Origin of the sequence: Mesorhizobium sp. M0244 (genome assembly GCF_040321795.1) — a bacterium.
Classification (GTDB): domain Bacteria; phylum Pseudomonadota; class Alphaproteobacteria; order Rhizobiales; family Rhizobiaceae; genus Mesorhizobium.
The window spans coordinates 1-57,671 of sequence record NZ_JAMYSE010000031.1 but is presented as its reverse complement, the minus strand read 5'-3'; the positions used below and the strand labels follow the sequence as shown (position 1 = coordinate 57,671).

Genomic DNA, 57,671 nt, shown 5'->3' with positions numbered 1-57,671 from the left:
ATCGTTCATTATCAACCGACATCGGAGGCCACCCAATGAATGACTTCAGCGGCAGCGCTCAAGTATATTTCGAGAAGCTCGAGACCGTTCTGGCTTCATTAGATCACCAAAGCTTTGATAACGCAGTAGCCTTGGTCGCGCAGGCACAGGAAGACGGCAAGCAAATAATCACTCTTGGAAATGGTGGCAGCTCACTTACGGCGCTACACTTTATCACGGACTGGAACAAGAGCATCTATCTCTCTACGAAGCGCCCGTTTCGTGGTCGGACTCTGATCGACAATGTGGGCCTTACATTTGCGTACGCGAACGATGTTTCTTTCGAGGATGTATTCGTCGAGCAGCTGAAGAACATCCTGAACGACGGCGACTTGGTCATTGCCATTTCGGGCAGCGGGAACTCGGAAAACGTTTTGCGCGCTGTTCGATACGCTAATGATCATGGCGCAGTCACGTTGGGTCTTTGTGGATATAGTGGAGGAGCGCTCAAGCAGATCGTTCAACACGTGGTTTGGGCGAATGTGAATGACATGCAACTAGCGGAAGATATACATTCTATGTTCGGGCATGTCGTTATGCAGCGCCTTTGTTTTGGAAGTACACAAAAGTGGAGCGATTGGCGACAACGGCTCAGCGCTGCTGGAGGCCTCAATCCAAATCGAGCTGGCGCCGAGACGGCTTGGCAACCCTGATCGAGAACAAGCCATGCCGCAGTTGGACGAACGCGGCCAATTTATAGGCGGGGTCAACCTTGCCTGTACAGACGACGATGCGGCGAGAGAGCAGACCAGGCGGTTCGCAGACGGCCGCAAGGTGGAGCTTTGGCGCATGGTTGCGCAGTTCAAATTTGACAATCCGCGGGAGCGTCCCGCGGCTACGAAGCGCCCTCGCGCCCGAGGGCGACGTTTCAGCCATTTCAAAGAGCCACTTAAGCAACCATTCTTCCCTTGGGTCTTGGCGCTGTTCAGATCTTGAAAAATTCGATCCTGATGCAGGCGTGCTGGCGTGGCGATCAAACGGCCTGTCCGGTGCTGTAGGGCTGCGCTCGATAACGGTCCCAGCCTTCCACCTTCGATCCGCGCAAACGGCACGGTCGAACATCCGGGCTTGCAGTTCCAGCCACAGGCACGTCAGCTAGTCCGCCACGCAGCAACGGCAGATATTCCGGCTGCCCCTCTCGATCACCTCATGGACACGGGCGGTGCGCTCGAGCCACGGCGCCCAAACCAGCGCGACATTTCAGCCGACGGACACGGTTTTCGTAGGGCGTCCGGAAGGCTGTTTCGGTGCGGCCGTTCGACACACAACCTACATTAGAAGGTGTTAATAAGTTATCGCCCAGCCTCATTCTCGCCGCAAATGGCAGGTTGGGTTACGTACATCGTCCTCGAATGATCACTTCACACAGGTACAAAGCCGTGTGTGAATAGGTTAGGAAACGGAAGTATCTGCGTTTTATTTAGCAACGCGGGTCGAAATTAAAACAAAAAACCGCAATGAGCTAATGGTCTACGGTGCTTATACTATACGACAGGCTCGGCGCTACGTCCGCCGGAAGAGTTGCTCTCAGTTCAATCCGGCAGCGGCTGGAACCGTTGAACACCTTGTGGGGCGTCGGCAGCGACACCGTATATGGTTTCAAGGAGGAGGACCTGATGAGCATTCCCATTGACAAAACTCACCTTCGAGGGCGGGCTCAACGTTAAGCTCGCTCGACAATATGTCTGGGGCGAGGACTTCCAAATCTCCGCTACTTTGAAATCCGTTCGCGGTGCCTAGCTGCGAGCATGCTCATGTCGCGCGCCTCGGCGATGCGCGGCAGTAGAAATCCCTGTTTTCAACCTCAAAGAGGATCACGAATGGCACTTTCCACACCTTCAGGCTTTACCTCTAGCGACCTGGTCTACGAGGAGAACTTCTCCGGTACGGCGCTCGACAGCAATTGGCATACCTACATCACCAGCAATGCCGCCAACGGCTGGCCATGGAATACCAATGGGTCGGGAGGAAGTACACCGGGCGGCCCATATAATGCCGACTACGATATGCCGAGCCAAGTGTCCGTGAGCAACGGGGCCTTGGATCTCACGGCGATCCAACAGCCCATCAGCGGCATGAATCAGGGGACGGCACAAACATTCCCGATCACGTCCGGCGCTGTCAGTAGCTACGGCAACTTCGAATTCAACGGCGGTTACCTTCAGATCAGCATGCAGGCGCCGAGTGGCGACGGCGCATGGCCAGGCCTCTGGATGATGCCCGGCCAAGGCGCGGGCAGCAGCGGCGACAATTTCGAGATCGATATACAGGAGGGTGGATTTACCGGTTCGGGGCCCACAGACCAGAATTTCGCCTGGCACCTCCACGGGCCGTCAGGGGCGACCGGTGGCGTCGTCGACAGCGGCGTCGACCTCACGGCGGGCTTCCACACGTACGGCATCAACTGGGTGCCGGGTGAATCGATCACCTGGTATCTGGACGGGAAGCAGATGGCGCAAGTGACCAGCGCACAGGCCGTGATCCCGGATGAACCGATGGAATTGATGATGAACAATGGGGTCGCGAATTCGAACGCGACCGGATGGCATTCGGCTCTCGACAGCTCGACCCCATCGTCGATGCAGATGCAGATCGACGAGGTGCAGCTCTATCAAAAGACAGGTAGCGGCGACACTGTCACGGGCGCGAACGTCACTCCCCCAACCGCTGATACGACCGGGACCGAGACTGGGTCTATCACTCCTTCCGGCAGCACCAGCGATGGCACCTTGTACGGCACCAGCGGCGCCGATGTATTGCATGGAACCACTGGCCAGACGATGATCGGCTATGGCGGCAACGACACTTACTATGTCGATAATGCCAACGAGAAGGTGGTTGAGGCAGTGGGCGGCGGCAACGACAGTGTGATCGCCTCGGTGAGCTATGCGCTTTCAGCCGGCTCGGAGATCGAGCATCTCGCCACCAACAACCCGTCCGACACGAAGGCGATGACCCTCACCGGCAACGAGTTCGCCCAGACCATCCAGGGCAATGCCGGCAACAATGTCATCAACGGCGGGCTCGGCGCCGACGTCTTGACCGGTTACGGAGGCCACGATGTCTTCTCGTTCAATACTGCTCTTGGAGCCGGCAATGTCGATAAGATCACCGACTTCAAGCGCTCCCAGGACACGTTCCATCTCAGCGATACCGTTTTTGCCGGGCTTCAGCCGGGAGGGCTTCCATCCAAAGCTTTCTTTGTTGGTGCAGCCGCGCATGACAGTTCCGATCATATCATCTACAACAGTGAAACCGGGGCGCTCTCTTTCGACAGTGACGGGGCCGGCGGCGCATCTCAAATACAGTTCGCCACCCTTTCCCCACATCTTTCGCTCGGCGCAGCCTCATTCTATGTGACCTGAAGGAACGCGGGGCTGCCGTGGCCAAACAAGGACTGGATAAACAGCACCTCAAAGCCATGATCCCGAACCGAAGTCAGCATAGCAAAAGGCGGGAGCCCGGTTTTCGGAGAAGATCTGCTCAAGCAAAAGAGATGGGGCTCCATCCCGATGCCATCGGGATGGAACAGGCTCTAGTTGTGAGCTTTCTGCAGGTTGTCCATTCGGATCGAACCGAGGAGACTGGAGTTACCAAGCTTCGGGTCCGAATGAACATCCCAGACTGGCACGCGCAGCATCATCAGCTACTTTCTCTCGCCAATGATGCAATACAAGCAGGAAACACTGCGAGAGCGGTAAGAAGCCGGTTTGCAGCCGACGAAAGTTCGCCCTCCGGTTTCAGCTCGAGAGCGCCGCAATCTTGTCGAAGCGCAGCCGAAGCATGCGATACGTCAAAGGCGGGAAGCGGTCGGCTCGAAGCTGGATGACCAAAGCCGGTTGTGGAACGTCGAACTGCAATGCTCGCGAGACAGGCCTCGCGCTCCACATTGCATCACCATCCGACGGGCACATTGACGTGGAGCAACATCGAACACCCCTGTTCTGCCGCATCACGCAAACCTGGCGCGGACGGCGCCCTCCTCGATCGTGTGGCCCTGGTCGAACTGATCGCAGTCACGACAACCAAACGGGCCTGAAGTTGGGCGCGCGGTCGATTCCGCGGCCGACGAAAACAGGGAACAAGTGAACGATGTCGAGATGGAGGCGCTCGCCATCTAAGGCGACGCATTCATCCGGAATGGAACTACACCATCCGCCCGAGATCAGTGGCAAATCGGAGCAGTTGACGGGTGGTAGCCCGAGCTCCCTCCCCTGCGCAATAAAGACCTATGCTTGCAGGTGACGCCGATTTGGGAAACTATTGACCCGCGAGGCCTCTCACGCGGTTGATGTGGTTCAGGCTGCCGCAAGCTGAATTCGTGGCGATCTCTAAAGCCGACCTCGTTCTGCTGGGAAATACAAGTGCTGACGTCGCGGCGGTCATTCCTGAAGCTCTTTGGCGCCGTGTCCCTTGCGGCATTCGGTCTGGCAAGTTATGCCTTCGCGATTGAGCCTCGGTTTCGACTGCGTGTCACTCACTACAAGCTCCTTCCGCCGCGCTGGCCGACGACTGCCAAGCCCCTGCGCATCGTCGTGGTCGCTGACATCCACGCCTGCGAGCCTTGGATGCCGGTTTCCAGGATCGACGAGATCGTCGGTGTTTCGAATAGCCTGCAGCCCGACATCATCCTTCTCCTTGGCGACTATGTGATGGGCGTGTCGCCGCGCTATGCCACCGGGATCGTGCCCGACACTGTTTGGGGCAATTCACTTTCGAAACTTACCGCGCCACTTGGCTGCCACGCCATTCTCGGCAACCACGACTGGTGGCACGGTGTCGATAGCGTCCGCGCAGCCCTCGTCGACAATGGCATTCCGGTCCTCGAGAACACCGCCACGCTTATCCGTCAGCAGGATGGCCCAGCATTCTGGCTCGCGGGTCTTGGCGACCAGTGGGCCATGCAGTTTTCTCGCGGCGTGTACAAGGGCGTCGACGATCTGCCTGCAACATTGGCCGCAATACCCGACGACGGCAATCCGATATTGCTCCTTGCGCATGAACCGGACATCTTCATTACTGTCCCTGACCGTGTCAGCCTGACGTTATGCGGCCATACACATGGCGGACAGGTGCGCTTGCCATTCATCGGCCCCCCCATCAGCAATTCAGCCTACGGACAGCGCTTCGCCTATGGGCATGTCGTCGAGGGTGGGCGGCACATGATCGTATCGGGGGGTTTGGGCGTATCGTGGCTGCCGGTGCGCTTCGGCGTGTCGCCGGAGATCATAGTCGTCGATATCGGCCCGAAAAACCCTCGTCCTGTCGACGAATGACATCTGCTGTCCCAGACAGACCTGCCGTCCGTGACCGTTCCGCGTGAGGGTATTGATGGTCGTGTACATGCGGTCGGGGTTTCGCCGTGTTCCCATGCCTCCAAGACGGAACGCGGCACAGTCCATCATCCTTTCTCCGGACGGGCGGAGTTCGGCGGATAGCTCTCGATTTCCACTAGAAATTGAGAAGCTGAACCAGGCGTCCAAAACACCTTTCTTCGACATTGTCGGGGAAGGGAAACCTGAATGCGGTCAGCGACATCTTGCACCCATCCTCGTCGTTGGCGCCCGAGCAGAACGCATCTTGGAGAATGCAAATGGCCATGCTTGCACGAGACCTCCTTTCGGCCATCGGCGGGCATACTCCTATTGGATGAGGCGGCGCGAACCAGCGTTTTAGGACTACTCCAACTCCTGAAGGGGCCTGCGCCCGGCAGCGTGCTAGGACTGTTGCGCCCAACAGCGGATCAAAACCGTGACCCTGGACATAGTCGGCCAAGCCAGGCCGAACACATTCGTCTTTGAAAACAGTGCCCTCATCAAAGCCACTGGCTTTCGGGAATACGACGCGCGCTGCTGGTTCGGCCATCCAGACCGGGAGAAAAAGCCCGAACTCAACCTGGTGGGCGTGCAGGCGATCGGCATGGCGCTTCGCACCTTGATCGGCCGAATAGGTGTAGTTCCCGACACCATCACTGGTCACTACTTCCGTAGCTGCCATCAAGAGGCGGGTTGCCAAACTCGTCGATGCCATAGCTGGCTTCGACAAGTCGGGGCATTTCTTCTTCAACCCGCCGATCGGGCGCGGCTAGGACGACGGGCTCCTCACGGCGATAGCCGTTCGCGAGATGCTCGACCGCAGCTTGGGCAAGACATTCGCGGACCTTTGCCGCGATCTGCCGCTGACCTTCAGCACCCCGACAATGTCGCCCCACTGCCCGGAAGAGGTAATACGGCGTGGTCGCGATAGTTGCCGAGGAATTCACGCAGGACGGGATCGAGTTCGCCGGCCAGGCGCTGGCCAATCTCGTCACCGTGAATGGGGGCGTGTCGTTGCCCAGACGGCACGTGGGCTCTGGTCTGAGCCTTGTTGAACAAGCCGGAAATTGTTGTCGTCGTGGGAGGCGCAGTCTCGCCGGAGCAACGTCGCGAGATGTTCGGGGCTCTCGATGCCGTGCGGCGCCGCAATCCAGAGGTCGGAGCCTACAACCAGACATTTTGAGGGACTGGACCATGTCGGACCGGATCATAAGTTTTGTCATGAGCGGGGGCGTCGGCTCACGGCTATGGCCGCTCTCGCGCGAAGACAATCCCAAGCAATTCCACGACCTTTCGGGCGACGGCTCCATGCTCGCGAAGACTGTCGGACGCCTCAAGGCGCGGCCGGACGGCGAGATGCCGATCTACCTGCTAGCCTCCGAACGGCATGCCGACCGCGTTATCTCGGATATCGGTCCGCTCGGCCTGAACGGTGGCAGCCCGATTTTCGAGCCCGTCGGCCGCAATACCGCCGCTGCGGTGGCCATAGCCACCTTGCACACGATCTCCGAATATGGCGGGGACGCGCTTGTGCTCGTGGTCCCCTCCGACCATCAGATATCGACCGAAACGCAATTCTGGGAAACCGTCGAGGCGGGCATGCCTGCCGCCGATTCAGGAAGCATTGTCGTATTCGGCATCAAGCCGACGCATCCCGAAACCGGGTACGGTTACATCGAGGTTGCGGCAACTGGCGACGGAGTGGCCCCCGTTTCCGTTTCGCACTTTGTCGAAAAACCCAATGCCGAGACGGCCCGCAAATATGTGGCTTCGGGAAGATTCTACTGGAACGCCGGCATCTTCCTGTTTCGTGCCGACACGATGCGCAAGGCATTTCTCGACTTCCGGCCGGACATCTGGGACACTGCGGAACAGGCCTATAAAACTGCACGGACCGACGTCTCGGGCATCTACCTGCCCCAGGGCTTCTATTCGGCTGTCCCGTCGACGTCGATCGACTACGCAGTCATGGAGCATGCACGCGGTATTGCGATGGTTACGGCTTCCTTCCGCTGGAACGACCTTGGATCGTGGCAATCGCTGCTGGAAGCCAGCCCGACGGACCGCGACGGCAATGTCGTAATGGGCGACGTTGTCGCCATGGATTGCGGCAACTCCTATCTCCGGAGCCAGGGCAGACTGCTGACAGTCATCGGAATGAAAAATGTGGCGGTGGTGACGACACCGGACGCGGTTTTCGTCGCTCCTGTCAGCCACAGCCAGAATGTCAAGAAAGTCGTCGAACAACTCGAGAAGAGCGGACGACTCGAGACGAAGTTCACGGCGTCGGAAGACCGGGTCATCATCAGCGGGTCATGGCGCAAGCGCGTCGAGCACTGGCTCTTCAACGAAACCCTGCCGCTGTGGTCCACTGCAGGTGTCGACGATGTGTATGGCGGCTTCCACGAGGCTCTCGGTTTCGATGCAAGGCCGCTGGGCAAACCCAAGCGCATGCGCACGATGGCTCGCCAGATTTACGCTTTCGCGGTGGCCAAAGAACGCGGCTGGGTTGGACCGGCCGACAAGCTCATCGACCACGGCATCGAGTTCATCGCCAAACACGGCCGCACCGATCGCGGTGGCTGGGTGCGCACCCTTAGTTCCGACGGCAGCGTGGCTGACCCGACGGAGGACGCCTACGACCATTCCTGCGTGCTCCTGGCGCTTGCCCATGCTCACCGATGCGGCCATCAGGATGCCCTGCAGCTGGCACAAGAGACGTTCCATTTCATCGACACCCATCTCGAGGACGTCAGCCTGAACGGCTTCCTCGAGACCCCCGGCTGGCAGGGGGTGCGGTTCTCGAACCCGCATATGCACATGCTGGAATCCTTCCTTGCCTGGCATGGCGTCACCGGCGACCGTGCATATCTCCGTCGGGCGGCACGCGTCGTCGATCTCTTCCGGTGCCATTTCTTCGACCAGGAGAGCTGGACACTTGGGGAACATTTCGACGTCGATTGGCTACCGTTGCCGGGAGACGAGGGACAGTGGACCGAACCAGGGCACCATTTCGAATGGGCCTCGCTGCTGGTTGATTTCGCGCGGGCAAGCGGGCAGAAAGACTTGGCAGCCTACGCCAGGAAGCTCTATTCGTCGGCGATCGCCAGCGGATTGAACCGGGCCACGGGCCTGGCTTATGCAGCCGTGTCGCGGCAGGGAATTCCCTTCGACCGGCTCTCCCGCAGCTGGCCGCAATGCGAAGCCGTCAAGGCGGCCGTCGCCCTGGACGGCATCGGCGGGCCTGATCTGAAACCCGAGATCGAAGCTCGTGTCGCCCGCCTCTTCAAATGGCATATCGATCCCGCACCGCTTGGCTTGTGGATCGACAGGATTGACGAGCGCGGAAGGTCACTGGCGACGGAGGTGCCCGCGAGCATTTTCTACCACCTCGTGACTGCCTTGATGCAGTATCTGGACAAGACCGCAGGGCAGGTCGAACCTTTCCGGCTGCCAGCTTTGGATACGAGCAAGACCGTTCCGATGCAGGGTTACGGCTGACCCAACTGTCCGCCATAGCTCCGTGTTGGTGAAACGATCAATAACGAAACTAGTACAAGATAGGGAGGAATACCCATGAAAGTGACAATACTGGCAAACTATGCACCCCATGCCTATAAGGGATTGATACAGGGCTCAGACCGGGAAGCTGCAATCAAGGCGCTTTTTGAAAGCGTTGGCGGCAAGGTGTCCGGCATGATGTTTACTCGCGGCGCCTATGATATTGTCATCAATGCTGAGGTTCCGGACCAGGCTGCTGGGATGGGTCTAGCATTGGCGGTGCGGGCAAGCGGCTCGGTAAACGACCTCGTTGTCCTCGAAGAACTCGACATGAAGGCGGTGCTCGCAGTTGCCAAAAAGGCTGCCGGCGTTTACAAGCCCGCCGGCTGATTGGCCAACTGGCTGTACATTGAAGGTAGCACGGGGAACGCGCCGTGCTGCCAAGTCTCAAGGACAGACAAGCTGGGTTTCGGTAAGCCGAAGCAGGCGCCGCATTGGTTCTGCTTCGGATACCGCGCGACGGCGAACGCGCCCGGCTCAGGGGGTCAGAAACGGAGGTCATGCCGAGCTGATTTTGGAATGTACACCCTAGAAGCTGCGCCCGACGGATCGGCGAGGTCCGGTTTCCTAGAGGTTTCTTGTCCAAGCGCTTCTTTATCTAATCGGAGCGCGACAAGGCAATCGAGATCACATTGTCAGTATCTGTTTCAGGTAGCTCGAACAGCGTTGGCAAAATTGGCCCCTCGGGCGGCGTTCTCATGATCACCGTCCCTAAGCGAGCTCGGACTTTACGACTTTCCAGGATACTTATGGTCATGACGCAGCGGGTGGAGCTAGCCGTCACTTCCCTACACCCTGTGCGCCGCCACCAATCTGGCGTAGAACGCTCCTGACCGAACCCGGCCCTGCGACGCGAGAATTCCATGCGAATAGTGTTGCCTGTGCTGTTGCTCGGCGCCGCCCTCGCCAGCCTGTCGCCCGCCCGGGCAGCGGCCGGCGATTGCGGCGATGCCGCCGCCCTGGTGCAGCAGGCCTATCCCAAGGCCCGAAAGAGCGCCGACGGCGCCTCGTTCACGCTTGCACCCCATACGAGCATCGCCTCAACGCTCCCGGAGAGCGATGCGCCATTCGGCCTGGCCTGCAAGATCTGGCCGGCTCATGACGACTTGCTTTTGGTCGCGGTACCGCTGATCGACAGCGCTAACAGCGACCACCTGCATGTCGGCGACATCGAGCTACTGGTCGTCGATAGAAAGAGCCTGCGGGTGCGCCAGCGCCTGCTCCAGCCTGGACTGATGACCGATGATGCCATCGCGATGCGTAAGGTGGAATTCGACACCGGCCGCTATGCACTGGCCCCTGAGGTCACCGCCTTCGGCCTGCGCATCGAAATGGCAAACCATTCGCAGGCTACTCCCTTCACTGAAACCGACCTGCGGCTCTATGCCGTCGCCAACGATGCGCTGCGCTTGGTGCTCGCCGGCCTCGTGGTGACCGGCCATGGCGGCGAAGGCGATGCCAGTTGCGCTGGATCGTTTCATTCCAGCCAGGTCAGCCTGGCGATGAGCCCGGCGCGCCACCACGGCTATCATGACATCATTGCGGTCGAGCGGACGGATACCGACAATCCCTCCCCCGACAAAGATGGCGAATGCCAGTCCCATCCCGCCAAGTCTGTGAAGCGGACCTACCGGCTGCGCTATGACGGCAACCGCTATCCGGTTCCGGCAGCACTCAGGGTGATGGGGTTGTGACGCCGCCGCACACGTCCCTGCCTTGGTTCGTCAATGTGATCAATTCCAGTTGAATGGGTATCGACCATTAATTCTCTCGTGGTAGGAGGCGCTCACGGGGGCTCTTCCCAAAGGAGCTGATGATTTGTGGTGGTCAAGATTCAAAAGGGGTTTTGCCGGAACGTGGGACGACAGACTGGACGGGCTATTCTCCGCAAAGGTCGACTACGCTGGAAAATCCATTCTCGATGTTGGCTGCAATATGGGTGTTGTCGCCTATGAGATATCCAAGCTGAAACCCAGCTCGATCCACGGCATCGACATTGCCAAGCCGCACATCCAGACTGCAAAAATGTTATTGAGCGGCTCCCCGGTGCATGCCCGGTTCGATCGCCTGAATCTTGGCAGCCGGCGCCTCGGCAATATCCTTCTACCGAAATACGATATCGTCCTGCTGCTGGCCGTCTATCAGCACATGCAGCGCAACATCGGCCCAGGCAAGGCGCGAAGGGTGCTTTCCAATATTGTGAGGCGCACCTCAAACGTTGTTGCCCGCGTTCCGCCTGGAACGGATGGCGAATTCATCGAAACGCTGTCCGACGAGGGATTCCAAGTTAAGAGCACTCACACATCCCCTCTTGGTAGTCATGTGCTCGTTCTTGAGAAACCTGCCTTCGGAAATCCGCAGCCATGATGACACATTCCTTGTGGTAGTCTGCCCCTTCAACATCCATGTACCAGCAGCGGGCGCAGACCCGCTGCCCTGCCTGCAACTCGGCCCGGGAAGCGCCGATTCGCCGGCAGAAAGCATCTTGCGGATGGACCTCGCGCCAATGCCGTTGACATTTAGCGTCGCGACTGCGGTGTTCTCTGCCTCTGCCTTAACAGACAGGATGCCCCCCGTTGGCCTAGGTGACGAAGACGAGTTTGGCCGCCACGGCGAGGGCACTGCCCGTCCCGCCTGCCGTCAGCGCGCCGCCGGTATCGAAATTCAACCATGTGCGCCATCATCTCGCGGCGCCCGCCCAGCGCTCATGGCTGATGGCGCCGGGCGGGTGAACAGGGCTCGGAATTGCTCCTCCGCACGCCGCAGTCCTTTATCTGTCAGAACCACTGACTTCGCCTTGTTTGCTGGATTCGCGATCAGCCCCTTCTCGTGCAAGCGATCCAGAGCGTTCCAATCCAAACCCTTCCAGGCGCGCCTCTCTTCATGCAGCGTCAGCCAAAGCAGGCCCAGAATGGCTTCGTCGATCTTGTCGGTGTCGATCTCCATGCAAGCAGTCTAACACGCGAAAGGGCCTCTGCCACGATCCACACCGGATAGTTACTGCCTGCCACGAGCGTTCGGCTGAAAATAAGTGCTTCACTCAGGCGTCGCATGCGCGACAGCGTCATTTGCGCGGGCGACGAGCCGGGATGGGAGCGGAGTTCATCATGGTGCCTAAGCGGCCGTGGCAGCCTTGCCGCTGGCAATGAAATGCGGATTGGCGAAATCCTCGTCGTCGCTCTGGTTGCGCTTACCGCAGGCGAGCGGCGCGCTATCGAGCGTGCGCGTCATGCCGCCAGCAGCGCGCAGCACCGCGTCACCCGCCGCGGTCTCCCATTCCATAGTGCGGCCGAAACGCGGATACGTTTGGCGGGACACTTTCTTTTCCGACGCGCTCTCCGGCCGCAGAAGTCTCAACCTTGCCAGAGGTGAATTTTTGACCCCTGAGCGGTTATCGCGGAGCGCATTCCGGGCCACAACCGGCTTTGCGACATCCCCTTCACTGATTCACTGCCCGTCTAGTGCCGGAATGCGAAATCTGCTGTGAGGGTCGGGGCTTAGCAACAACCGCTCAAGGTCGGTCCGACGTTGCAGGGCTGACGTGTTTTCATCGAGCCAAGACGGACTCTAGTACCGTGCCGGGAATGAGCTATAGTCAGATACTGTGACGGCCGGGCGCTTGCACAATGGCTGGACTGGGTGAACAGATTGCGCGTCAGCAGCGCACCATGGGACCGCTCCTGGTGACGGCAGTGGTCATCGGCCTTATCGGTCTGCCCGTCGCAGCCTGGCTCGACCTCCGAGACCTATCGGAACGGATGCTGCGCAGGCAAGCCAGCGAAATCAGCCGGATCATCGACGAAATGCGCGGATTCTACGGCAGCGACGTCGTGGGACGCGTGCTGCAAGCAGACGGCGCCGTGACTGCGACGCACAATTACCGGGACGTGCCAGGTGCGATCCCTATTCCAGCAACCCTCTCGATCGAACTCGGCAAGCGCATCAGCGCTCACGACGGGTCCGTCAAATATCGGTTCGTCTCGGATCTGCCTTTCAAAGGTCGCGCCCCCCACCAGCTCGATGTATTCGAGCGGAATGCAATCTTTGCTTTGCGCGCCAACCCGAAGGAGCCGATCATCGAAGTCTCGGGTTCACTGTTTGACCGGCAGGTCCGCGCCGTGGCCCCTGTTGTAATGGGACAGGTCTGCGTGACCTGCCATAACTCACACCCGGACAGCCCCAAGACGGACTGGAAGGTAGGGGATGTCCGAGGGATCCAGGAGATATCAGTCAATCAGCCTATTGCTGCGAACGTCCTCACCTTCAAGTATCTGCTCCTATATTTCGGTTTCGCGGCGGCGGCGGGCCTGACGTTCATTCTCCTGCAGCGTCGGCAGTCCGCGTTGATTCAGGGCATCAACAAGGAGCTTTCGGAGGCAAACGACTTCCTCGCCGCGATTTCATTGAAGATCGCCAAATATCTTTCGCCTCAAATTTACAAAAGCATCTTCAGCGGCCAGAAGGACGTCACCATCGCAACCGAGCGCAAGAAGCTCACGATCTTTTTCTCCGACGTCAAGGATTTCACCGCGATCGTGGAACGGCTCCAGCCCGAGGACCTGACGCTTCTCCTCAACGAGTACTTCACCGAGATGTCGACGATCGCGCTCAAACACGGCGGCACCGTCGACAAGTTCATCGGCGACGCGCTTCTTGTGTTCTTCGGAGACCCCGAGACGCAAGGCATCGAGGAAGACGCGAGAGCCTGCTTGCGCATGGCTGTCGACATGCAGCGTCGGCTGGAGCAGTTGAACAGGGTGTGGCATGACCGCGGAGTTGAACGGCCCTTCCGAGCTCGCATGGGCATCAACACGGGCTATTGCAATGTTGGGAACTTCGGTTCCGATGATCGGATGGACTACACGATCATTGGAGCCGAAGCGAACTTGGCGGCCCGTCTGCAGTCGATTGCCGAGCCCGGCGGCATCTGCCTCAGCTATGAGACTTACGCGCTCGTGCGCGACCTTGTCCGGGCGCGTCCGTTAGCACCGATTGCCATGAAGGGGATCAGCCGGGAGGTTGTCCCCTACGAAGTCGAGGGCCTCCTAGGTGAACTCGCCCAGCGCCCTCAGGTCATCAGCGAGCACGCGACTGGCCTCGACTTGTTCCTCGATGTTGAGGCAATCGACGAGAACGGGGTCGAGCGGGCGAAGAAACGACTTTCGGAGGCGCTCCTGGCCTTATCCATCCGAAGCAAGCCCGCTGCATTTTAGGTTCTTGAGATGCAATCTGGACCGCGGAACGGGCGACCTAGCTTTGTTCCGTGACAGTCGGCTAAACCGTCGTACTAATGGGGAGCGCGACAAGCCGGTAAGCGACGCTTGCGCCCTGCGTCGCGAGACTGTGGCACTCACGCAGCCTCGATGTCGGTCTGCGGAAAGTCGGCGCCTTTGAACATTATTGGCTGGTCAAAATGCCGGGCAAGCATAGGCGAAGCAGTCACCAAAGTTCAGCCGCGCCGGGTGCCGGCCCTTGCCGAAGCGATCGAAAGCATCAACCGTGAATCGAGCCGTGTTCGGCGGCACCACGACCATGTCAATCTCCATCAATGAGAGATAGCTTTCCACGGCCTCGGCCGCCTCGCTGATTGCCAAGTCCAAGAGTCTCGCGACCGCGATTGCAGCTTCCCATACCGCAGGTGGCGAGGTCAGCCGCTTTCTGGTCTGCTGCATGCGTGCAAGGCGTCCGCGCTCCTCTTGGTCATCAGCGCCGTCAGGACCGAGGCGTCGACGAACATCAGTCATTCTCGTACAGGCTGTCGCGAAACGCCTTGTCGGCGGGCCTGCCGTGTTCAGGCTTGCCCCGGGCTCGCAGATCACGGCAGAACCTGAGGCCGATCTCCACCAGGGACGGTCTAGCCTGTTCGCGCTCAAGCTCATGCTTGAGCGCGGCTTGGACGGCCTCTGTCAGACTAGTCCTCTTAAGCGCGGCGACCTGGCGGGCCAGCGCGTCGGTCTCGGGATTCTTGATGTGGAACGCCATCACTCGCTCGTATAGCCGTTCAAGTGTATCGGTATAGAGCAATTTGGATACACCGTGTGAAGGCCCCGCAGCATCGACCGGACACGAAGCGAATCGGCCACGCCAGGCTGGATAGGGATCGTACCGTTGTGCTTACAGATCTCGAGCAGTATCTGAGGTGGCTTCCATAAGTCACTTGTAATACTCGCACTTTCGTTCGGGTCGGAAACTGCGCAGTCATCGTCTAGCCAAATCCAGCAGCCTTGCCGCTGGCGATGAAATGCGGGTTGGCGAAATCCTCGTCGTCGCTCTGGTTGCGCTTGCCGTAGGCGAGCGGCGCACCATCCAGCGTGCGCGTCATCCCGCCGGCAGCGCGTAGCACCGCGTCACCCGCGGCAGTGTCCCATTCCATGGTGCGGCCGAAGCGCGGATAGACGTCCGCCTCGGCGCCGGCGAGGAGGCAGAATTTCAGCGATGAGCCGACTGAGACGATCTCGGCCGCGCCAAGCGCGCGGATATAGGCGTCGGTTTCCGGCGTGTTGTGGGACCGGCTGGCAACGACGGTCAGCGGCACCATACCGGCCCTCGCCGAAATCGGCTGGCGATCGACGATCTCATAGTCGTCATTGATCTCGATCGCTTCCGCTTTGCCCGGCCGGCCGGAAAAGAAGCGGCCGGTGCAAGGCGCGAAGACAACGCCGATCTCCGGCACGCCATGGCGAACCAGCGCGATGTTGACGGTGAAATCGGTGCGGCGGTTGACGAATTCCTTGGTGCCGTCGAGCGGATCGATCAGGAAGAAGGCGTCGCCGAGATCCGGCGCCATGATGCCGGCCGAGGCTTCCTCCTCGGCCACGCAAGGAATCTCGGGAAATCCGGCGCGCAGCCCGGCAAGAATGATCTTCTCGCTCTCGCGATCTGCCTCCGTCACCGGCGAACTATCCGACTTCTGGTCGACCGCACAGCCGGCGCGAAAGACGCGCATCACCTCGCGCCCCGCCGCCAAGGCAAGGCGCTCGAAGACGGCGAGCATCGCTTCGTCGTCAGATACCGCCGCCGCTATCATATTGGTCTTCGGCAATGTCACGGTCGATCAGCCAGTGTTCCAGGGCCTCTACCATCTCCTCGGCCGATTTGCCGAGTGTCTCGAGATGGATTTCGGGTTTTTCGGGCGCCTCATACGGTGAATCGACGCCGGTGAAATTCTTGATCTCGCCGTTCAACGCCCGCGCGTAAAGGCCCTTCGGATCGCGCCTGGCGCATTCCTCGAAAGGTGTGTCGACAAACACTTCGACGAATTCGCCGTCGGCCATCAATTCGCGCGCCATGCGTCGCTCGGCGCTGAACGGCGAAATGAACGACACGATGACGATCAGCCCGGCGTCGGCCATCAGGCGCGCGACTTCGGCGACGCGGCGAATGTTCTCGACACGATCGGCGTCGGTGAAGCCGAGATCGCGGTTGAGGCCGTGACGGACGTTGTCGCCATCGAGAATGTAGGTATGACGGCCGGTGGCGAACAGCTTCTTCTCGAACAGATTGGCGATGGTCGACTTGCCCGAGCCGGAAAGGCCGGTGAACCAGAACACGGCGGGTCGCTGATTCTTCATATCGGCGCGGGCGTGCTTGCCGACATCGAGCGACTGCCAGTGGATGTTTTCGGCGCGACGCAGCGAGTGCAGGATCATGCCAGCGCCGACCGTGGCGTTGGTGATGCGGTCAATCAGGATGAAGGCGCCGGTGGTGCGGTTCTCGGCGAACGGATCGAAGGCGATCGGCGACCGCGTCGAGATGTTGCAGATGCCGACTTCATTCATTTCAAGCGACTTGGCCGCCTCATGGGCAAAGTCGTTGACGTTGACCCGGTATTTCAAATCGGTGACGGTGGCGCTGGTCTGGTCGGTCTCGGTACGCAGGATGTAGGACCGGCCGGGCAGCAGCGCATGTTCGTCGAACCAGACGACGTTGGCGGCGAACTGGTCGGCAACCTGCGGCCGGGCTGCCGGCGATACCAGCATATTGCCGCGCGAGACCTCGACCTCGTCATCGAGGACAAGGGTGATGGCCTGGCCGGCCACTGCTTGGCTCAGGTCGCCGCCATGCGCGACGATGCGCCGGACATGGGAGGACTTGCCGGATTTGGCGACGACCACCTCGTCGCCCGGCGCAACCGATCCGGAGGCGATCGTGCCGGCGAAACCGCGAAAATCGAGATTGGGACGGTTCACATATTGGACCGGGAACCGGAACGGCAATTCGACCGCGGCCTCGTCGACCGAGACGGTTTCGAGATGTTCGATCAGCGTCGGCCCGGAATACCAGTCTGTCCTATCGGAACGACCAGTAACGTTGTCGCCATAGCGGGCTGACATCGGTATGGGAACGATCGTATCGAAGCCGAGCTCACGTGAGAATTGCCCATAATCCGCGACGATCCGTTTAAAAACCGCCTCGTCGAAACCGACGAGATCGATCTTGTTGACGGCGAGCACGATGTGGCGAATGCCCAGAAGCGAGGCAATGATCGAATGCCGCCTTGTCTGGCGCAGTACGCCCTGGCGGGCATCGATCAGCACGATGGCAAGATCGGCGGTCGATGCACCCGTTGCCATGTTGCGGGTGTATTGTTCGTGGCCGGGCGTGTCGGCGACGATGAACTTGCGCTTTGGCGTGGCGAAGAAGCGATAGGCGACGTCGATAGTAATGCCTTGCTCGCGCTCGGCCTCGAGGCCGTCGACCAGCAGCGCGAAGTCGACGTCGTCGCCGGTGGTGCCGTGCTTGCGCGAATCGCGCTCGAGCGCGGCCAGCTGGTCCTCGAAAATCTGCTTGGTATCGGAAAGCAGACGCCCGATCAGCGTCGACTTGCCGTCGTCGACCGAGCCGCAGGTCAGGAAGCGCAGCAGCGACTTTCGTTCCTGCGCCGCCAGATAGTCGCGGACGCCGTCAGTCGGGGCGAGGCTCTTGGCCATGATGTGGCGCATACTCAGAAATACCCCTCGCGTTTCTTCTTTTCCATCGAGCCGGCTTCATCCCGGTCGATCAGGCGACCTTGCCGCTCGGAAGTGCGCGCGGTGAGCATTTCGCCGACTATCGCCTCCAGAGTGTCGGCCTCCGATTCGATCGCGCCGGTCAGCGGATAACAGCCGAGCGTGCGAAACCGCACCATCCGGTTCTGCACCGTCTCGCCGGGCCGCAATTGCATGCGTTCGTCATCCTTCAGGATGAGCATGCCGTCGCGTTCGACGACCGGTCTTTGCTTGGCCAAGTAAAGTGGCACGATCGGGATATCTTCCTGGAGAATGTATTGCCAGATGTCGAGCTCGGTCCAGTTCGACAGCGGAAACACCCGTATCGATTCGCCGGCAGCGATGCGGGTGTTGAAAATCTTCCACATCTCCGGCCGCTGGTTCTTTGGATCCCAGACGTGCTGGGCGTTGCGGAAGGAGAAGATGCGCTCCTTGGCGCGCGACTTCTCCTCGTCGCGACGGGCGCCGCCGAAGGCTGCGTCAAAACTGTATTTGTCGAGCGCCTGCCGCAGGGCCACCGTCTTCATCACATGCGTGTGGGTGTTGGAGCCATGGTCAAACGGATTGATGTTGTCGCGCACCCCGTCTTCATTGACATGGACCAGGAGATCGAAGCCGAGCTTTTGCTGCATCTGGTCGCGAAAGGCGATCATTTCGCGGAATTTCCAGGTCGTGTCGACATGGAGAAAGGGAAAAGGTGGCTTGGCCGGATAAAACGCCTTCATCGCCAGATGCATGAGCACGGATGAATCCTTGCCGACCGAATAGAGCATCACCGGCTTGGCGAAAGCCGCGGCCACCTCGCGAAAAATGTGGATGGATTCAGCCTCAAGCCGCTGAAGGTGCGTAAGAGCGATGTTCATGGACTGTGAGCGTTCTTTCGTGCCATCCACAGAAGGGCCTGTATCATCAACGGGCGCGATCTTCAGCCCCCCGGTTCAAGCTGCACTTCTTGATAATCTATTCTCGTGGGGGCGTTCTAGCAGATCGTTCCTGCCCAGAACAATGCAAGACAAGCCTGCGGCTGAATGGTTCGGGAATGAATTTTCCACGCGGCCAGCCAAATCGGGAAATTCCTGCTCAGCGACCAATTGCGCCTGAGAGGAGCAGGAAAATATTGCCTGGGCTGGGAAGCTGAGAGCCAGGAGCCGGCTCGCCTGACCGCCGTCCGCTTCGTTCAGGCGACGTCAGCCGTGGCGACGAGGTCGCTAGGACGAAGTTTCGATGGGAACAAGCAGCTTGTCACCGTTGTGGTCGATCTCGATCATCTCGCTCTTGCGGCTCAAGCGTTCCGCAAATCCTTTGTGGAAGATGATGGCGTTCATATAGGCAAAGGTCATCGCCAGCACCCCGGTTCGCAATGGGTAGTCCACCAGCGAGTGAATGAGAATAAAAGATACCGAGAGGAATGCCGCTTTCTGCAGTGAGTCACGGCGAATTCTAACCAATGCGATCAAAAGCAATATGAAATAACCTATCATCAGCAGGATAGCAGGGACGCCACCTTCGAAGGCTAATTCAAGGTATTCATTGTGGGCATGATTCACATATTGCCTGAAAATCATGCCCTCCCTTTCATATATCTGATAGGCCTTTTGAAAATTCCCGAATCCAATGCCCGTCGCCCAATTGTTCTTGATGCCTTCGATTGTGGTCCGCGCAAACTCCCCTCGCCCGAAAGCCGGGTCGAGCGCCTGTGCATCCAGCTTGATCCAGGCGCTCATCGTGTAGATCGAAAGCCCGATAAAAATCAGAAGAACGCTGAACCCGCTCACCCTCGAGCGGGCTGAGAGAAAGATCACGGACAATACCGTGATCGCAAACCCAATCAGAACACCGGCGCGGGAACCGGCGGCCAAAAGAAGCAGCAAAAGCGCGATCAAGCCGAACGATCCGGACAAGAGATGTCCGCGGAACAGACCGTGATAGACGACGAAGGGGATAGACACAAAAAGCAAAGCCGAAAAATGATTCACATTGGCAAAAAGCCCGGCATTGATCGTAAAAGGCAACAGCCCCACAATAGCGATTTCGTCAGAGAGCGAATATTGAATCGCTCCTGCCAAACCATTGCAGATAACACCCATGAAGAAAAACGGAAGAAGCGCGCTGACCTGCTCGGCACGCAGACGCAATACGGCCAAGAAAAACGCGGCTGCGGCCAAGAGATAAACCAAACATTCGACCGTGCGGCCGACCCCAACGCTGATGAAGCGAAATCGGCTTTCTCCAACCCAGGGATCTCCGAGCAACAGTTCCGGCCGCAACCCGTTGAACATGGCCGCCGGCAGTGGGACGATTTGCAAAACCGCCAACGCCACGGCAAAGATCAGCAGCCACAGAGCCGAACGGGGGCTTCTTTGGCCAGAGGTTTGGGTGAAGACGGTCGCCGCCGAGACAATTGCCGCGACCTCGATCAGAGTGTCCGTGTAAAGGCCGTTCGCAGTACCACCACCGATCAGCAGCGATACAAACAGGACCGAGCCGAGAAGATATTTATCCCATTCCGACGGTCGGTCGTTCAAGATGGAAGTCTCTCAATGCTCAATTTGTGCATCACCAAGGTGCCGACATATCGAAATCGCCAGCTCTCGGCAATGGCGGCGGTCTGCAGCGTCAACAGTTGCATGGGGCAGTCAGCCGGTCCAACCGAGAAATCCTGGCTCAGATTTTGACGGTTATATGTGCCCTCGGGAATGTTGAACCGTGCAATTTCGCCGGCTGGCCCCGCGCATCTGATCGACCAGAACAATCCCTTTGGAAGCTTCAGGTTTCGTCCAGAGGCAACCAGGGAAATCTTGTAGGAGCCTGCAGGCAGCGAAATGAACTGCTGAAGCGCTGTGTTCTTGACCGGCGTGTTCAAGAACCGGATCGTCGCCCCACCCTCGCCCTCTACCGCATCCTGGGATGTTGCAAACGCAATTTCCAAGCCCGATTGATCGCGGACCTGCCAATCGAAAGGTTTGCCGCCCGAGCCCGGCTCGAACGTGCCGTTGAAAATATATCCGCCTAGTTTCCGCTCTTCATCAGACAGGCTGAAAAGAAACAGCCGATAGGCCGGTCCATATTCTTTCTGACGCAAATAGCCGCTGATCACGGCAGTCAGTTCGCCCGAATTCGGTGGTGCGCTTGATCCGGTCAAATCGAGCAGCAGACGATTTGCGAAATCGATCCCCTCGGGAGTTTTGCTAAGAGCGTAGATCAGACTGACTCTCCAGGGCGCCTGCGCCCTGATGGCCGTCAGCACGGCTTGGTACCCATCAGGATTCGAGAGAATTGTCGGCAGGCCGTCGGCGACTGCCGGAAATTGGTCTGGCCATCGCCGCAGCAATATGTCGATCTCGCCAACCGCCTTCGCCAAATCACCTGTTTCGATCTTGCGGCCTATGGATCTCTGCAGCGCATGGATCTCTGTTTTGGACAATTTTCGGGCTTGATCGAAGAGCTGGTAGGCTTCGTCCTTTTCGCCCTGCCGGTATTTGATCTCGCCGATCAGGCTATAGAGCCGCGCATCCGCCAGATCGAAGGCGAGCCCGCCCCTGGCCCTGGCGAGCAATGCATCAAGATCAGGAGCATTGTTGGTGTCGTTCAGGTCGCCGGTAATTTCAGCTATCAACGCATCAACGTTGAACGGATCCAATGCAAGAGAAGCAGCCGGTGTTTCTGTTTCAAGAAATCGACTTAGCCCGATCGAGGAAGCGACCAACACGAGAACGGACGCGACGAACCAGACGACTGAATGCCGGAGACTTTGCATAAGCGGGCTGGCTTGCTCCATCATCGACTTTGCCCTCAATCTTCGGAGTACTCGTGTCCGTGCCGTAGTTGTAGTACTGATAATTCATGTATTTGTAGGCGTAGTTGTAATCGAACTTGTTCACCGCAAACTTTGACATCGCGGCTCCGACTACGTTCGCGCCAGCCGCTCGCAGGCGCTTCAACGCGGTCTTGGCCGACTTACGCGTCACCTGATTTGTAGAGATGACCATCAATGTGCCCTCAGCGAGCCGGCTGAGAATGGGAGCATCCGAAAGACCGACGATCGGCGGAGCGTCGATGATGACAACATCGAAGCGCTTGCCAAGATTGGTTATGATCAGGGCCATCTTCGGCGAAGAGAGCAGATCCGCGGGGTTCGGCGGGATCGTTCCAGAAGTCAGAACGGTCACGTTGGGATATTTGGTCGCCCTGAAAATGCTAGCGAGATCCTCCTTGCGAACGGTGTTTGTCAGCAGATTGCTGAGCCCGATCGTGTTGTCCAGGCCAAACAGGCGATGAAGGTTCGGCTTCCGGAGATCGCCGTCGACAATGAGAACTCTTGCGCCAAGTGCTGCAAAATCCTGGCCGAGTTTGAATGACGTGGTCGACTTGCCTTCCGAAGGCTCCGAACTAGTGACGACCAGCGATCGTGGCGCGCCTTCCGCACCGGAAAACTGCAGCGATGTTCGAAGCGAACGATAGGCCTCCGATAGGCCGGATTTCTGATCGGCGATACTGGCCATAAGTTCCCGGTCATCGACGAGCGGCAAGATGCCGAGCATCGCCAAGCCCAATTCTTTTTCGACCTGTTCAGGGTTGGTGAAGGTGTTGTTCAACAGTTCGATAACATAAATGACCGACGCGCTCAGAGCCAGGAAAAGAGCCAGGGCGATTGCGAGATTGATGCTCAGGCGCGGCGAATATGGGCTTTTCGGCTGCGTGGCAAAATCTACGATTGCGGCGCTTTGCGTCTTGAGTTCGGAGCTGACACCAACCTCGTTCAGCTTGGCGATAAGGCTGTCGTATTGCGACCGGTTCGAATCCACTTCCCGCTTGAGGATCGTGTATTTGATGTTCTTGTCGTTGAAGACGACCTGCTGCTTTTCCATCTCAGCAAGTTTAGCCTTGAGATCGGCCTCCTTGTTCTGTGCCTCCTGGTATTTCAACCGCAGCGAGTCCGTTATAGCGAGGACGCCATTGTTATAGAGACGTTGCAGCTCTTTGATCTGCGACTGCAGCTGCTGCATTTCCGGAAAACCAGGCTTTAAAATCCCCAATTTCTGCTGGTATTGACTGGTTAGATCCGCCAGTTTATCGCTGAGCGCTTGCAGACCTTTGCTTTCCAGGACGGGGCTGAGGCTTGATCCGCGGCCTTTGTCTATCTGGTCCACCACTCGTCCGGCATCGAGTCGGTCCTGGATCGCAGTTGCAAGGGCGGTGTTCAGGGCTTCGATATTTGACCCTATCAGCGATTTGTCGTCGCCGGTTATTGTGATGCCTGCATCCTTGGCATAAGCGACCAACTCCTCTTCGGATTTCTGGAGCTTTTGCTTCACCTGCAGGACCTGTTCCTGGATGAACTGTCGTGCCAGGTCGGATGTTTCGCTGGTCTGGTCGAGACGTTGGTCAATAAAGCTTTGGGCGACCTGATTGGCCACGTCGCTCGCATATTTCGGCTTCTGATCGACAAACGTGATCGATAGCAGGCTCGTGTTGGGAACGAGGTTGATGGTGAGATCACTTAGAATACGCCCGATAGCAATTGCTTCGCGTTGCTCTGGAGTTTTCTCTTCAATGGAAGGCGATTTTGAAATTCCGAACGCACGATAGAAGATGTTGCCGAGGGAAAAGGCCGGCGTGGGAAACAGGAAATCCGGTTTTTCACTAAGACCCAATTGGAACACAACGCGCTGCGCCAATGCGCGGCTTTTGAGCTTTTCACGGGCGGTGAGGAAGGCTCGCACGTCCGCGTTTTCAGAAACCACCTCGATGTCCTGGAAGACCTTGGCCGAAGGAACGAGCACTTCCAACTGCGTTGTTGCCTGATATTTTGGTGTCTGCATCATCGTAACGATGACGCCGGCGACAAGCCCGGCTGCCGCCATCATGACGATCAGCCACCGGTACTGAACAACGTAAAAGAACAGCTTTAGCGGATTGAAGCCCTCGTCCTGCTCGGAATGGTCGCGGCCATACGGGCTATAATTTTGCGCACCGTCATAATACAGGTCGGCGGACAAAGCCTGGCCGTGTCCTGGGCCTGCAATTTGATGCTGTCTGTTACGATCGAGCATGGTGCGAGGTAATCCTAGGTTTCTCTGTATTCCGATAATTCCGACCGGCCGCGGTCTATAGTCCCGGGATCACCGCAATTCGGGCTGCACTTGAGGCGACACCGAGGGCATCCTTCAGGTTGGCCATCGCAATTTTCGATTTCGATGCGAAGACAACAATCTTGTCGCCACCATAGATGCGTGGATTCCGGCTCTTGCCACCACGAATCTGCTCCACATTGTAATTAGCTACCAATGTGTTTGGACCGATATTGCGATAAACAAAGACTTTTTTTGCATCCCCAATGTTATTGAACCCTCCTGCAAGGGCGATCGCATCAATGAGAGAAGAATTGCTCGACACCGGATAAATGCCAGCCTTGTTGACTTCGCCATCGACGGTTATGCGCTGTCCAATCGATTCCTTGATGAAAATCGTCACATCAGGCGACTGCAGGTATTTGGCGCCGTAAGCGGTTTCGACTTCCTGCTCCAACTGGCGGACGGTTTTTCCTGCCGCGGTGATGGTTCCGATAAGCGGAAGCGAAATCTGCCCGCCAGCATCGACCTGAACCGTCCTGTTTAAATTGTCGACCTGGAACACATTCACCTCGAGCACGTCGTTCGGTGACAGAGGCTGCTCGCTGCCGTTCTGGGTGTTTTGCGGCGCGGGCAGGTCTTTTACCACTTGCAGAGCGCCGCCGCCCGAAAGTGGCGTCGACGATGACGTCAATTGCAGCGCATCGACCGAACTCGATGAAGAAGGTGTCGTCGACGAGGTGCTCGTGCATGCCGACATTGCGAGTGAAGCGAGCAAGACGAATAGCGTGCTCATATGGATTTTTGCGAACCGAAAAATGTCCATCACGCTACCCCGCCTTTGAACAAGCGGCCAAATCCTCCAAAACGGCCGGCGTTGCCGGCGTTTGGTTTTTGCGGGCGTGCTTTTCCGACCGGCTCAAGAGGCCGGTTCGCCAATATTTCGCCTGGACGTTTCAACACCATGTTGCGGGCCTCGTCTTCCCCACATCGCTTGGCAGCAGCAGCGACCGCCTGCGAAAGCCCAGGACGCCGGCGCGTAGCGCTATGAGTGTCCGATGCAATAATATCCACCCTGCCCTCGTCAATCAGCTTTTCCGAATAATAAAGCGCCGTGCGCCCAAAAGCACCAACAATCGAGTCGGCAGTAAGCTGGATCAGGCAGCCCACTGCATTCAGCCTCTCGATAACGTCGTAATTCGTTTTGATCCAGGTCAAACGCTCAGGATGAGTAAGAATCGGGATGAAACCGGCGTTTATGAGGCGTAGAACAAGATCCTCCATTCGTGGAGGTAGAACATGATGCGGCGGTTCGAACAGAAAATAGCGGGACCTGTTTAAAGTCGGCACACTGCCGGCCGCCAATTGGTCCGGAAGATCGGGCGCTATGTGAACATCGGCGCCGACGTAAAGAGCAAGTGGTATGGCGGCGTGGCGCAGCGCCTGGTGCAGCTCTTGAACCGCCTGGACGATGTTCGATGTTCCGTTTTCGTATACGCCGGGCGTCACGTGCGGCGTGCACGCCATGTGGGTCGTTCCGTCGGCCACCGCCAGCCGGGCCATTTCAAGCGATTCAGCGAGACTGGGAGAGCCATCGTCGAGGCCGGGCAAGATATGGGAATGCAGATCAATCATGGGCGTTTGTGACCGCAACCAAGCAGCGTAGCGACTTCATCCCAAGAAAACACAAACACGTCATCCGCAAGACAGCGAATGGCGCATTCGTCAAGCTCTTGCAATAGGATGAATGCCGGGTCGCAGCTATTGGCTGACGGAGTCGTCATCATGCAGGCCGATGACCAGCGCCGCACCGCCGCCCAACAAAATTGGCGCAAGGCCAAGCCCCATGCCGGATGTGTCCAAGGCTACGCACATGCCGCCTTCCCCGGGATCGACCTTGATGGCCGCCGGAATGTCGAAACTGCAATTCGCACCGAAACGCAGCGAAGCGGAAGATTGAGATCCGGTCACGACGCAAACGCCGGGATGGACCGTCGCTCCAGCCTTCGTCCCGAATATCCACCAGCCTCAGACATCCGCACATTGCCTCGGGCTTGAGCGACCTGACCAACACACCGGCAAAAACACCAACAGGTGGTTCAAGACAGTTCTGTGATCGACAACAGGTACGCAGCAGAAGCGGCACGCGCCTCCGCTGGCGCAACCCTGTTTAAGGCCAACTTAATCGCTGACGCCGTGGTCCTTATCGGCCGTTGCTGCCAGAAGACCGGCCCCAAGAGCCATGCCGCCAAAGATGAAGAGCGGCGTGTTGTTATTGGAAGTGCCCGTGGAATTGCCCGTTTGGGCGGTCTGCTCAGAACCCAGGACATTGAGGCAAATCTTGTTCTCGACGCGGGAGATATCGAGAGTCGAATTGGCCGGCACACTCAAGTTGCAGCCACCGACATTAACCGAAGCCGACCCCTTGGCACCAACCACGACGCGGCTGCCGAAATCCAGCGCTCCCCCCGCCTGTGCCGGGCCGTAGCCAGCCACCTGCGAGATCATTACGTCGCCATTGACGTGGCCGAGCGATCCAATTGGACTTGCGCCCTGATAGGCAGTTGCACAGGTGCACGAAGCATCCTGCGCGAAAGACGATACCGGAGTGAAGCCGAGCAAAGCTACAAATCCGGCCAACGCACTTTTGAAAACATTCATCCGTTTCGTTCCTTCTTGTCCCACGTTACCTGAGGCCCCCCAACCACTAAGCTACTGAAATCAGCGCGTAACAGCTTTTTGCGTTAATTCCAACCCATTTCGCATATGCGAGATAATTTTTGGTTTCGGTGTGGTTGATTAAACACACCATTAGAATATCGTAATGTATCGTCTTTACAGTAGGCCGCAATAGCGGGTTGCCAGCGGCCAGATCTAGCGTTCATTGTGGCCCGCTGACATCACCATCGCTCCAACGCTTTGCGCAGGGTCTTGCAGTCGACCATGGCCTGATATTATCCAGCCGGCCTTTTTGCGTTCGAGGCAGGAGCTACGAGCCTGGCGCGCAAGACTTGTAGGTCGAGCCCGCCTGCGTGGGCTGCCCGCACAGGATGCCGGCCTCGACGAGCTTCGCAGCTAGATCCGTGCCGCCAGAGGTGAGGCATTGCACCACGACGGCGTCACCGAATTTTGGCGCGACGTTGCCGTCGCACGGTGTCCCCGTGCCGACGGGCTTGCACGTCAAGGCGAGCCCTTGATACTCGCGGCGCGCGGCCTCGGTGACCATGGCGCGCATGGATTGGGGCCTGGTAAATGCGACGCCGCACAGCACGATCTTGCGGCCGGCGACGCGCAGATCGTCAATCGATTGGACAGTAAGCTTGCCATCGAAAGGTGTGAGAACTGCCACCGGTTTCGGCGCCGGCGCATACCTACTCGTTCCCTTGTTGACGATGATGAAAAGAAAGCCGCCCACAAACGCCAGCGCTATGAACGCAAGTACTGTTAGCTTCCCGATCGACAAAAGCCCTACTCCCCATTCAATAATCAATGCGCGGCAGTGTTGGTCTTCTCAAACAAGGCAAGGAGTGCTGCCGCGTAGTCCCGTCGGCGGATCTGTTGCCGGCCTTGCAGCACCGCGACGCGGTCGCGGACAAAAATTGGGCGCTGCCCAATTTCAAGAAGACGCTGCGCCAGGGCTTCCGCATTGTCTGGCGCGAAAAAGAGCGCGTCCGGAGCCTGCTCTCGATGCAGCCGAATGTCGGAGAGTAACATAGGCGCGCCCAGCGACTTCGCCTCTTCAACGGTGGTCGACCACCCCTCGAAGCGGGACGGGTTCAACAGACAGTCAGTCGCACCGATAAGGGCGACGACATCGTCATAGGGAATCAACCCAAGGTGTCGAAAATGGCGTTCGAGCCGATGCGTTTGCGCAAAGTTCATCACACGCTTGAACAATGTCGGATCGCGCGGGTCGGTCGTGCGCCCCGTGAGGATTATCGGCGGCAAGGTGTCCAACCCTCCAAGCCGGTCTATATGCCTCAAAGCCTCGACGACCAGTCTATGGTTCTTATGGATCCAAAACTGGTTGGGAAGAAAAAAGAAGCGCTCAGGCAGATCATGCGCCAGGCGCGCAGCTTCGGTGCGCGCCATGACGGCGCCTGGATCCAGATCGATGGCGAAGCGCACGACGGCGGTCTTGCCGCGCGAAGCCGGATAGAATGTTTCACAGTCGGCGAGCGCATCCTTGCTCGAGAGCATTATGGTGCGATTGCCGGACGTCTGCAGGCGGAAACCAAGATCTCTGCGCCACCAGGCGCTGCGCGGAAAGAGGTGCGGCAGGCGACGGTGCTGGAAGTCCGGAATCCAGGAAATCACCGGCAGCGGAAATCGGTTGCCGAACCACTGAGCGACTTCAAACACAAGATCGACAGCGTGCTCGGCGACCAGATCGGCAAAAGCGCGGTCACTGCCACCAGCGAGCGCGATCAGCCCTCGCTTGCCGAGCCCGGCGCCCGTGACCCGGTTGTCGACGATAGCAGGCGCGGCCAACAGGTGATCAAAGGATGGGCCAACGCCCGCATGCTGCTCGGGCGTCAGAAACAGCTTGGCCTGAACCTTGCCGCCCAACTCGGACGCGATGACGCCTAACATGTTGCGCAGATAGGACTCGCCGCCGGACCAGGTTCCGCGGCCAATGAGCGTGAAGCCGATGGTGATCAAGGCGCGAAGCGTCGCAAATCGCCGACCGGCTCGCCGAGAATTTCGGCGCGGTACCAATCGACATATCCCGCAATGCCCTTGCTGGGCAGCACCTGCAACCGAAACCCTTCCGGGACGCCGGATGGATCGGAGATCAGGTTGACAGGATCGCCTCGCCGGGACTCTCCTGAAAACGAGAGGCGATGCTTGCCTCCCCAGGCTTCCAAAACCATACCGGCAATTGTCCTGACGGACGCAGCGGCGCCGGCGCCGACATTATAGACCGCGAAGCGCGCTGCATTGGCAGGCAACACGCGATGGATCAATCGCACGACATCCGAGACATGGTGCCAGTCCCGCATTTCCGCACCAGTACCACCAAGCACAATGTCGGTTTCGCCTGCCGCGAGCCTGCCGCAGAGGTCCCAGAGCAGCTGCTTGCGCAGTCCCTCGCCATAGACCGAGAAAAGCCGGGCCACCGAGATCGGCTGACCGTATGCGCTACTAAATGATCGGCCCAGTTCCTCCACCATGCGCTTGTGATGGCCATAGGGTGAGTATGGATCGAGTGCGGCATCGACCCTGATCGGGCCGAAATGGCCGCCGCCATAGACGGCAGCGGAGGATGCCAGAACGACGCGGGCATCGGGTGCGTGACGACGCAGGAAATCGAGGACGCAAGCCGCGGACACGACGCTTTGTTCAAAATCCCTCAGGGGATCAGCAATCGACTGGCCGACCGTAGAGCCGCCTGCCAGATGATATACGGCGGCCGGACGGCCATATCCGGTCCAGGCCGCGTCCATCGTTTCTGCAGTCACGCCGCCCGAAAAGAATACGCCGGCAGTGGCCGCCGCGAACCCAGGCGCTTCGCTTCGGCCGAAGCCGAGGACATGATGGCCATCCTGGGCAAGAAATCGCGACAGGTGCAGGCCAATGAAGCCGCCGGCTCCAGTCACCCAGACAGGCTTTGCCTCTTTCAGTTGCGCGACCAAATCAGCCCTTCCCTTGCTTATGGCAAAGGAATGACACCAGGCGCCCAGGCCTGCGATCAAGCAGGGCTGCTACTCCGGCAACCGCACCGAAGGGCAGAGGGGACAGGGCCAGGCGGACGGCCCCCGACAGCGGGCCGAAGACTCCGGCGAGCCGCTCGCGAATTTCGGATGCCATCATCGGGTCATAGTTTACAACCGATTGGAAAGAGTTCATTTCGCGGTCGATCGTCAGCCCTGCCCCCTGCAATGCGGCGCGGTAAGCCGCGAGCGTGAAGGCATTCTCTCCGCCGTAGAGATGATGAAGTGGATGAGTGCGCAGAAACGGTTCCAGCTGTTTCGGCCCGGATATCACATGGTCGCGCAAGGACAGGAACCTCGCGCCTTCGCGTGAGAGACGAGCAACTTCGCGGCAGAACGCCGGAAGGTCATGCGCATGATGCAGCACTTGCCTGGCAACGACCAGATCATAGCCCGCGGCGCTCAATGGGATAGCCTCGCCGAACGCTTCGATCACATCGATGTGCGTGCCTGTCTTTTCGGCAAGCGTCCGGATTGCAGCGGCACCGACAAGCGCGCTGGGATCGGGCTCTACGGCGGTTACCGACCAGCCCTCGCGCGCCAGGGCATAAGAGAGGATGCCGTTGCCAGCGCCGAGATCGAGAGCTCGGCCCGCCTTGCGCGGGATCATGCTGCGAACCGCCTGAAACTCCGCACTTTCGTGATAACGCCGCGCAGCGACGACCGGATCATCGAAATAAGCGGCGCGTGCGAGTTCTTTCATCGACGGCTCGCTCATGCACCAGCGAACGGCGTCTTCCCAGGTCATGACCGTTTCAGGCATGAGGAAAACCCGTCTGCCGGCTCTCCTGGGCGGGATTTCCAGCAACAATTGCGTAGGCTGGATTCTTGGTCAAGACGATCTGGATCTCCCCGTCAGATTTGTCGGATTCGCCCACACCAGGCGTCGCAAGGCAGCTTGACGAGCCCGACAGCGCCTTTGGTCATAGGCTTTCATGCTTCGCCGGTCCATTTTTCCAGAGGGATGACCCGACCTCCGCAAGAAGCACGGCCCCGCCTCTATCACCTTGCAGCTGCGCGTCGATCACGCTTCCGTCAGGACGTTGTCCGAAGCTCCCAGCTACGCTACCGTTTCTCGACTCGTCAAGTTCAGCTTATAAGGAATTCAAATCGTGCAAATTTCGGCCGCGCAAAAATTCGCCAATTGGCGACGCCGGATATCGAACGTCATGTTTTTCCAGACAGTATTTTGTGTGATGTGCCTTTTGGCTGGCGTAGTGCCCGCGACGTCGCAGACGCGCGCTCCGTTCAAGCTTTTCGAGGCTATACGGTTCATCGGCGGGCCTAATTTCCAGGCGTTTGGTTTCGAACACCTTACAATTGCCGACCCTCATGTTCTCGGACCGGATGTTCCTGATGCCGGCCAGGTCCGGCGAGCGCTGGCTTTGCCGAGGAGCAATGAATACCTCAATATCGACATCGAAAGCTGGCCGTTGGAAGGTCCAGATCAGGCATCGTCCCTCGCGAAATACCAGAAGACGCTCGGCGCGTTCAAAAAAGCGGACCCGAACGTCAAGATTGGGCTCTATAGTGTTTTGCCGATCCGGGATCATTGGAGAGCGATCGGCCACAATGGGCCTGCGGCGCTGGACGACTGGCAACAGCAAAACACCGTTGTTGCGTCCTCTCTCGTCCCTTATGTCGATGCGCTCTTCCCCTCCCTCTATACATTTTACGGCGACAAGGACGCGTGGGGGGCCTATGCCCAATCCAACATCGAGGAAGCACGAAGAATCTCACAGGGAAAGCCGGTGTACTGCTTCCTTTGGCCGCAGTTTCACAAGACGCTCGCCTTTCTGCCGGGCGATTTCTGGTATCTCCAGCTAGCCACTTGCAGGAGATTGGCGGACGGCATCGTGGTCTGGGGCTCGATGCGTGGCGGTCCACGCGATGGGCCTGCAAAATGGGACGAAAGAGAGGAATGGTGGCAGGCCACCCTGAAATTCCTTCGAGAAGAAGGTAAGATACCTTAAATCAGACTTGTATGGCTACAAAGCTCGGTGAGCGCATTCGATCGGACAGAAAGCCCGGTCTGATAATTCGTTATACTAATTCGAGAAACCGCTCAAACTGGCGTTTCTTGCTGTATTCCTCACGGATCGCGCGATTGCCGGCCCAACCGATGCTGTCCCAGCTTGCGTCGTCCAGCCGACGTTCGATTGTTTTCACTGTGTCCTGCGGGTGCTCGTAGACCACCATGGTTTCCCCGTCGCGCATCGGTGCGGGATAGTTGCCGGAGTCGGACACCAGCAAAGCGCCAGCGCCCATCGTCTCGAAACAGCGCATGTTACCTCGGTCCGGACCCGCCATATCGATTGAGGCGTTGACTACGATCTTGGCTCTTCCGAGTTCGGCATACATGGCCCGACCGAATACCGGAGGCGCGCTGACACTGCGGATTGTGCGCGGGCGGCGCACCGCACGGAGGGGACCGAACCAGCCAAGCGGCGTTTCGGCGAGCGGCGTATAGCGCGAGAGATCGAGATGGAAGACGACGCGGCGGCGGCTGGATAGACTTGCGACCGCTTCCAAAATCTGCCTGCGGCGCTGGTGATGACGACTGTAACCGCCGAAGAAAAGGACATCGACATCCCTGTTCCGATTTGCGGCCACGCTATCGAGCTCCGGATCGTGAGCGGGAAAAAAGTGATCGGTCCTGGCGCCCTGTTCTTCCCAAAGCTTTCGCATCGACGGGAAATTGCAAACGACGAGATCATACCCCGAAAAATCAATCCTGCCGGGTGCAGCGCGCCAGGCAATCTTTCGCTTCACATGCCCCGGCAGCCGGCGCACGAAAGAGGCATCGTAACGAAATGGATCAAGATTATAGAAGACATCGGTCTTGTGATTCTCGATCTGGGCAAGAAGGATATCGGCCAGCGAAGCGTCCTCGCGCAACCCGTTTTCGAGCGCCCATGCACGCTGCAGCGATTCGTCGTCTCCGTTCGTGAAAAAGGCTTCAGGGCTGCCGGCGAGTGCCGGCAACAGGATATGCGATGCCCCGTAGCGGTCTTTCAAAAACACTTCTCTCTGCGGCTCGAATCCCCGAACTCCCGCCACAAGGCCAGTGAGTCTGGCCCGATAGGTTGGCGAGATCCCGGAATTTTGAAAAATACGCATGGCTGGTTCCTGTTGGAGTTTGGTCTCGGAGTTGTGGAGCGCTGATAACGATCCGCCATCAGCGACTAGGTGGCGGGCCTGCGGGCGCCGAACGCGAGTGCTTGCAGCCATTCGGGGCGGAGGTCGATCATCTGGAGCACGAGTCTAACGCTAGTGCCCATGGAACATTGGGCTTTAAGGTCCACTGCCAGTATACCGGTCGCGGGGGGGGGGACACTCGACCCTAGTAAGCCCGAATCTCCGCATTACGGGTTTTGGCGAGAAATCCCTGATATCCATACCAAAACGATATTGTCAGAGCGGAGGTGACCCAGAAGACTGAATTTCCCCATAGGCTGCCGCTTGCAACGCCGGCGATCGCTTCCCTGATGAATATGACGGCAGCCAGCACTGCAGCAAGCGGGAATTTGCCGGACCGAATAATTCCGACCGTCGATCTGAGTGCCAAAATTATGTGAGCTGCGAACGGCAATGATCCAAACGCCCCCACCGACATAAGGGATTCAAGGTAAATGTTATGAGGATAATAATTGAACTGCATCTCGACAACGTAACGCCCAAACAAAGGGTCTTCTTGAAACTGCCTCCATGCTCCAGCGTATAGTTGGCTGCGTATCATTGTGGATTGATCGGCATCCACATTGATCGTCTGAAGCCTCGCAATGACAACATCAATTAGTTCCACACCGCTGCTCGCCACAATTACCATGGCAACCACCAGTGCTCCCAATATCGCGAACACTCTTTTTGAGCCTCTAAGCAACAGTATGTAGACCACTAGAGACCCCGCGCCAGCAATATATGCACCACGCGACTTGGAAAACACAACGACCAACAATAGCAAAGGACCGAGTATTATCGACTGGATTGTCAGTTTTTTTGTTTTTCCCACGACAAGGAAAAAATATATCAAAAAAGCAAAAGCCGTATGCCCCATCGCGATCGGGTTTATTTTATCGAGAGACATCCTTTCGCCCTGGCTTGCAAACAGCATATCCCGGTTCAGGTAAAGCCCGACTAAAAATATAACGCAAAGAATATTCATCACGAAAATAAGGTCTGTATTTCTTATCGCCATGTCCATCGATGCGATAAGAAGTGTAACGCCGACAGTGGTTACCAGGAAAACGCTAAAAATCATCCCGGGACCAGGCGATATGTCTATCGAAGAGATGTAAACATTCTCGATGAGTCTACATAAGTAGAATACGAAAAAGATCTTCATCGGAAGAAGAGCTGCCGTTGAGGACCTCAACTTTGCCGGCATAAGTGCAAATGAGGCTCCGGTTACCAGAACAATGGCTACTCTTACCAAGATCGACCCGGTACTGCCTTCTGGGTCAAACTTGTTTACCAAACCGGAAAAAGCATATATCCCACAAATCGCAAGAGCGAAGGCCGTCGCAGGCGAGAACAAAATGCGCCGGTCAACATAATTTCTCAAAGGCGCAAATCGGCGGCCAACTCGATCGAAATCGGCGGATGCGTCGTAGCGAGTGTTGGCTCTCTGGGTCATGAGACTAGTCCATCTAGCGGCAACCAATGAAATTGGCGCCTCGGCAACTCGATTTCTGAATGCCGGTCAAGAATGAAACGGAGCGTTTGCGTCTTTTTTCTGCGCGGCTGATGAAATCGAGCCTGACAGCTATCGACGACACTGGTTGGAGGCACAGTATTCGGCGGTCGGGCATTTTTAGCCCCCCGAAGACGGTGGGCTGACACTTTTTCAGCTACTAGAAGATGCCCCATCGGCATGCTCGCCGATACCTCCTTGCGGCTCGAGTGCCAAACATCCTTACTCGTCCGTTATCCTTACTCGTCCGTTCGAACTTAGCGAGCGTCCACTGGTCGGCATTCTTCATTGAACCCGGTCCTCAGCGAAGTCGAGAGGTTCCGCCATGGTCGGCAGCACCATGGCATATCGAAGGCGATCGCGAGTATGCCGTTGCGTGAAATGGTCCAGCACATGCTGCCGCCCGGCATCCCCCATCTTCGCAGCACGGTGAGGCTCTGCCAGGAGACCAGCCATCGCCTCTGCCATGCTTTCGATATCGTGTTCTTCCACAAGTATGCCGGTTTCACCATCGACAACGGCCTCCGGAATGCCGCTGTGACGTGTCGCTACAACGGGAAGTGCGCTCGCCATTGCCTCCAGGATCGATACCGGCAGGCCTTCCATATCTCCATTTCGGGCCGTTACCGAATGCTGCACGAAGATTGCAGCGTTCTGCATCATGCCCTGAACAAACTCTGTGCTTCGATAGCCGTGAAAAATAACACGGTCCGACAGGTTCTCCTGCCCCACCAATGCCTTACATCGCGCCATGAGAGGCCCATCCCCAACCAAATCTAGCCGTGCCTCGGGAAACCTCGAAGCGATCCGGACGAACGCCTCGATGGCGAGGTGCGGTGATTTCTTTTCAACAAACCGCCCGACCACAAGGAGCCGACCGCTTTCACGCGTCGATGGTGTGAAGCGCTCGGGCAAAATTCCGCATGGGCTGACGTGCAGTTTCTCATGGGGACAGCCGATTTGAGCCAGACGATCGGCGATGAAACGCGATGGCGTGATGATGCCGTCGGCGCTGGCGAAGAGATGCCGGTAGCGACGTCGCCACAAATGCTTCCTAGGCATCACGGTAGAATCCGCGCCATGGGCGTGGGCGTATAATCGCACGCCGGCGCGGCGACAAGCGCGACCAAGCAGTGCACCCATCGTCAGATACTCGACAAGGACGGCGTCCACGTTGTGGGTCTTAAAAAATTCGACAACTCTGTCCTCGTTGCTCCTGGAGATTCCCTCACGGATATACGCAAGCCAGACTAGGTGCGCCCGACTGGCAATGCGGCTGGGTAATCGGCCAAACGGTGATGACCCCGGAATCCCGGAAAGAACCGGATAACCGAACTGATCGGCACCATCAGGGTTCTGGCAGATGAGCACGGTCTTGCCAGGCGAAAGATAGCGAACATGATCTCGAATGAATGTCTCAGAAGGGATATTGAAGAACTGGGAAACAACCGCGATCATGAGCACACCGCCTCCAGCTGCGACTCCATCGGTGCAAATCTGTTTTTGAGAATATCGACGATGGACAAAGCACTGCCACGCAACGCGGCCGTAAGAATGTGCTTTGTCACGACTTGGATCGCGGCGTCTCCGCCGTTCAAAACAACCGTGGTTTCTATGACAATTTTCAACGCTTTAGGTCCCCTGAGTGTACATCTTTGTCCAGAAAGAGCCGCATGTCCCCTAACATGGAACCGGCGAAACGATACGGAGCAACAACAAAAATTGCATAGATTAGTATCGCGATGGTCGACTTTAACATAAGATTTCCTCCAGCCTGCAGAGGCAGAATTTTAAATGAAACTCCGACCAAATTCCCAACATGAAATAAACAAAAGGCCACAATGTAAGCAAAGAAGAAGGGCGCCGCTGCTTTCACAAGATCCGTAAATCTCAGCTCTGTATTTCTAGTTGCATAAAACCAAAGCATTGGCGTAAATACCCAAGACGTGATAGACCATCCAAGAGCAACTCCGGAGGCTCCCCATTGAATGGCAAATAAGAAGGCCGCAAAGCGAATGAGCGATGAGAAGATAGAAAATACGAATAGCTCGCGGGCTCGACCGAGAGAGATCAGCGCCCACCCACCAAATTGACCGGAAATACTCGTGATAAGAGAAAGCGACAGTATCATCAAAATAACCCCAGACTTGGACCAGCTTTCTCCATAAACAAGCGTTACGATTTCTTGTGCATTGATCGTGATCAGAATACACAATATTGTGTTCACCATGAGTGTAAGCCGCATGGCACTGAGATAGGTTTTGGCCCACTTGTCGGGATGCGTTTGAAGCCGGCTCAGCATCGGAATAATAACCGAGCCGATTGGCCCGCTGACGAGCGTTATCGGCAACATGAACAGTGAGTAGGCGCGGGTGTAGAATCCGAGTTCGCCGGGACCGGATTTCCAGCCGATCAGCACGTTATCAGATTGGCGGTTAATATAGTTTGTGAACTGGGATCCGCTGTAATTGATCCCAAAATTAATGGCCGATCGTGCATTCTTCCAATTGGCGACCTTGGTCGGACGCCAGGGTGACAGCATCCACTGGCCAACCGTGCCAACAAGAGCCGTGGTGAGCGTTGCCGCAGCGAGCGACCAGTATTTGAAGTCCCAGCCCCATGCCATTGCAATACCAACAGCAAATCCACACAACAGACTGCCAAGATTCACACCATGCAAAGACACCCAACGCATGTTACGGATCAATAGCGCCTTGTGCTGCGCACCGGCCGCAGTGATCGGGATGGCGATCGCCAGAACCAGGATAAGGTGAAAAACGCGGGGATCATTGAAAAGCCAGCTTGCGACCGGCGCCGTCAGCCATGCCAGCGGCATGAGAGCGAAGCCGACGCCAAGATTGACGAAAAATAAGGCGCTGACGGTGTCATGATCAACCTCCTTGCGCTGGATGGTCACCATCGACAGACCCAAGTCGGCGAAGACTCCGACAAACGCAGTAGCAGACGCCGCCATGGCCACCAGACCGAAGTCATCGGGTTTGAGTAAGCGCGCCATCAGCGCCATGTAGCCGAACTGTGTGAGAAGAATCAAAGCCTGGGCGCAGAGGGCTATGATCCCTCCAGATGCCGTGCGTCTCCCGAGATCGCGCGTCAGATGCTGACTGGACAATGCCCCGTCGGAGGCTGGAGGGATCAGTGTCAACGTTCGCACTCTCTGCCCAGGCGCTGGTCCCATTCGCTAGCCATAGCTCAGCTAGTCGCGAGGCCGGAGGTATTGAGGGCGGAACGCAGAGAATACGAGCTTGGCAAATATCCTCATTGAAAGCACCCCCAGAGGGTCAATTCTACCGTTCTTGACATGGTCAAGATATGACTTAGCAAAGTCAAATCTATTCTTCTTCCGCACAAGATCTGAAAGTTCCTTGTATGCTATCAATGCGATGTGCTTCCTATAGAAGTTCTCTATGTTAATTTTTTCTCTGTACTTTTCAGTAACTTGTCTCAACCCACGCATTCGTGTATCCGCATCCTTGGAGACGCTATACCCTCCATGGACCGTGTAAATATTCAAAGGTTCACGAATGCTAAAGAACTTAACTTCGTTCATGGCCATCCGAAACCAAAGATCCCAGTCTTGAAAACTGGACAGATCCGGGTCGAATCCATCCACTGCGTCCAGGCAAGCCTTTCTTGCAGAGACAGCGCTTGCGGTATACGGGGCAAAAGAGCCTTCCGACATTGCCGTCAGGACGTTTTCCGGTACTGGTCGGCCAAAGGCAAAAGTATCTTTCCTTTTACCGCTGTCGTGACGTACAATCGCGCCCGAATAGACTATGCCGATACCCCTATCGGCAGAGTGTGCAGCTAAATGTCGTTCGATCTTATTTGGTAACCAGTGGTCGTCATCATCAAGAAAAAAGATAATTTCTCCGGACGCCTGCTTAATGCCAATATTCCTTGCTTCACCACCTTTCAGTCGTTTGGAGCAGGAAATGACACGAACGGTATCGTTTTTTGCGACCTCATCGAGGCGAAAAATCTCATCATACTCATCTGGATCGGAGACAATCACTAGCACCTCATCAGGTCTGGAGGATTGCTCCGAAACGCCTCTCAACGCTCTACGAAGCATTGGAATCCGCTTAAAAGTTGGAATAATGACGCTAACCGAAAATTTGCTCATCGGCCTGTCTTCCTAAGTATTCCGGATGGATTGTTTTGAATCGCATGCCGCTCTCCGACAGAGATCTGGCATGTGCGGGGTACACCCCTGTCAAGGCAACAGGCGATTTGAATGACTTCACTAAGCAACCTCGCCTGCAATGCCGTCGCCATCCCGGAGTGGCGGTGGCGCTAACCCTGCAGGGCGCGACTGTCGATCCATGGAAAGTTCGCATGTCCCTTTCCTCGATTACCTCGGCGCCGGCACCTTCGACTAATTGACGGACGCCGGAATTCCCGGGGCGAAGCGGCATCGCCACTATTGGCGAGAATTCTTTGCGATCCAGTGACTTTATCAACAATGCCAAACTCTTCGGCGCACCCCCAGCGCGGTCGCGTGATGAAAATACAATACTTTCTTCACCATGTATGAGCAGCCACAATGTCCCGGTCCGGGTTGTGAGATCGGGTATCAGGCGTGTTCACGCCGCCCCCTCGCAGAGTTCGGCGTCGGCATGTTTTGACCCTCTCAATGCGCGCATTGTGGATGAGATGAAATCATTGCGCCACGACCGGATCCTAATCTCACGTTCTTCTGTTGCCGCCGTTCCCCGGTCTGCCTTGGCGATCTTATTTAGCTCAGTTGCAGCTCCGTTACAGTCGCCAAAATCGATCGCATGGACCGGAGCGCCGAACTTTTGAGCTGCCGTATGGATCAAGGAGCCACGACGCACGATCGCGGGAACGCCAAATTGCAGCGCCCGGCCAAAAACGCCCGACGCTTGGTCGTATCTTGGATCGTAGCAGGCCCACACTGCGTCGGCGACACCGTACAGGCTTTCCCACTCGGCATCGGTGAGCCGCCGGTCAATATGAATTCCTCCCATCGACTTAAACCGGGAAACCAATGCCTGCTCCGAGTTCGCCGTCCCAGCGGTTACGAAACATAGCCGTTTGGCGATAGCCGGGTTGGCCTCGATAATTGCAACCATGAAGGCAAAACCTTTGTGCACCGACGCAGCACCAAGCCAGCAGACAATCGGCCGACCACCAGCCAAGTGGCGGACTTCAGTCGCCACCGGCGTATCGCCGGGTTGCCTCAGGATGTAACCATCGTGCATGTCCCACCACTGCGGATCATGAAGCCCGACATCGACAACGGTGCCGTATTCCGGAGCCAGACTGAGAGGTATGATACTCGCGACCGTGACCTTTGGCACACGCCTCAGAAAAACAAAAATGCTTTTCTTGAGAAGCCGCTTGAGGTTGAAGGGTCCGAAGCAGGACTGCGGTCCTAAAAACAATGCAACAGTCGCCCTTCCGAGAGCCGCCCGACGGAGAGCTATCGAGACAAAAGAAACCAAGTCATCGTCAAGGGTAGCAAAAAAGAGACGATCAGCCGCTAGCAGTCTTTTTTTGAGCGCCCGTGACATTGGCCCCATTGCAGGAGACAGGCCCAAAGCCGGCCCCAACAGATCAGCATACGACTGCCTGTGTCCCGAACCCGATTTCACATATATGGTTCCCATATCTCGGCGACGAGGCTCTGCTGCACTTTCGGGGTCTGCATCGAACGGCTTGCTGTAGTTCACGGCGCAGCGTCCCGCTTCACAGCGTCCGATGCAACGCGACAGTTATCGACCAGCGCCAGCTCTCTATCCCTTCGACTTGCGGGTTTGTTTCGGCAGAAACTGTCCCAACTTCCGCGCCGGCTTTGCAACAAGCGCGTAATCGACCGGACCTGATCCGAGCCATCGGCGTCGGGAGCGCAGCGCTTCCAGATTATGTCCGATATGGGAACGGAAGCTCTTGGTGCTGGCCCCTCCCGTCATCATGTCAACGAGGACCTGATCGATTGTAGTGATCCTGAATCCATGGAGCTCGACGGCCCTCAGCATCCAGTCGTAGTCGGAGGAAACTTTGAGCGTCAAATCAAACGGGCCGATTTTTTCCGCAACAGCGCGCCGAACGTAGAAGGTGGGGTGGGCAGGCATCCAGCCGGAACGGAACCCATCATGAGGTCGCGGCTCTGCCCGCCACCGGCGGACCACCCGCTTGCTTTCGTGACTATCGACGAAGTCAAGGTGACCGTGGGCAATGTCGTTTTCGGCAAGCGCCTCGCTGATCTTGCCGAGCACGGAAGCGTCATGAAACGCGTCGTCCGCGTTAAGGGCCCCGATTGCCTCACCCGTGCAAAGTGCAAGCCCCTTGTTCAGCGCGTCGTACATGCCGCGGTCGGGCTCGCTGATGATCTGTAGTCCTTGCCCGGCATAGGAGCGGACAATCGCGAGCGTTTCGTCGGTCGAGGCTCCGTCGATGACGATCAGTTCCTTGTCCTGGTGATCCTGGGCAAAGAAACTGTCGAGCGTATGACGGATTGTTGCGGCCGAGTTCCAGCAGACCGTTAGAACGGAAATCTTCATGTTCCCGGGACTTTTCGCAGCTACTGAGCCGCCTTGCGGTTGTGCTCTTCGTCAAGCCGGCGATGCTCGTATTCGCGCGCCACCACCTTGAGGTCGGACTGAACCATCTCGCGCACCATCTCATCAAGCGACGTCGTCGCCTTCCAGCCGAGGACCCGCTCCGCCTTCGAAGGATCACCGAGCAGCAGGTCGACCTCGGTGGGCCTGAAGTAGCGTGGATCGACCTCGACCAATATCTTGCCGGACTTGGTATCGACGCCCTTTTCGGCGACGCCCGAACCGTTCCACTGAATGCGGACCCCAACCTCGGCGAAGGCGAGTTCGACAAACTTTCGAACGGAATTCTTGACCCCTGTGGCCAGCACATAGTCGTCCGGGGTTTCCTGCTGGAGAATCCTCCACATACCCTCGACATAGTCGCGCGCATGTCCCCAATCGCGCTCGGCAGAAAGGTTGCCGAGATAGAGCTTGTCTTGAAGGCCGAGGCTGATGGCAGCGGCGGCTCGAGTGATCTTGCGGGTCACGAATGTCTCGCCGCGCATTGGGCTTTCATGGTTGAACAGAATTCCGTTTGAGGCGTGCATGCCATAGGCTTCGCGGTAGTTCACCGTGATCCAGTAGCCATAGATCTTTGCGGCCGCATAGGGCGAGCGAGGATAAAAGGGCGTCGTCTCCTTCTGTGGAACCTCCTGCACCTTGCCATAGAGCTCGGAAGTCGATGCCTGATAGAAACGCGTCTTTTTTGTCAGGCCAAGCAGCCGGATGGCTTCCAGAAGGCGCAATGTTCCGATCGCGTCGGCATTCGCCGTATATTCCGCGGTCTCGAAGCTCACCTGGACATGCGATTGTGCCGCGAGATTGTAGATCTCGTCCGGCTGCACTTCCTGGATTATGCGGATCAGGTTCGTCGCATCAGTCATGTCGCCATAGTGAAGTGAAAAATTGACGCCGGATTCATGCGGATCTTGATAGAGGTGATCGATACGGCCTGTATTGAACGACGACGACCGCCGCTTGATGCCGTGGACTGCGTATCCTTTGGCGAGCAGGAGGTCGGCGAGATAAGCACCATCCTGGCCGGTGATGCCTGTAATTAGCGCGGTTTTTCGGCTCATTTGATATCCTTCGGCAGCTTCAGAACACACTCACCAGAACTATCCCGGCGTTGCATTTGACAGATGATTTCTGATGAACGTGAAATTCAATACGGTCTCTATCGAGATCCGAACCCACTTAGCAGAGTCTTTAGCGTTCTCAACACGATAACGAAATCAAGCCATGGAGAGAAGTTCTTGATGTAATAGAAATCATAGTGCAGCTTCTCGATTTCATCGTCATCATCCGACACATATCCTTGATTTACCTGAGCCCATCCGGAAATTCCAGGACGAACGATATTTCGGTAGCGATAGAATGGCAACGCCACCGAATAATGGGAAGACAACACTGTCGCCTCAGGGCGAGGCCCGATCCAGCTCATTTCCGAACGAACGATATTTATCAGTTGCGGCAGTTCGTCGATTCTGCTTCTCCGAAGGAAGCGGCCGATCCGGGTAACCCTGCTATCACCCGGCCTTGTGACGGCGAGGCTGCGAAGGTTTTCCGCCTCAGGTGAGCTGACGGTCATTGTCCGGAACTTGTAGACCGTGAATGATTTTCCGCCAAAGCCCAAGCGCTCCTGGCGAAATATGGCGGGTCCAGGAGATTCCAGCCTGATCATCAGCGCGATCAGCGACAGGAAGGGCGCCAGCACAATCAGCGCCAACAGCGCACAGACCCAGTCGACCGCCTGTTTGATCTTGATATAGGCCTGGTTGGGATTGAGCGAGCCCAGGGTGTTTTCGGATAAATGCTCGATTTCGACGCGACCGGTCAGCGACTCGCCGATCTGCTTGACATGGTAGACCGGAACTCCCGCGAGCGCCTGATCGGCGATGTAGCGCTCCCAATCGTCGGACAAATCGGCACGCAGGTCGGCAACAACGCCGTTGGCGCGCTCAATGATCATGTCGGGAGAGACAAGCCAATGCCAGTTGACCCCCTTTATCGCCGCAAGACGACCCACGGCGCCGCCTGGAACCACAGCAAGACTGTAAGGGTCAAGGCGTCGGCTTACGATGGTCAAGACAAAGTACCAGAGAATTGACAAGGTCAAGCTGCTGGCCGCTTGGAACCCACTATACTCGATCCGAAGCAGGAAAATCGCCAAATAAACAAACCCGTAAGACAATGCAAATGTCGGAAATATGTAGCCCGAAGCCGCGATACCCGGGAAATTACCTACCCGCCGAAAGGCGAAATAACCTATAGTATGCGCGACAATACCTGCAAAGATCGTAATCTGTAGATTTGCATAATATAGAATTGACGGGTCAAATGAAATTCTGACCAGCACAGGAAGCAAGATTGCAAAGGCCAAACCGCCCAGGAGTTGAAACCTGATCCTGTGCACGAGGTGCCGCTGTCTTGGCCGATTCATCATAACTATATTCAAGTAAAATGCTCTCTTGTGGGACTACTGAGTCCAAGTCTCTTCTAAATGCGTTCTGGCTGCTTCCATTGTTCTCTGCAGGACGTTTAACCCTGGCGATTCGAACTCCAGGAGGCCCTCGCCGAGGTTCACTGCACAGGATGCCGCTCTCGGCCAACGCTCGAATAGGCTATGCCTTCCTTCACTACGTCCTCGCCGCGGTAGACGTTTCGCAGATCAACCATAACCGGCGTCGCCATGAGTGCACGGAGCCGCTTCAGATCCAATGACCGAAACGCGTTCCACTCGGTGACGATGACGATCGCATGCGAGCCCTCGGCCACGGCGTAGGCGCTTTCCCCAAATTCAATGCCCTCGATCATCTTGCGCGCCTGCTCCATGCCGACCGGATCATAGGCCTTGATCGAAGCGCCGGCATCCTTGAGCGCCTGAATGATGGCCAATGAAGGGGCATCGCGCATATCGTCGGTGTTTGGCTTGAACGTAAGGCCGAGGATACCGATGGTCTTGCCGCGAACCGAGCCGCCGCAGGCCTCGATCACCTTGCGAGCCATCGCCCGTTTGCGCTGCTCGTTTATCGAGACCGTCGTTTCAATAAGCCGCACGGGGCTTGCCGCGTCCTGCGCGGTCTTGACCAGCGCCAGCGTATCTTTCGGGAAACAGGAACCGCCATAACCCGGCCCGGCGTGAAGAAACTTTGCGCCGATGCGATTGTCCATGCCGATGCCGCGCGCGACATCCTGCACATCGGCCCCCAGCCGTTCGCAGAGATCGGCAATTTCGTTGATGAAGGTGATCTTCATCGCCAGAAACGCGTTGCCAGCATATTTGGTGAGTTCCGCCGTACGTCGGCTCGTATAGAATATCGGCGCCGCATTCAGCGAGAGCGGCCGGTAGATCTCGCCCATGACAGCCTTGGCCCTTTCGGCGTCAGTCCCGACAATGATGCGGTCGGGCCGCTTGAAGTCCTCGATCGCCGATCCTTCGCGAAGAAACTCCGGATTGGAAACCACCGCAAAATCGGCAGCGGGATTTTGCTCGCGGATGATTCGTTCCACCTCATCGCCGGTACCGACGGGGACGGTCGATTTCGTCACCACGACCGTAAACCCCTTGAGTGCGCGACCAACTTCGGCGGCCGCATCATATACGAAGGACAGATCGGCATGCCCGTCGCCACGCCGCGACGGCGTCCCCACGGCGATGAAGACTACATCCGATTGAGAAACCGCATCCGCCAGATTGTCGTCGAAACGCAAGCGGCCTTGCAGGGTGTTGGTCGTGACGAGATCGTCGAGCCCCGGCTCGTAGATCGGTATCTTGCCGAGTTTGAGCATGGCAAGCTTTTCCGCATCCCGGTCGACGCAGCAGACCTGATGGCCAAAGTCGGCGAAACAGGCGCCCGAGACGAGCCCTACATAGCCGGCACCAATCATTGTTATTCGCATACCGCGTACTCCCAATCAGCGCCGAAGAGATGATCTCGCCAGACAGCGCCTATTCCCCACCGAACGACGGCTACCGCACTCCCGGGTGAAACCCGAGAGCGCATCCTACAACAATTTACATCCCGACGCCGCCTTGATGTTTGCGGCTACGCGATTGCTACGAGATCCCTGGCATCCAAGTCGACAGGGATTTCGCCATTCATGATGGCAACCAGAACCCGGGCTCTTCCGGCTGGATCGAGCCGGTCAAGGCGACCGATCGTTTCCGCGAGAGGGCCCGAAAGGATTCGGACCGAGGCGCCCGCTGCGAGGCCTCCACTGAAATCAAGCAGCCCGTCCTTACCGGTCAATGCAATGAAACGCTCTACCAGACCCGAGGGGACCGGCAAAGGCCGGTCGCCTTGCGTGACGAGGGAACGCACACCGAATGTTCCATTGACCGAGCGCCAACGTTGCAGCGCAACGTCAAGGGCGATGAACATATAACCCGGGAAATACGCCGCCGACCGGGTTTCGAGCCGCCGGGCATGACGCACGGTTTTCTCGCAGCGAGGCACAAACGGCTGAAATCCCTGGATCCGGAGATGCCGCTCGGCGACATGCTCCTTTCCGGGAAAGACGCTGGCCGCGTACCAGCGAGTTGCCGGCGCGGCGGTCGGCTCAGGCGAGAGGGTTGTTGCCTTGCTCGTTATTTTTTCCGCGCTACTCACGTGTCTTCCTTCGGCGGTCGGCGGCATGATCTCAGGTCAACGGTTACGGCAGTGTGTGGATACCAGCAAGCAACCAAGCCACTAGAGTCAAGGCGGTTGGGTTAATAATTTCCTAAACATTGTCCAGAAATTTAGCTGTGCTTAAATAATCATCGAGCCGCTTTCTTTTTCAGCTGGCTGAGATGCTATGTCGAGCAATTTATTTCCATACGTAGGTGCTTGGTTACGCTGGTCGTGACGAATCGCCCGTTGGTTCTGGTACTTAGTCCGTCGACTTGAAGCTAATGTGACGGGCTCGCTGCATGGCGTCGCGCTACAAGCCTGCCCCCAGCGAGAAAGATCCTGCACGGCCACACCAACTACCGCGAAAAACCATTTCGACAGGTGGTCGCGGAGACCAAGTTGCCATCGAGTCATGGGGTTCAGGCAATAACATGTTGACAGTGATGCAACGTGCAGTTCCGTTTTCGATTTCAGTTCCGCTCGACCGGGTTCACGACCGCTTCAGCAGCGACCAGACAGCCGGCACCAGGCTCGCGGCCAGCGCAACCTTGATCAGATCACCGACGATAAAGGGCACCACCCCGAACTGCCAGGACTTTTCCGGGCCGATCAACAGCGCGAGCCAGGCAAAGCCCATTGCCATCATGACGATCTCGGCCACCAGCATCGCATTGAAGAGCTTGATAGGATGGCGATCCCAGCCACGGTCGGCAGCCCAGCCGACGATCGCCGCCATGACCACGAAGCCGGCTAGATAACCGCCGGTCGAACCGAGCATGTAGGCAATGCCGATGCCCTTTTCGGGCGTGCTCTGGAAGACCGGAATGCCCAATGCACCCTCGGCCATGTAGAGAACCAGCGTGGCGACGCCTAGGCGCATGCCGAAGGCGGCGGCGATCAGAAAGACAGCGAGCGTCTGCATCGAGATATCGACCGGTCCGAGCATAACCTTCGTCTTGGCCGACAAGATCAGCAGCAGCGTTCCGGCGATCGCCAGTAAAAGCTGTCCCGCCAGCCGGGCCGCGCCCTTTTCAGCCAGAGCGAGAGAAATGAGCGGACGCATCGTCGTTGAAATTGCCATGGTCTTCCCCGTTCCGGATTGCCGCCGAACGCGGCCTTGCGTTTTCCTATATTGGCTTCCGTGCTATGCGGCAATCGGTTTTGCCCTCCCCCCAAAAAAGGTCGCGACGTTCGCATGGCGCTGAAATTCGATACACGCTTCGATCCGTTCTACGGCCAGGGCGTAACCATCGCGCCCGACGTGCTTCGGATCACTGCCGCGAATCCCGGCCCATTCACCTTTCACGGAACCAACAGTTACATCGTCGGGCGCGAGACGCTTGCGGTAGTCGATCCGGGTCCGGACGACGACGCGCACCTTCGAACGCTGCTCGAAGCGATCGGGACCAGACCGGTTAGCCATATCTTCGTCAGCCACACGCATCGCGACCATTCGCCACTGGCGGCGCGGCTGAAGCAGCACACCGGTGCGGCGGTTCTGGCGGAGGGCCGGCATCGCCCGGCGCGGCCGTTACGCACCGGCGAGGTCAATCCGCTCGATGCCAACGCCGACACCGACTTTCTTCCGGACGTCGCGCTGCCGGACGACATGATGATCGACGGTGACGGCTGGGCGATCCGGACAGTGCTGACGCCCGGCCATACCGCCAATCATGCGGCCTTCGCGCTGGAAGGAACCGGCATCCTTTTCTCGGCCGATCACGTCATGGCGTGGTCGACTTCCATCGTCGCGCCGCCGGACGGCGCCATGGCTGACTATATGACATCGCTCGATCGGCTGATCGAACGCGACGACCGACTGCTGCTGCCCGGCCACGGCGGACCGGTAACCGCACCGCGCAACTTCATGCGCGAATTGAAAACGCATCGCAAGAGGCGCGAACTGGCGATTCTGGAGCGGATCAACGGCGGTGACCGGACGATCAAGGACATGGTGGAGGCGATCTATCGCGACACCGACCCGCGTCTGCACGGCGCCGCCGGCCTGTCGGTGCTTGCCCATCTGGAAGATCTGGTGGCGCGTGGCTTGGTCTACACCGATGGCGCGCCGGCCATAGACGGCATTTTTTTGCCGGCAAAGTAGAGTGGTACCCCCTCGGATATCACTCCGCCGGCGCCACGCCCACCTGGCCGGCGACTTCCTGGTCGAGCTCGGCAAGGAAATCGGTGATGCGCGCTGCATTGTCGCCAAGATCATGGCGGCCGTAACGCGAGGCCGAGCGCATGTCGACGATGATCGCATCGCCATCGTCGCTCACACGGATGGCGACATCGGCGGGAAGGCCAAGCAGGAAGCTCTTGGCCACCGCCTCGATCGTCACCTCACTTTGCCCTACTGCGTCGGGAAATGGCGCCGCGAGCTGCCAGCCCCGCCGATCGAGCACGGTTTTGACCGCCTCCAGAACGCGATCGAAAGGCAAGGTGTAGCTGCGTCCAGTAACAAGCGGATAAGCTTCGGTTTGCAGGCGCTGCTCGCCGGGCGTTGGCGGTAAAAGCTCGTTCATATCCTTTGTCCGGAGAGAAATATCGAGCGCTGGCGGATCGTCGAAATCCGTCGAAATGTCGCGCAGCGGGGGATAGATCGCCGCCCAATAGGCCGCGACGGCGTAAGGGATGAGCACCAGAAGCGCCAGCAAGGCCCCGACGGTCAGATCGTGGCCGCCGCGATCACCAAAATTCCACAATCGCGCAAAGGCAAACCCGGCAGACAAAAGCGCAAAGGCGGCCAGCAAGGCGACAATGCCGAGCACCCACAGGAAAGCCGGCGTCTCGACGAGATCATATCGGTGCCCGATGAGAACCGTCAGCAGCAGGACCGCCGAAAAAGCGCCGGTGCGCCGCGACCAACCGGCAGCCCTTGACGTTTGTCGCTCGGGAATTACCATCATTGTTTTCTGCGCTGCCCCAACCCGAACAAAGGCATAGTGCCTTTCAGCGGCGGCTTGAAGGCGCAAAGACGCCGCATCTCCGGTCAATCCGTCGGCAGGTGATAATCCCGGAACTGCTGCCGCAAGGTAATCTTCTGGATCTTGCCGGCAGCGGTGTGCGGGATTTCGCCGACAAAGGCGACGTCGTCCGGCATCCACCACTTCGCCACCTTGCCGTCCATGAAGGCGAGGATGTCCGTCTTGGTCGGCTCCCTGCCCGGCTTGAGGACGACCACGAGCAAAGGCCGCTCGCCCCATTTGGAATGCGGAATGCCGATGGCGGCGGCCTCCGCCACGTCCGGATGGCCGATCGCGAGGTTCTCGAGCTCGATGGTCGAGATCCATTCGCCGCCCGACTTGATCACGTCCTTGGCGCGATCGGTGATCTGCATGTAGCCGCCGGGGTCGATATGCGCGATATCACCGGTATCGAACCAGCCTTGTTCATCGAACTGTTCGGATCCGATGCCGCCATAATAGGCGCGCGCGACGGCCGGCCCGCGGACCTTGAGCCGGCCGAAGGTCTTGCCGTCCCATGGCAGTTCGTTGTCGTCGTCGTCCGTAACCTTCATTTCGATGCCGAACGGCGTAAAGCCCTGCTTCTGCTGGACTTCGAGGCGGGCGTCGCCCTTCAGCCCGGCATGATCCGGCTTCAGGGTGCATAGCGTGCCGAGCGGCGACATCTCGGTCATGCCCCAGGCGTGGACGACCTGGACATCGTAATTGTCCTGGAACTTCGTCGTGATCGCACGTGGACAGGACGCGCCGCCGATGACGACTTTCTGCAGATAGGGAAGTTTCTTGCCGGTCTCTTCCAGATGCTGAAGGAGCATCATCCACACCGTCGGCACGGCGGCGCTGAAGGTCACCTTCTCGGTGTCGAGCAGCTCGTAGAGGGAAGCGCCATCCATCTTGCAGCCGGGCATGACCAGCTTGGCGCCAATCATCGGCGCGCTCTGGGCAAGGCCCCAGGCGTTGGCATGAAACATCGGCACGACCGGCAATATGGTATCGCGTGACGACAGGCCCATGGCGTCGGGCATCGCGGCGATCATGGCGTGCAGCACGTTCGAACGATGGCTGTAGAGGACGCCCTTCGGGTCGCCCGTCGTGCCCGAGGTGTAGCACATGCCGGCGGCGGTGTTTTCATCGAATGTCTTCCAGGCGAAGTTGCCGGCGGCTTCAGCAAGCCATTCTTCATAGGCGACGACCTTGGGCAGCGCAGTCTCCGGCAAATGCGCCTTGTCGGTCAGCACGATAACCTGCTTCAGCGATTTGACCGCGCCGGCGATCTTTTCGAGCAGCGGCAGGAAGGTCAGGTCGACGAAGATCGCCTTGTCCTCGGCATTGTTCATGATCCAGGTGATCTGCTCGGGAAAGAGCCGCGGGTTGAGCGTGTGATACATCGCGCCGACACCCATGATGCCATACCAGGTCTCGATGTGGCGCGCGGTGTTCCAGGCCAGGGTCGCGATGCGGTCGCCAAGCCCGAAGCCGTCACGCTCGAGCCGCTCGGCGACCTTCAGGGCACGGTGATGGATTTCGGCATATGTGGTGCGCACGATCGGCCCCTCGATCGAGCGCGACACGATCTCGCGTCTGCCGTGCTGCCGCTCGGCATTATCGATCAGCTTGTGGCAAAGCAGCGGCCATTCCTGCATCAGCCCGAGCATCTTGTTCCTCCCGTGATTTTTTGCGCCATTGTGGGACGAACCGGCGGATTGTCCAGCCATGACCGCGCTGGAGCGGTGCATAGACCGAAATGAGGCCGAATTCGCCACAATCCGGCCATGCTCGGCGTTAACGTTGATTAATGGGTGGGGCGCGATTGGCGAATGAAAGAGGTTCGCATGGACGCGCAGCTCGACGACGAAGCCCTGGAAAATACGCTTGCGGAAAGCCTGGCCGATCTGGTGGCGACCGATGTGGCGCCGGCCGGTCTGGTTCCCGGAGGCAAAACCGTTTCCGAAGATGAATTCGTCGAGGTCGTCGGCGGCGCCCTCGAGGCGGTCGGCGGCACGCTCTTGTTCAAGATGTGCGTCGAGAACGAGGGCGAAGCCCAGCACGTCGCCGCCGCATCGGTCGGCGATGGCGGCAATCGCCAGTTCCTGTTGCTCACCTTGCCGACCAACGGTGGTGCTTTGAAGGTCGAGACCACCGCGAAAAGCACCAATCCGGTGGCCGGCATTGCCGCCGCCTATGCCGGGCTAATGGACGCATTCCAGGCCGCCGCCTGAGTTTTCGGCGAAGCGGAAGAAAGAGGCGAGACTTCCCCCCGCGGGCGACGCCCGCCTGGTGGCAGGCAGGTCTTGCGCAAGGCTCTTGCCAGACACATCTTGGGGTTGAGGCAAGGAGATCCGACATGGACCAGATCGCAAACCCGGCACCCGGCTTTCAGCGCAATCCGGGCAAGGTGATCACCATCGAGCCTTACAAGGGCACCGTGACGGTACGCGCCGGCGGCCTAGTGATCGCCTCGTCCAGCAAGGTCAAGGTGCTGACCGAACCGCCCTACCCCCCTGTTTTCTACATTCCGTTCGACGACATCGACTTCAAGCAGCTTGGCAAGACCGAGCTCTCGACCCATTGCCCCTACAAGGGCGATGCCAGCTATTGGAGCGCGCTGCCCGCCGGCGATGCTGGCAGGGATGCGATGTGGGCCTATGAGCGGCCCTTCGACGAGATGGCGGAGATCCGCGATCACGGCGCGTTCTATCCAAACAAGGTGACCATCGAGGCCACGCCCGACTGATCAGTCGGTGGTGCTTTCATTGCCGACTCCGTCGGTATCGTCGAGCCGCACGAAGGTAAGACCCTTGTCCTTCAGCGCCAGGAGCCCCTGCACTACGCCTTCACCGGCCGCATGGGTCGGCTGGTTGATGTGAGCGATGATGACGTCGCCGTCCTTTGCCGCGGCAATGCGCCGGGCGGTCTCTTTTGCACCGAGCAATGAGCCGCCGTCGCCGTTGATCGAGAATCCGGCGATCTTGAAGCCAAGCTTGCGTATCATCGCGATTGCCGACGGGCTGTATTCGGCGGTTGCGCCGCGAAACCATTTCGGCGCCGGTTCGCCGGTCACGGCAAGAGCGGCGGCGCCGGATTCGACCTCGGCCAGCACGGCCTCCGGGCTGCCGGCACTGCGAATGCCGTAGATCTTTTGCGGCGTGTCAACGGCCGGGACGTGGCGGCCGCCATGGTTTTCCAATTCAAACAGTTCGGGATGGGCCCGCATGATCTCGACGGCGGCGGCATTGTGCTTGAGCCAGATGCCGGTGACGAAAATGGTGGCGGGAATCTTGTTTTCCACCAGCGCCGAGAGAATCCGCGTGTCGGTCTTCCCGCCGCAGGCATCGAACGTCAGCGCGACGCGGCCGCTGCCTGCTTCGGGCTTGATGTGCAGCGTCGGTTCGACAAGCAATTGGGTGTTGCCGGGAGAGACAGCCCACAGCGATATCGCAACGGCGCAAAAATGCTTTTGGAACAGGCGCATTGATTGTTTCCAGGTCGGCCAGATCAAAGTTGAAGCGGCGACCCGAAGACCGGCATCAAGGCGGAAATCGGGACGATACCCCTGCAAAAGTCGGCAGCGGCAATTTGACCGCGGGCCTGACCTTTGGCAAGCGCGAGGTCACAATGCGTGCTCCACGTCCTTAACCGTACGTGAAAGGATCGCGCGCACCGCGTCGACAACCGCTTTGACCTCTAGCCGCCAGACGCAGCAAGCCTTGCTCGGATCGGGCCGGCGGCACAGGTCCTTGGCTATGCACTCGCAAGGCATGGAGGGCCGCAGCGTAACCTTGGCCACGCCGACAGGACCCCACACGGCCGGGTCAGTCAGGCCGAAGAGGCCGACAACCGGCGTTCCCGCGGCGGCGGCCATGTGCATCGGGCCACTCTCGTTCCCGAGAAACAGGCGTGCCTGTCCGAGGACCGCCAGCAGCGTTGCAAGCGACAGCGCCCCGACCATGTTGACGATCGGCGAAGCGGCCTTGGCGATGACGCGCTCGGCAGATGCCCGTTCATCGGGGCCGCCGACAAGCAGGAAGTCCAAACCGGTCTGCCGCGAAATCTCGTCGATCGCCAGCGCAAAACGTTCCGGCTGCCATTGCCGCCCCCGGAAGCTCGCTCCCGCATGAACGGCTATGAAGGCGTTACGCCGAAGATGATGCCGGTGGAGAAGCGCCAACGCCCTGGCGGTCTCCAACGGCAGTGGCTGAATCGTTGGGACCTGCGCACGCAACTCCACGCCAAGCGCCTCAAGCGGCGAAAGATAGCGGTAGAGATAATGCTGACCACCAAAGCCAAACGGCTTGGCTGCGACGTTGGCGGGCTGCCTTTCCAGCCAGCGCAACGGTTTTTCGGGCGGATCGTATCCGACGCGAGTCTTGGCATTGACGAGCCTGACGATGATGCGTGAGGTTTTGGAATCGGCCAGGTCGATGCTCAGGTCAAACCGGAACCGGCGCAGAGCGCGCACCATCGCGTAAAGCTCGCTGCCACGCTCCAGGGGGGTGCCACGCATCCGTACGCGCCGGAACGGCACCACGTCCGAGGCGATGCCATGAGCCACCAGGAAACTGGCAAAGCTCGCCTCGCAAAGGAACACGATCCTGGCCTTTGGATATTGGAGGCGCAAGTTACTGGCGAGCGCGGAGGCGAGGACAAGGTCGCCGATGAATTTCGTCTGGAGGATGAGAATCGAGCGGACGTGCGTGGGCGGGTTCTGCAACATCTGTTTCTGGCACCGGGGCGGGTTCGGGAGCCGGAAACTGGGCAGAAACGATGTCGGGATTTCGAGCCGTCACGCGCACGTTCGCGTGAATTTCGTTACAAATCTGTAAGGTCAGATGCTGGCGGACTCCAACTCTGATCCGCGGCCGTTCTTTGCAGCCTGCACCGCCGCCTGCGCGGCAGCCAGCCTGGCGATCGGCACCCGGTAGGGCGAGCACGAGACGTAGTCGAGGCCGACCTTTTCGCAGAAATGGATCGACGCCGGGTCGCCGCCATGCTCGCCGCAGATGCCGAGCTTGATGTCCGGTCGCGTTGCCCTGCCCTTTTCGACCGCCATCCGCACCAGCTCGCCGACACCGTCTATGTCGAGCGACACGAACGGATCCTGCTCGATGATGCCTTTTTTCCGGTAAGTCTCGAGGAACGAGGCCGCGTCGTCGCGCGAGATGCCGAAGGTGGTCTGGGTCAAATCGTTTGTGCCGAAGGAGAAGAATTCGGCCGCCTCGGCGATGACATGGGCGCGGATCGCGGCGCGCGGCAGTTCGATCATCGTGCCGGTGAGATAATCGATCCTGACGCCCGTCTCCTGCATCACGCTTTTGGCGACGGCATCGATGCGCGCCTTGACGAAGTCGAGCTCCTTCACCAGCCCGACCAGCGGCACCATGATTTCCGGGACCACCAGCGCGCCGGCCTTCCTGCCGGCCTCGATGGCCGCCTCGAAAATGGCGCGCGCCTGCATCTCGGCGATCTCGGGATAGGAGACGGCAAGCCGGCAACCGCGATGGCCAAGCATCGGATTGAACTCGTGCAGCGCTTCGGTGCGCCGCCTGAGCTTGTCCGGCGACACGTTCATGGCGGCGGCGACCTCGGCCACCTCCTCCTCGGTCTTGGGCAGGAATTCGTGCAGCGGCGGATCGAGCAGGCGGATCGTCACCGGCAGCCCGGCCATGATCTCGAACAGTTCGAGGAAATCCGCGCGCTGCATCGGCAACAGCTTGGCCAGAGCCGTCCGCCGGTCCTTTTCCGTATCGGCCAGGATCATCTCGCGCATGGCAATGATGCGATCACCGTCGAAGAACATGTGCTCGGTGCGGCAAAGCCCGATGCCTTCGGCGCCGAAGGAGCGCGCCATGCGCGCATCGAGCGGCGTCTCGGCATTGGTGCGCACCTTCATGCGGCGCGCGCCGTCGGCCCATTCCATGATGGCGGCGAAATCGCCAGAGAGTTCGGGCTGCAGCATCGGCACGGCGCCCTTCAGCACCTGGCCGTTGCCGCCATCGATGGTGATGATGTCGCCCTTGCGGAAGGTCGCGCCCATCGCCATCAGCGTGCCGGCCTTGTAGTCGACGCGCAGCGAGCCCGCACCCGAAACGCAAGGCTTGCCCATGCCGCGCGCCACCACGGCGGCGTGGCTGGTCATGCCGCCGCGCGTCGTCAGGATGCCTTCGGCGGCGTGCATGCCGTGAATGTCCTCGGGGCTGGTTTCGATGCGCACCAGGATCGCCTTGCGGCCTTGCGCCTTCGCCTCCTCGGCGTCATTGGAGGAAAAGACGATCTCGCCGGTGGCAGCACCCGGCGAAGCCGGCAGGCCGACGCCGATGATGTCGCGTGCCGCCTTCGGATCAATCGTCGGATGCAGCAACTGGTCGAGCGAGGCCGGATCAATGCGGGCGACGGCCTCCTCCTTCGAAATCAGTCCATCCCTGGCCATGTCGACGGCGATCTTCAGCGCCGCTTTGGCCGTGCGCTTGCCGGACCTGGTCTGCAGCATCCACAATTTGCCGCGCTCGATGGTGAATTCGAGATCCTGCATGTCGCGGTAATGTTTTTCCAGGCGGTCGGAGATGCTGACGAAAGCCTGGAAGGCGTCCGGCATCAGCTTCTGCAGCGACGGCTTGTCGGAGCCGGCGGCAATGCGCGCAGCCTCGGTGATGTTCTGCGGCGTGCGGATGCCGGCAACGACATCCTCGCCCTGGGCGTTGACCAGGAACTCGCCATAAAGCTGCTTTTCGCCGGTCGACGGATTGCGGGTGAAGGCGACGCCGGTAGCCGAAGTGTCGCCCATATTGCCGAAGACCATGGCCTGGACGTTGACGGCCGTGCCCCAGCTTTCGGGAATGTCGTGCAGGCGCCGGTAGGTGATGGCGCGGTTGTTCATCCAACTGGAAAACACCGCGCCGATGGCGCCCCAGAGCTGCTCGCTCGGATCCTGCGGAAACGGCTTGCCGAGCTCCTCCTCGACCTTGGCCTTGTAGAGCGCGATCACGCCTTGCCATTCGATGGCTGTCAGCTCGGTGTCGAGATCATGGCCAAGGCCGCCCTTCTGGTCTTCGAGGATTTCCTCGAACACCTCATGGTCGAGGCCCATGACGACATCGGAATACATCTGGATGAAACGGCGGTAGCTGTCATAGGCAAAGCGCGGATCGCCTGAATCGGCGGCCAAGGCTTCGACCGTCTCGTCATTCAGGCCGAGATTGAGCACGGTGTCCATCATGCCTGGCATCGAGGCGCGCGCACCTGAGCGAACCGACACCAAAAGCAGTTTCGAGGGATCGCCGAAACGGCGCCCGGTCAGCCGACCGATATGGTCGAGCGCGACCGCAACGTCCGCTTCCAGCGAAGCCGGGTACGTGTGGCCGTTGGCGTAATAGGCGTTGCAGAGCTCGGTGGTGATGGTGAAGCCCGGCGGCACCGGCAGGCCCAGGCTGCACATTTCGGCCAGGTTGGCGCCCTTGCCGCCGAGCAGATTGCGGTCGCCGGCACGGCCTTCCGCGGCGCCGTCGCCAAAGGTGTAGACCCACTTGGTCATGCTTGCTCCCCGGTTGCAGGAGATTGGAAATACTGACAAATCGAGCGATATGATGCTGCAGTGCGAAAGGCAAGGCATCGACCAAGCCGGCCGGCCTCTACAATCGATTAATGAAAAGCGGCGCCGAAAAGACTTGCTTTTTGGAAGGCTTTGTTGTAGAACATAACGAGAACACCGGGCAGAACAATGAGAATGACCGGAAAGCTCGATTATCTGGAAATGCCGGCGACGGGCGGAACGCTGGACAGGGTGAAGGCTTTCTACAGCGCGGCCTTCTCGTGGTCGTTCACCGATTACGGGCCGACCTATTCAGCCGTTGCCGAAGGGCTGGACGGCGGTTTTCAGGCGGATGCCGAAGATGGGCCGGCCAAGCCGCTGCCCGTGCTCTATTCCGAAAGACGTGAGGAAACATTGAGCGCCGTCGAAAATGCCGGCGGCACCATCGTCAAGCCGATCTTTTCATTCCCCGGCGGCAGGCGGTTCCATTTCGTCGATCCGGCCGGCAATGAAATGGCGGTGTGGGGTGAATAGGTCCGTTCAAAGTGACGATCGCAAAACTGGTGAATCGGTCGCGCATAGTCGATATGTCGGCATTGAGCTTTCTCCCGGCTCGTCCTATAAGGCCGCGCGCACAGCGGGCACGCTCCGGCTGTTGGGGCGTCGCCAAGTGGTAAGGCATCGGTTTTTGGTACCGACATTCCCAGGTTCGAATCCTGGCGCCCCAGCCAATTTCTCAAAATTCTGACGATCTCCCGTGTCGCAATCTCATTTTGCGGACAACCCTGGTCGTGGGTTGGCACCTGCAGTATCTGTCCACAACAAATTAGTGTCGCCGGCAGAGAACGTGGTCCGGCCAGCATCTTAGCTTAACGTCTGCTCAATTGGCCGGCAGGCAAATGCATATTGTGGAGGAACGCCGTTTGTCTGGCCATGGCCTGGTGTTCGATCTTATGGCTTAAGACTTCCATAAGCCAAACATCGGATTTTTGTCGATATTCTGAAGAGTGTCAGTACATCTAAAACTTCTTCATTGATAATATTCATAATAGCCGGCTAATTTTAATAAAATTCAAATTGATATTAAAATAAATTCTTGAGTATAATTTCGTATTATCAGCGATAACTAAGATGTCATAAAAATGTCGATAAACATCCCTCAGAAACAACGTTAGCATCCCTGCAATTAAATTGGCCCTTTTGTCCTCACACCGACTATCCAGAAGTATATTTTTTCGCCGCAGTGTGACAATCCTGCCACCGATCAACCATTCTATCAAGGCGTGCAGGTATGTGATTTGGCGCTAATATACATCCTCTAGTAGGCAAGCCTTGGGGCGCTATCGAATGAGACAAAGGAATATTGGATGGCGACTCTGCACTACGCCTCGGGTGGCTCCGCCACCGAAATTGCAACCGCCGGCTTCAATCTGGCTGACGTTCAGTATGTTTCGCTGGTCAACGCATTGCCGGATGGCATGAAAGGCCTGGTCTATCTCAATGAGCATGAGGGCGTAACCGCATCCTTCATCGAGAAAATGACCCCCTTCCTCGGCAATCCGAATGTGTTTGGGTTCTATCTTGTTGACGAGCCCGATCCCAC

At 58.3% G+C, this 57,671-nt stretch carries 50 protein-coding genes, 1 tRNA gene and 3 pseudogenes (1 of these 54 running past the window's edge); 17 read left to right on the top strand and 37 right to left on the bottom strand.

Annotation, left to right across the window (positions count from 1 at the left end; all coding sequences use genetic code 11):
* From NKJ08_RS19375 to NKJ08_RS19360, 4 genes are all read left to right on the top strand, one after another.
* Nucleotides 1–39 carry the 3' portion of a GHMP family kinase ATP-binding protein gene (locus tag NKJ08_RS19375; RefSeq protein WP_352531678.1) on the top strand. It extends 963 nt beyond the left edge of the window, so only the last 39 of its 1,002 coding nucleotides appear in the window; its start codon lies beyond the left edge, outside the window; its stop codon occupies nt 37–39.
* A complete protein-coding gene (locus NKJ08_RS19370; protein WP_352531676.1) occupies nt 36–692 on the top strand; it encodes an SIS domain-containing protein in 657 nt (218 codons plus the stop codon). Before NKJ08_RS19375 ends, NKJ08_RS19370 begins: the two co-directional genes overlap by 4 nt.
* 1,167 nt (nt 693–1,859) lie before the next feature.
* A complete protein-coding gene (locus tag NKJ08_RS19365; RefSeq protein ID WP_352531674.1) occupies nt 1,860–3,404 on the top strand; it encodes a family 16 glycosylhydrolase in 1,545 nt (514 codons plus the stop codon).
* 1,002 nt (nt 3,405–4,406) lie between these two features.
* The gene (locus NKJ08_RS19360) at nt 4,407–5,315 is read left to right on the top strand and encodes a metallophosphoesterase (protein ID WP_352531688.1); all 909 of its coding nucleotides are present in this window, start codon (nt 4,407–4,409) and stop codon (nt 5,313–5,315) included.
* Nucleotides 5,316–5,490: 175 nt separating this feature from the next.
* Here NKJ08_RS19360 and NKJ08_RS19355 read toward each other — a convergent pair whose 3' ends face one another.
* Entirely contained in the window at nt 5,491–6,069 is a 579-nt protein-coding gene (locus NKJ08_RS19355) for a hypothetical protein (RefSeq protein ID WP_352780235.1), read from the bottom strand.
* Between NKJ08_RS19355 and NKJ08_RS19350 the strand changes: the two are divergent.
* The 5 genes and pseudogenes from NKJ08_RS19350 to NKJ08_RS19330 form a co-directional block, all read left to right on the top strand.
* Nucleotides 6,020–6,537, top strand: a pseudogene (locus NKJ08_RS19350) (phosphomannomutase/phosphoglucomutase); the annotation flags it as partial. The gene NKJ08_RS19355 and the pseudogene NKJ08_RS19350 overlap by 50 nt on opposite strands.
* Before the next feature lie 11 nt (nt 6,538–6,548).
* The gene (locus tag NKJ08_RS19345; RefSeq protein ID WP_352531670.1) at nt 6,549–8,855 is read left to right on the top strand and encodes an AGE family epimerase/isomerase; all 2,307 of its coding nucleotides are present in this window, start codon (nt 6,549–6,551) and stop codon (nt 8,853–8,855) included.
* Nucleotides 8,856–8,930: 75 nt separating this feature from the next.
* On the top strand, nt 8,931–9,245 hold the full coding sequence (locus NKJ08_RS19340; protein ID WP_352531668.1) for a GYD domain-containing protein: 315 nt from the start codon (nt 8,931–8,933) through the stop codon (nt 9,243–9,245).
* 533 nt (nt 9,246–9,778) lie between these two features.
* Nucleotides 9,779–10,609 (top strand): PA3715 family protein, encoded by an 831-nt coding sequence (locus NKJ08_RS19335; RefSeq protein WP_352782794.1) that lies wholly within the window; start codon nt 9,779–9,781, stop codon nt 10,607–10,609.
* A gap of 124 nt (nt 10,610–10,733) precedes the next feature.
* Nucleotides 10,734–11,282, top strand: coding sequence for a class I SAM-dependent methyltransferase (locus tag NKJ08_RS19330; protein ID WP_352780232.1), 549 nt, complete (start codon nt 10,734–10,736; stop codon nt 11,280–11,282).
* 297 nt (nt 11,283–11,579) lie between these two features.
* Here NKJ08_RS19330 and NKJ08_RS19325 read toward each other — a convergent pair whose 3' ends face one another.
* Complete coding sequence (locus NKJ08_RS19325; RefSeq protein WP_352782790.1) at nt 11,580–11,861, bottom strand: DUF6429 family protein; 282 nt, start codon at nt 11,859–11,861, stop codon at nt 11,580–11,582.
* A gap of 168 nt (nt 11,862–12,029) precedes the next feature.
* Nucleotides 12,030–12,218, bottom strand: a pseudogene (locus tag NKJ08_RS19320) (3'(2'),5'-bisphosphate nucleotidase CysQ); the annotation flags it as partial.
* A 323-nt stretch (nt 12,219–12,541) separates the two neighbouring features.
* On the opposite strand from NKJ08_RS19320, the gene NKJ08_RS19315 reads away from it, so the two are divergent.
* Nucleotides 12,542–14,128, top strand: a complete 1,587-nt coding sequence (locus tag NKJ08_RS19315) for an adenylate/guanylate cyclase domain-containing protein (RefSeq protein WP_352782787.1) — start codon at nt 12,542–12,544, stop codon at nt 14,126–14,128.
* Between the two features lie 195 nt (nt 14,129–14,323).
* Here the strand turns inward: NKJ08_RS19315 and NKJ08_RS19310 are convergent, their stop codons facing one another.
* The 16 genes from NKJ08_RS19310 to NKJ08_RS19235 all read right to left on the bottom strand — a co-directional run bounded on the left by NKJ08_RS19310 (nt 14,324) and on the right by NKJ08_RS19235 (nt 30,435).
* Nucleotides 14,324–14,587 (bottom strand): type II toxin-antitoxin system VapC family toxin, encoded by a 264-nt coding sequence (locus NKJ08_RS19310; RefSeq protein ID WP_352782785.1) that lies wholly within the window; start codon nt 14,585–14,587, stop codon nt 14,324–14,326.
* A 64-nt stretch (nt 14,588–14,651) separates the two neighbouring features.
* Nucleotides 14,652–14,897: a type II toxin-antitoxin system VapB family antitoxin gene (locus NKJ08_RS19305; protein ID WP_352782783.1), complete on the bottom strand. Its 246-nt coding sequence runs from the start codon at nt 14,895–14,897 to the stop codon at nt 14,652–14,654.
* Nucleotides 14,898–15,120: 223 nt separating this feature from the next.
* Nucleotides 15,121–15,909 (bottom strand): 3'(2'),5'-bisphosphate nucleotidase CysQ, encoded by a 789-nt coding sequence (gene cysQ, locus NKJ08_RS19300; protein WP_352782805.1) that lies wholly within the window; start codon nt 15,907–15,909, stop codon nt 15,121–15,123.
* A 10-nt stretch (nt 15,910–15,919) separates the two neighbouring features.
* The gene (gene cysN / locus NKJ08_RS19295) at nt 15,920–17,857 is read right to left on the bottom strand and encodes a sulfate adenylyltransferase subunit CysN (RefSeq protein WP_352782781.1); all 1,938 of its coding nucleotides are present in this window, start codon (nt 17,855–17,857) and stop codon (nt 15,920–15,922) included.
* A gap of 2 nt (nt 17,858–17,859) precedes the next feature.
* Entirely contained in the window at nt 17,860–18,765 is a 906-nt protein-coding gene (gene cysD, locus NKJ08_RS19290) for a sulfate adenylyltransferase subunit CysD (protein ID WP_352782775.1), read from the bottom strand.
* Between the two features lie 345 nt (nt 18,766–19,110).
* Nucleotides 19,111–20,427: an O-antigen ligase family protein gene (locus tag NKJ08_RS19285; protein ID WP_352782774.1), complete on the bottom strand. Its 1,317-nt coding sequence runs from the start codon at nt 20,425–20,427 to the stop codon at nt 19,111–19,113.
* A complete protein-coding gene (locus NKJ08_RS19280; protein WP_352782771.1) occupies nt 20,424–21,683 on the bottom strand; it encodes a tetratricopeptide repeat protein in 1,260 nt (419 codons plus the stop codon). The genes NKJ08_RS19285 and NKJ08_RS19280 overlap by 4 nt, the downstream gene beginning before the upstream one ends.
* Entirely contained in the window at nt 21,571–23,955 is a 2,385-nt protein-coding gene (locus tag NKJ08_RS19275) for a GumC family protein (RefSeq protein ID WP_352782768.1), read from the bottom strand. Before NKJ08_RS19275 ends, NKJ08_RS19280 begins: the two co-directional genes overlap by 113 nt.
* A gap of 55 nt (nt 23,956–24,010) precedes the next feature.
* A complete protein-coding gene (locus NKJ08_RS19270) occupies nt 24,011–24,799 on the bottom strand; it encodes a polysaccharide biosynthesis/export family protein (protein WP_352782802.1) in 789 nt (262 codons plus the stop codon).
* The gene (locus NKJ08_RS19265) at nt 24,799–25,608 is read right to left on the bottom strand and encodes a tyrosine-protein phosphatase (protein WP_352782766.1); all 810 of its coding nucleotides are present in this window, start codon (nt 25,606–25,608) and stop codon (nt 24,799–24,801) included. Before NKJ08_RS19265 ends, NKJ08_RS19270 begins: the two co-directional genes overlap by 1 nt.
* A gap of 126 nt (nt 25,609–25,734) precedes the next feature.
* Nucleotides 25,735–25,944, bottom strand: a complete 210-nt coding sequence (locus NKJ08_RS19260; protein ID WP_352782764.1) for a hypothetical protein — start codon at nt 25,942–25,944, stop codon at nt 25,735–25,737.
* A 210-nt stretch (nt 25,945–26,154) separates the two neighbouring features.
* Nucleotides 26,155–26,634 (bottom strand): hypothetical protein, encoded by a 480-nt coding sequence (locus NKJ08_RS19255; protein WP_352782761.1) that lies wholly within the window; start codon nt 26,632–26,634, stop codon nt 26,155–26,157.
* A 328-nt stretch (nt 26,635–26,962) separates the two neighbouring features.
* The gene (locus NKJ08_RS19250; RefSeq protein WP_352782758.1) at nt 26,963–27,436 is read right to left on the bottom strand and encodes a hypothetical protein; all 474 of its coding nucleotides are present in this window, start codon (nt 27,434–27,436) and stop codon (nt 26,963–26,965) included.
* Nucleotides 27,437–27,459: 23 nt separating this feature from the next.
* Entirely contained in the window at nt 27,460–28,635 is a 1,176-nt protein-coding gene (locus NKJ08_RS19245) for a glycosyltransferase (RefSeq protein ID WP_352782755.1), read from the bottom strand.
* On the bottom strand, nt 28,632–29,609 hold the full coding sequence (locus NKJ08_RS19240; RefSeq protein WP_352782754.1) for an NAD-dependent epimerase/dehydratase family protein: 978 nt from the start codon (nt 29,607–29,609) through the stop codon (nt 28,632–28,634). The genes NKJ08_RS19245 and NKJ08_RS19240 overlap by 4 nt, the downstream gene beginning before the upstream one ends.
* A 1-nt stretch (nt 29,610) precedes the next feature.
* On the bottom strand, nt 29,611–30,435 hold the full coding sequence (locus NKJ08_RS19235; protein WP_352782752.1) for a class I SAM-dependent methyltransferase: 825 nt from the start codon (nt 30,433–30,435) through the stop codon (nt 29,611–29,613).
* A gap of 364 nt (nt 30,436–30,799) precedes the next feature.
* Between NKJ08_RS19235 and NKJ08_RS19230 the strand changes: the two genes are divergently transcribed.
* The gene (locus tag NKJ08_RS19230) at nt 30,800–31,660 is read left to right on the top strand and encodes a hypothetical protein (RefSeq protein ID WP_352782749.1); all 861 of its coding nucleotides are present in this window, start codon (nt 30,800–30,802) and stop codon (nt 31,658–31,660) included.
* A 70-nt stretch (nt 31,661–31,730) separates the two neighbouring features.
* Here NKJ08_RS19230 and NKJ08_RS19225 read toward each other — a convergent pair whose 3' ends face one another.
* From NKJ08_RS19225 to NKJ08_RS19165, 13 genes are all read right to left on the bottom strand, one after another.
* On the bottom strand, nt 31,731–32,807 hold the full coding sequence (locus NKJ08_RS19225) for a glycosyltransferase family protein (protein WP_352782747.1): 1,077 nt from the start codon (nt 32,805–32,807) through the stop codon (nt 31,731–31,733).
* Between the two features lie 223 nt (nt 32,808–33,030).
* Nucleotides 33,031–34,323 (bottom strand): O-antigen ligase family protein, encoded by a 1,293-nt coding sequence (locus NKJ08_RS19220; RefSeq protein WP_352782744.1) that lies wholly within the window; start codon nt 34,321–34,323, stop codon nt 33,031–33,033.
* 342 nt (nt 34,324–34,665) lie between these two features.
* Nucleotides 34,666–35,838 (bottom strand): glycosyltransferase, encoded by a 1,173-nt coding sequence (locus tag NKJ08_RS19215; RefSeq protein ID WP_352782741.1) that lies wholly within the window; start codon nt 35,836–35,838, stop codon nt 34,666–34,668.
* A complete protein-coding gene (locus NKJ08_RS19210; RefSeq protein WP_352782738.1) occupies nt 35,835–36,008 on the bottom strand; it encodes a hypothetical protein in 174 nt (57 codons plus the stop codon). The genes NKJ08_RS19215 and NKJ08_RS19210 overlap by 4 nt, the downstream gene beginning before the upstream one ends.
* Complete coding sequence (locus NKJ08_RS19205) at nt 36,005–37,543, bottom strand: lipopolysaccharide biosynthesis protein (protein ID WP_352782735.1); 1,539 nt, start codon at nt 37,541–37,543, stop codon at nt 36,005–36,007. Before NKJ08_RS19205 ends, NKJ08_RS19210 begins: the two co-directional genes overlap by 4 nt.
* Before the next feature lie 51 nt (nt 37,544–37,594).
* Nucleotides 37,595–38,524, bottom strand: a complete 930-nt coding sequence (locus tag NKJ08_RS19200; protein WP_352782732.1) for a glycosyltransferase family 2 protein — start codon at nt 38,522–38,524, stop codon at nt 37,595–37,597.
* Between the two features lie 460 nt (nt 38,525–38,984).
* Nucleotides 38,985–40,094, bottom strand: a complete 1,110-nt coding sequence (locus NKJ08_RS19195) for a hypothetical protein (RefSeq protein ID WP_352782729.1) — start codon at nt 40,092–40,094, stop codon at nt 38,985–38,987.
* A 63-nt stretch (nt 40,095–40,157) separates the two neighbouring features.
* Entirely contained in the window at nt 40,158–40,925 is a 768-nt protein-coding gene (locus tag NKJ08_RS19190) for a glycosyltransferase family 2 protein (RefSeq protein WP_352782726.1), read from the bottom strand.
* Between the two features lie 20 nt (nt 40,926–40,945).
* Nucleotides 40,946–42,040, bottom strand: a complete 1,095-nt coding sequence (gene gmd / locus NKJ08_RS19185) for a GDP-mannose 4,6-dehydratase (RefSeq protein WP_352782724.1) — start codon at nt 42,038–42,040, stop codon at nt 40,946–40,948.
* 98 nt (nt 42,041–42,138) lie between these two features.
* Nucleotides 42,139–43,320, bottom strand: a complete 1,182-nt coding sequence (locus NKJ08_RS19180; RefSeq protein ID WP_352782799.1) for a sugar transferase — start codon at nt 43,318–43,320, stop codon at nt 42,139–42,141.
* A gap of 224 nt (nt 43,321–43,544) precedes the next feature.
* Nucleotides 43,545–44,864, bottom strand: coding sequence for a UDP-glucose dehydrogenase family protein (locus NKJ08_RS19175; RefSeq protein WP_352782722.1), 1,320 nt, complete (start codon nt 44,862–44,864; stop codon nt 43,545–43,547).
* Between the two features lie 146 nt (nt 44,865–45,010).
* Nucleotides 45,011–45,601: a transcription termination/antitermination protein NusG gene (nusG, locus tag NKJ08_RS19170; protein ID WP_352782719.1), complete on the bottom strand. Its 591-nt coding sequence runs from the start codon at nt 45,599–45,601 to the stop codon at nt 45,011–45,013.
* A 466-nt stretch (nt 45,602–46,067) separates the two neighbouring features.
* Entirely contained in the window at nt 46,068–46,658 is a 591-nt protein-coding gene (locus NKJ08_RS19165; RefSeq protein WP_352782717.1) for a biotin transporter BioY, read from the bottom strand.
* A gap of 114 nt (nt 46,659–46,772) precedes the next feature.
* Here NKJ08_RS19165 and NKJ08_RS19160 point away from each other — a divergent pair, with 114 nt between their 5' ends.
* The gene (locus tag NKJ08_RS19160; RefSeq protein WP_352782714.1) at nt 46,773–47,681 is read left to right on the top strand and encodes an MBL fold metallo-hydrolase; all 909 of its coding nucleotides are present in this window, start codon (nt 46,773–46,775) and stop codon (nt 47,679–47,681) included.
* A 19-nt stretch (nt 47,682–47,700) separates the two neighbouring features.
* Here the strand turns inward: NKJ08_RS19160 and NKJ08_RS19155 are convergent, their stop codons facing one another.
* Nucleotides 47,701–48,486, bottom strand: a complete 786-nt coding sequence (locus NKJ08_RS19155) for a DUF1499 domain-containing protein (RefSeq protein ID WP_352782711.1) — start codon at nt 48,484–48,486, stop codon at nt 47,701–47,703.
* An 83-nt stretch (nt 48,487–48,569) separates the two neighbouring features.
* On the bottom strand, nt 48,570–50,198 hold the full coding sequence (locus NKJ08_RS19150) for a fatty-acid--CoA ligase (protein WP_352782708.1): 1,629 nt from the start codon (nt 50,196–50,198) through the stop codon (nt 48,570–48,572).
* Nucleotides 50,199–50,375: 177 nt separating this feature from the next.
* Here NKJ08_RS19150 and NKJ08_RS19145 point away from each other — a divergent pair, with 177 nt between their 5' ends.
* Together NKJ08_RS19145 and NKJ08_RS19140 are read left to right on the top strand one after the other, a co-directional pair.
* Nucleotides 50,376–50,762, top strand: coding sequence for a hypothetical protein (locus NKJ08_RS19145; protein WP_352782705.1), 387 nt, complete (start codon nt 50,376–50,378; stop codon nt 50,760–50,762).
* A gap of 125 nt (nt 50,763–50,887) precedes the next feature.
* A complete protein-coding gene (locus NKJ08_RS19140; RefSeq protein ID WP_352782703.1) occupies nt 50,888–51,277 on the top strand; it encodes a DUF427 domain-containing protein in 390 nt (129 codons plus the stop codon).
* On the opposite strand, the gene NKJ08_RS19135 is transcribed toward NKJ08_RS19140, so the two are convergent.
* From NKJ08_RS19135 to ppdK, 3 genes are all read right to left on the bottom strand, one after another.
* The gene (locus NKJ08_RS19135) at nt 51,278–52,015 is read right to left on the bottom strand and encodes a polysaccharide deacetylase family protein (protein WP_352782700.1); all 738 of its coding nucleotides are present in this window, start codon (nt 52,013–52,015) and stop codon (nt 51,278–51,280) included.
* A gap of 138 nt (nt 52,016–52,153) precedes the next feature.
* Complete coding sequence (locus NKJ08_RS19130; protein ID WP_352782698.1) at nt 52,154–53,257, bottom strand: glycosyltransferase family 9 protein; 1,104 nt, start codon at nt 53,255–53,257, stop codon at nt 52,154–52,156.
* 111 nt (nt 53,258–53,368) lie between these two features.
* Nucleotides 53,369–56,071: a pyruvate, phosphate dikinase gene (gene ppdK, locus NKJ08_RS19125; RefSeq protein WP_352782695.1), complete on the bottom strand. Its 2,703-nt coding sequence runs from the start codon at nt 56,069–56,071 to the stop codon at nt 53,369–53,371.
* A gap of 186 nt (nt 56,072–56,257) precedes the next feature.
* Between ppdK and NKJ08_RS19120 the strand changes: the two genes are divergently transcribed.
* The 3 genes and pseudogenes from NKJ08_RS19120 to NKJ08_RS19110 all read left to right on the top strand — a co-directional run.
* Nucleotides 56,258–56,602 carry a VOC family protein gene (locus tag NKJ08_RS19120; RefSeq protein WP_352782693.1) on the top strand — a complete coding sequence of 115 codons (345 nt, stop codon included), beginning with the start codon at nt 56,258–56,260 and terminating at the stop codon, nt 56,600–56,602.
* A gap of 122 nt (nt 56,603–56,724) precedes the next feature.
* Nucleotides 56,725–56,799, top strand: a tRNA-Gln gene (locus NKJ08_RS19115).
* A gap of 636 nt (nt 56,800–57,435) precedes the next feature.
* Nucleotides 57,436–57,671 (top strand): annotated as a pseudogene (locus NKJ08_RS19110) (calcium-binding protein); the annotation flags it as partial.

What these genes read in the sequence shown, in the direction of transcription:
- NKJ08_RS19370 (WP_352531676.1), top strand. Translation starts at nt 36, where the DNA reads ATGAATGACTTCAGCGGCAGCGCTCAAGTATATTTCGAGAAGCTCGAG.
- NKJ08_RS19365 (WP_352531674.1), top strand. Translation starts at nt 1,860, where the DNA reads ATGGCACTTTCCACACCTTCAGGCTTTACCTCTAGCGACCTGGTCTAC.
- NKJ08_RS19355 (WP_352780235.1), bottom strand. Translation starts at nt 6,069, where the DNA reads ATGGCATCGACGAGTTTGGCAACCCGCCTCTTGATGGCAGCTACGGAA.
- NKJ08_RS19345 (WP_352531670.1), top strand. Translation starts at nt 6,549, where the DNA reads ATGTCGGACCGGATCATAAGTTTTGTCATGAGCGGGGGCGTCGGCTCA.
- NKJ08_RS19340 (WP_352531668.1), top strand. Translation starts at nt 8,931, where the DNA reads ATGAAAGTGACAATACTGGCAAACTATGCACCCCATGCCTATAAGGGA.
- NKJ08_RS19335 (WP_352782794.1), top strand. Translation starts at nt 9,779, where the DNA reads ATGCGAATAGTGTTGCCTGTGCTGTTGCTCGGCGCCGCCCTCGCCAGC.
- NKJ08_RS19325 (WP_352782790.1), bottom strand. Translation starts at nt 11,861, where the DNA reads ATGGAGATCGACACCGACAAGATCGACGAAGCCATTCTGGGCCTGCTT.
- NKJ08_RS19315 (WP_352782787.1), top strand. Translation starts at nt 12,542, where the DNA reads ATGGCTGGACTGGGTGAACAGATTGCGCGTCAGCAGCGCACCATGGGA.
- NKJ08_RS19310 (WP_352782785.1), bottom strand. Translation starts at nt 14,587, where the DNA reads ATGCAGCAGACCAGAAAGCGGCTGACCTCGCCACCTGCGGTATGGGAA.
- NKJ08_RS19305 (WP_352782783.1), bottom strand. Translation starts at nt 14,897, where the DNA reads ATGGCGTTCCACATCAAGAATCCCGAGACCGACGCGCTGGCCCGCCAG.
- cysQ (WP_352782805.1), bottom strand. Translation starts at nt 15,909, where the DNA reads ATGCTCGCCGTCTTCGAGCGCCTTGCCTTGGCGGCGGGGCGCGAGGTG.
- cysN (WP_352782781.1), bottom strand. Translation starts at nt 17,857, where the DNA reads ATGCGCCACATCATGGCCAAGAGCCTCGCCCCGACTGACGGCGTCCGC.
- cysD (WP_352782775.1), bottom strand. Translation starts at nt 18,765, where the DNA reads ATGAACATCGCTCTTACGCACCTTCAGCGGCTTGAGGCTGAATCCATC.
- NKJ08_RS19280 (WP_352782771.1), bottom strand. Translation starts at nt 21,683, where the DNA reads ATGATGGAGCAAGCCAGCCCGCTTATGCAAAGTCTCCGGCATTCAGTC.
- NKJ08_RS19275 (WP_352782768.1), bottom strand. Translation starts at nt 23,955, where the DNA reads ATGCTCGATCGTAACAGACAGCATCAAATTGCAGGCCCAGGACACGGC.
- NKJ08_RS19270 (WP_352782802.1), bottom strand. Translation starts at nt 24,799, where the DNA reads ATGGACATTTTTCGGTTCGCAAAAATCCATATGAGCACGCTATTCGTC.
- NKJ08_RS19265 (WP_352782766.1), bottom strand. Translation starts at nt 25,608, where the DNA reads ATGATTGATCTGCATTCCCATATCTTGCCCGGCCTCGACGATGGCTCT.
- NKJ08_RS19255 (WP_352782761.1), bottom strand. Translation starts at nt 26,634, where the DNA reads ATGAATGTTTTCAAAAGTGCGTTGGCCGGATTTGTAGCTTTGCTCGGC.
- NKJ08_RS19235 (WP_352782752.1), bottom strand. Translation starts at nt 30,435, where the DNA reads ATGACCTGGGAAGACGCCGTTCGCTGGTGCATGAGCGAGCCGTCGATG.
- NKJ08_RS19225 (WP_352782747.1), bottom strand. Translation starts at nt 32,807, where the DNA reads ATGCGTATTTTTCAAAATTCCGGGATCTCGCCAACCTATCGGGCCAGA.
- NKJ08_RS19220 (WP_352782744.1), bottom strand. Translation starts at nt 34,323, where the DNA reads ATGACCCAGAGAGCCAACACTCGCTACGACGCATCCGCCGATTTCGAT.
- NKJ08_RS19215 (WP_352782741.1), bottom strand. Translation starts at nt 35,838, where the DNA reads ATGATCGCGGTTGTTTCCCAGTTCTTCAATATCCCTTCTGAGACATTC.
- NKJ08_RS19200 (WP_352782732.1), bottom strand. Translation starts at nt 38,524, where the DNA reads ATGAGCAAATTTTCGGTTAGCGTCATTATTCCAACTTTTAAGCGGATT.
- NKJ08_RS19190 (WP_352782726.1), bottom strand. Translation starts at nt 40,925, where the DNA reads ATGAAGATTTCCGTTCTAACGGTCTGCTGGAACTCGGCCGCAACAATC.
- gmd (WP_352782724.1), bottom strand. Translation starts at nt 42,040, where the DNA reads ATGAGCCGAAAAACCGCGCTAATTACAGGCATCACCGGCCAGGATGGT.
- NKJ08_RS19175 (WP_352782722.1), bottom strand. Translation starts at nt 44,864, where the DNA reads ATGCGAATAACAATGATTGGTGCCGGCTATGTAGGGCTCGTCTCGGGC.
- nusG (WP_352782719.1), bottom strand. Translation starts at nt 45,601, where the DNA reads ATGCCGCCGACCGCCGAAGGAAGACACGTGAGTAGCGCGGAAAAAATA.
- NKJ08_RS19165 (WP_352782717.1), bottom strand. Translation starts at nt 46,658, where the DNA reads ATGGCAATTTCAACGACGATGCGTCCGCTCATTTCTCTCGCTCTGGCT.
- NKJ08_RS19160 (WP_352782714.1), top strand. Translation starts at nt 46,773, where the DNA reads ATGGCGCTGAAATTCGATACACGCTTCGATCCGTTCTACGGCCAGGGC.
- NKJ08_RS19155 (WP_352782711.1), bottom strand. Translation starts at nt 48,486, where the DNA reads ATGATGGTAATTCCCGAGCGACAAACGTCAAGGGCTGCCGGTTGGTCG.
- NKJ08_RS19150 (WP_352782708.1), bottom strand. Translation starts at nt 50,198, where the DNA reads ATGCTCGGGCTGATGCAGGAATGGCCGCTGCTTTGCCACAAGCTGATC.
- NKJ08_RS19145 (WP_352782705.1), top strand. Translation starts at nt 50,376, where the DNA reads ATGGACGCGCAGCTCGACGACGAAGCCCTGGAAAATACGCTTGCGGAA.
- NKJ08_RS19140 (WP_352782703.1), top strand. Translation starts at nt 50,888, where the DNA reads ATGGACCAGATCGCAAACCCGGCACCCGGCTTTCAGCGCAATCCGGGC.
- NKJ08_RS19135 (WP_352782700.1), bottom strand. Translation starts at nt 52,015, where the DNA reads ATGCGCCTGTTCCAAAAGCATTTTTGCGCCGTTGCGATATCGCTGTGG.
- NKJ08_RS19130 (WP_352782698.1), bottom strand. Translation starts at nt 53,257, where the DNA reads ATGTTGCAGAACCCGCCCACGCACGTCCGCTCGATTCTCATCCTCCAG.
- ppdK (WP_352782695.1), bottom strand. Translation starts at nt 56,071, where the DNA reads ATGACCAAGTGGGTCTACACCTTTGGCGACGGCGCCGCGGAAGGCCGT.
- NKJ08_RS19120 (WP_352782693.1), top strand. Translation starts at nt 56,258, where the DNA reads ATGAGAATGACCGGAAAGCTCGATTATCTGGAAATGCCGGCGACGGGC.